At 40.5% G+C, this 57671-nt stretch carries 54 protein-coding genes and 1 tRNA gene (2 of these 55 cut by a window edge); 26 read left to right on the top strand and 29 right to left on the bottom strand.

The window, feature by feature from the left end; all coding sequences use genetic code 11:
• From G6W41_RS01785 to G6W41_RS01825, 9 genes are all read left to right on the top strand, one after another.
• Positions 1-406 carry the 3' portion of an ABC-type transport auxiliary lipoprotein family protein gene (locus G6W41_RS01785; protein ID WP_002940902.1) on the top strand. It extends 155 nt beyond the left edge of the window, so 406 of the gene's 561 nt are visible here — the last part of the coding sequence; the start codon falls outside the window, past its left edge; its stop codon occupies positions 404-406.
• Between the two features lie 103 nt (positions 407-509).
• Positions 510-1928: a COG3400 family protein gene (locus tag G6W41_RS01790; RefSeq protein ID WP_194170435.1), complete on the top strand. Its 1419-nt coding sequence runs from the start codon at positions 510-512 to the stop codon at positions 1926-1928.
• Positions 1929-1931: 3 nt separating this feature from the next.
• Positions 1932-2969, top strand: coding sequence for a 3-dehydroquinate synthase (aroB, locus tag G6W41_RS01795; RefSeq protein ID WP_194170436.1), 1038 nt, complete (start codon positions 1932-1934; stop codon positions 2967-2969).
• Positions 2966-4555, top strand: a complete 1590-nt coding sequence (locus tag G6W41_RS01800; RefSeq protein ID WP_103608192.1) for a mechanosensitive ion channel domain-containing protein — start codon at positions 2966-2968, stop codon at positions 4553-4555. Before aroB ends, G6W41_RS01800 begins: the two co-directional genes overlap by 4 nt.
• Complete coding sequence (gene mtaB / locus G6W41_RS01805; RefSeq protein WP_194170437.1) at positions 4555-5793, top strand: tRNA (N(6)-L-threonylcarbamoyladenosine(37)-C(2))-methylthiotransferase MtaB; 1239 nt, start codon at positions 4555-4557, stop codon at positions 5791-5793. Before G6W41_RS01800 ends, mtaB begins: the two co-directional genes overlap by 1 nt.
• Complete coding sequence (locus G6W41_RS01810; RefSeq protein ID WP_194170483.1) at positions 5780-7432, top strand: ATP-dependent metallopeptidase FtsH/Yme1/Tma family protein; 1653 nt, start codon at positions 5780-5782, stop codon at positions 7430-7432. Before mtaB ends, G6W41_RS01810 begins: the two co-directional genes overlap by 14 nt.
• A 13-nt stretch (positions 7433-7445) precedes the next feature.
• Entirely contained in the window at positions 7446-7985 is a 540-nt protein-coding gene (gene mog / locus G6W41_RS01815) for a molybdopterin adenylyltransferase (RefSeq protein WP_002940911.1), read from the top strand.
• Positions 7986-8234, top strand: a complete 249-nt coding sequence (locus G6W41_RS01820; protein WP_194170438.1) for a hypothetical protein — start codon at positions 7986-7988, stop codon at positions 8232-8234. It abuts the gene before it with no gap.
• Positions 8215-8556 carry a hypothetical protein gene (locus G6W41_RS01825; protein WP_194170439.1) on the top strand — a complete coding sequence of 114 codons (342 nt, stop codon included), beginning with the start codon at positions 8215-8217 and terminating at the stop codon, positions 8554-8556. The genes G6W41_RS01820 and G6W41_RS01825 overlap by 20 nt, the downstream gene beginning before the upstream one ends.
• 36 nt (positions 8557-8592) lie before the next feature.
• On the opposite strand, the gene G6W41_RS01830 is transcribed toward G6W41_RS01825, so the two are convergent.
• The 15 genes from G6W41_RS01830 to murA form a co-directional block, all read right to left on the bottom strand.
• Positions 8593-9201 (bottom strand): thiamine phosphate synthase, encoded by a 609-nt coding sequence (locus G6W41_RS01830; RefSeq protein ID WP_194170440.1) that lies wholly within the window; start codon positions 9199-9201, stop codon positions 8593-8595.
• Positions 9194-10348: a 2-iminoacetate synthase ThiH gene (thiH, locus tag G6W41_RS01835; RefSeq protein WP_194170441.1), complete on the bottom strand. Its 1155-nt coding sequence runs from the start codon at positions 10346-10348 to the stop codon at positions 9194-9196. The genes G6W41_RS01830 and thiH overlap by 8 nt, the downstream gene beginning before the upstream one ends.
• Complete coding sequence (locus tag G6W41_RS01840; RefSeq protein WP_009293788.1) at positions 10348-11112, bottom strand: thiazole synthase; 765 nt, start codon at positions 11110-11112, stop codon at positions 10348-10350. The genes thiH and G6W41_RS01840 overlap by 1 nt, the downstream gene beginning before the upstream one ends.
• Complete coding sequence (gene thiF / locus G6W41_RS01845) at positions 11113-11964, bottom strand: sulfur carrier protein ThiS adenylyltransferase ThiF (protein ID WP_194170442.1); 852 nt, start codon at positions 11962-11964, stop codon at positions 11113-11115.
• A 7-nt stretch (positions 11965-11971) separates the two neighbouring features.
• Positions 11972-12175 (bottom strand): sulfur carrier protein ThiS, encoded by a 204-nt coding sequence (gene thiS, locus G6W41_RS01850; RefSeq protein WP_103595295.1) that lies wholly within the window; start codon positions 12173-12175, stop codon positions 11972-11974.
• On the bottom strand, positions 12175-13353 hold the full coding sequence (locus G6W41_RS01855) for a pyridoxal phosphate-dependent aminotransferase (protein WP_194170443.1): 1179 nt from the start codon (positions 13351-13353) through the stop codon (positions 12175-12177). Before G6W41_RS01855 ends, thiS begins: the two co-directional genes overlap by 1 nt.
• 12 nt (positions 13354-13365) lie before the next feature.
• Entirely contained in the window at positions 13366-15201 is a 1836-nt protein-coding gene (speA, locus tag G6W41_RS01860; protein ID WP_009293792.1) for a biosynthetic arginine decarboxylase, read from the bottom strand.
• Positions 15198-16424 carry a histidine--tRNA ligase gene (hisS, locus tag G6W41_RS01865; RefSeq protein WP_194170444.1) on the bottom strand — a complete coding sequence of 409 codons (1227 nt, stop codon included), beginning with the start codon at positions 16422-16424 and terminating at the stop codon, positions 15198-15200. The genes speA and hisS overlap by 4 nt, the downstream gene beginning before the upstream one ends.
• Before the next feature lie 32 nt (positions 16425-16456).
• Positions 16457-17044: a dTMP kinase gene (gene tmk / locus G6W41_RS01870; protein ID WP_149701617.1), complete on the bottom strand. Its 588-nt coding sequence runs from the start codon at positions 17042-17044 to the stop codon at positions 16457-16459.
• A gap of 1 nt (position 17045) precedes the next feature.
• Positions 17046-17516 carry a pantetheine-phosphate adenylyltransferase gene (gene coaD, locus G6W41_RS01875; RefSeq protein ID WP_012001782.1) on the bottom strand — a complete coding sequence of 157 codons (471 nt, stop codon included), beginning with the start codon at positions 17514-17516 and terminating at the stop codon, positions 17046-17048.
• A complete protein-coding gene (locus G6W41_RS01880) occupies positions 17513-18064 on the bottom strand; it encodes a UbiX family flavin prenyltransferase (RefSeq protein ID WP_194170445.1) in 552 nt (183 codons plus the stop codon). Before G6W41_RS01880 ends, coaD begins: the two co-directional genes overlap by 4 nt.
• Positions 18061-18867, bottom strand: coding sequence for a flagellar basal body P-ring formation chaperone FlgA (gene flgA / locus G6W41_RS01885; protein WP_021089076.1), 807 nt, complete (start codon positions 18865-18867; stop codon positions 18061-18063). Before flgA ends, G6W41_RS01880 begins: the two co-directional genes overlap by 4 nt.
• A 65-nt stretch (positions 18868-18932) precedes the next feature.
• Positions 18933-19007: transfer RNA gene (locus G6W41_RS01890), tRNA-Gly, on the bottom strand.
• 50 nt (positions 19008-19057) lie between these two features.
• Positions 19058-20218, bottom strand: coding sequence for a molybdopterin molybdotransferase MoeA (locus tag G6W41_RS01895; protein WP_194170446.1), 1161 nt, complete (start codon positions 20216-20218; stop codon positions 19058-19060).
• Between the two features lie 2 nt (positions 20219-20220).
• Positions 20221-21489, bottom strand: coding sequence for a UDP-N-acetylglucosamine 1-carboxyvinyltransferase (gene murA, locus G6W41_RS01900; RefSeq protein ID WP_103603273.1), 1269 nt, complete (start codon positions 21487-21489; stop codon positions 20221-20223).
• Between the two features lie 138 nt (positions 21490-21627).
• Between murA and G6W41_RS01905 the strand changes: the two genes are divergently transcribed.
• Genes G6W41_RS01905 through G6W41_RS01920 form a run of 4 tightly spaced genes read left to right on the top strand, consistent with a single transcriptional unit; the run spans position 21628 to position 24160 of the window.
• The gene (locus G6W41_RS01905; protein WP_194170447.1) at positions 21628-22308 is read left to right on the top strand and encodes an NlpC/P60 family protein; all 681 of its coding nucleotides are present in this window, start codon (positions 21628-21630) and stop codon (positions 22306-22308) included.
• Positions 22292-22867: a rhomboid family intramembrane serine protease gene (locus tag G6W41_RS01910; RefSeq protein ID WP_194170448.1), complete on the top strand. Its 576-nt coding sequence runs from the start codon at positions 22292-22294 to the stop codon at positions 22865-22867. The genes G6W41_RS01905 and G6W41_RS01910 overlap by 17 nt, the downstream gene beginning before the upstream one ends.
• Positions 22854-23666, top strand: a complete 813-nt coding sequence (locus tag G6W41_RS01915) for a ferritin-like domain-containing protein (protein ID WP_194170449.1) — start codon at positions 22854-22856, stop codon at positions 23664-23666. The genes G6W41_RS01910 and G6W41_RS01915 overlap by 14 nt, the downstream gene beginning before the upstream one ends.
• Positions 23663-24160 carry a SixA phosphatase family protein gene (locus tag G6W41_RS01920; protein WP_107829673.1) on the top strand — a complete coding sequence of 166 codons (498 nt, stop codon included), beginning with the start codon at positions 23663-23665 and terminating at the stop codon, positions 24158-24160. The genes G6W41_RS01915 and G6W41_RS01920 overlap by 4 nt, the downstream gene beginning before the upstream one ends.
• A 741-nt stretch (positions 24161-24901) precedes the next feature.
• Here G6W41_RS01920 and G6W41_RS01925 read toward each other — a convergent pair.
• The 5 genes from G6W41_RS01925 to G6W41_RS01945 are packed head-to-tail and all read right to left on the bottom strand — an operon-like array spanning position 24902 to position 31958.
• Positions 24902-25393, bottom strand: a complete 492-nt coding sequence (locus tag G6W41_RS01925) for a flagellar protein (RefSeq protein WP_194170450.1) — start codon at positions 25391-25393, stop codon at positions 24902-24904.
• Between the two features lie 4 nt (positions 25394-25397).
• Positions 25398-26744, bottom strand: a complete 1347-nt coding sequence (locus G6W41_RS01930) for a TolC family protein (RefSeq protein ID WP_194170451.1) — start codon at positions 26742-26744, stop codon at positions 25398-25400.
• 1 nt (position 26745) lies between these two features.
• Entirely contained in the window at positions 26746-28674 is a 1929-nt protein-coding gene (locus tag G6W41_RS01935; RefSeq protein ID WP_194170452.1) for a MacB family efflux pump subunit, read from the bottom strand.
• The gene (locus tag G6W41_RS01940; protein WP_194170453.1) at positions 28675-29871 is read right to left on the bottom strand and encodes an efflux RND transporter periplasmic adaptor subunit; all 1197 of its coding nucleotides are present in this window, start codon (positions 29869-29871) and stop codon (positions 28675-28677) included.
• 53 nt (positions 29872-29924) lie between these two features.
• On the bottom strand, positions 29925-31958 hold the full coding sequence (locus G6W41_RS01945) for an ATP-dependent helicase (RefSeq protein ID WP_194170454.1): 2034 nt from the start codon (positions 31956-31958) through the stop codon (positions 29925-29927).
• 65 nt (positions 31959-32023) lie between these two features.
• Between G6W41_RS01945 and pbpC the strand changes: the two genes are divergently transcribed.
• The 6 genes from pbpC to G6W41_RS01975 all read left to right on the top strand — a co-directional run bounded on the left by pbpC (position 32024) and on the right by G6W41_RS01975 (position 44857).
• On the top strand, positions 32024-34192 hold the full coding sequence (gene pbpC, locus G6W41_RS01950) for a penicillin-binding protein 1C (RefSeq protein WP_194170455.1): 2169 nt from the start codon (positions 32024-32026) through the stop codon (positions 34190-34192).
• Between the two features lies 1 nt (position 34193).
• Entirely contained in the window at positions 34194-39317 is a 5124-nt protein-coding gene (locus G6W41_RS01955) for an alpha-2-macroglobulin family protein (protein WP_194170456.1), read from the top strand.
• 119 nt (positions 39318-39436) lie between these two features.
• On the top strand, positions 39437-42058 hold the full coding sequence (locus tag G6W41_RS01960; protein ID WP_194170457.1) for a valine--tRNA ligase: 2622 nt from the start codon (positions 39437-39439) through the stop codon (positions 42056-42058).
• Positions 42059-42207: 149 nt separating this feature from the next.
• Complete coding sequence (locus G6W41_RS01965) at positions 42208-43194, top strand: diaminopimelate dehydrogenase (RefSeq protein ID WP_194170458.1); 987 nt, start codon at positions 42208-42210, stop codon at positions 43192-43194.
• Between the two features lie 32 nt (positions 43195-43226).
• On the top strand, positions 43227-44183 hold the full coding sequence (locus tag G6W41_RS01970) for a methionine ABC transporter ATP-binding protein (RefSeq protein WP_107714927.1): 957 nt from the start codon (positions 43227-43229) through the stop codon (positions 44181-44183).
• Positions 44183-44857, top strand: coding sequence for a methionine ABC transporter permease (locus tag G6W41_RS01975; protein WP_002940443.1), 675 nt, complete (start codon positions 44183-44185; stop codon positions 44855-44857). The genes G6W41_RS01970 and G6W41_RS01975 overlap by 1 nt, the downstream gene beginning before the upstream one ends.
• Here G6W41_RS01975 and G6W41_RS01980 read toward each other — a convergent pair.
• Complete coding sequence (locus G6W41_RS01980) at positions 44846-45805, bottom strand: permease (RefSeq protein ID WP_103571990.1); 960 nt, start codon at positions 45803-45805, stop codon at positions 44846-44848. The two genes, G6W41_RS01975 and G6W41_RS01980, sit on opposite strands and share 12 nt — an antisense overlap.
• A gap of 102 nt (positions 45806-45907) precedes the next feature.
• Here G6W41_RS01980 and G6W41_RS01985 point away from each other — a divergent pair, with 102 nt between their 5' ends.
• From G6W41_RS01985 to G6W41_RS02000, 4 genes are all read left to right on the top strand, one after another.
• Positions 45908-46243, top strand: a complete 336-nt coding sequence (locus G6W41_RS01985) for an ArsR/SmtB family transcription factor (protein WP_103599125.1) — start codon at positions 45908-45910, stop codon at positions 46241-46243.
• 259 nt (positions 46244-46502) lie between these two features.
• Positions 46503-47285 (top strand): MetQ/NlpA family ABC transporter substrate-binding protein, encoded by a 783-nt coding sequence (locus tag G6W41_RS01990; protein ID WP_002940462.1) that lies wholly within the window; start codon positions 46503-46505, stop codon positions 47283-47285.
• A 76-nt stretch (positions 47286-47361) separates the two neighbouring features.
• A complete protein-coding gene (locus G6W41_RS01995) occupies positions 47362-48141 on the top strand; it encodes a MetQ/NlpA family ABC transporter substrate-binding protein (RefSeq protein WP_194170459.1) in 780 nt (259 codons plus the stop codon).
• 140 nt (positions 48142-48281) lie between these two features.
• Positions 48282-48887 carry a DedA family protein gene (locus G6W41_RS02000; RefSeq protein WP_194170460.1) on the top strand — a complete coding sequence of 202 codons (606 nt, stop codon included), beginning with the start codon at positions 48282-48284 and terminating at the stop codon, positions 48885-48887.
• A gap of 50 nt (positions 48888-48937) precedes the next feature.
• Here G6W41_RS02000 and murI read toward each other — a convergent pair whose 3' ends face one another.
• Positions 48938-49726, bottom strand: coding sequence for a glutamate racemase (murI, locus tag G6W41_RS02005; RefSeq protein WP_194170461.1), 789 nt, complete (start codon positions 49724-49726; stop codon positions 48938-48940).
• Positions 49727-49817: 91 nt separating this feature from the next.
• Here murI and G6W41_RS02010 point away from each other — a divergent pair, with 91 nt between their 5' ends.
• Positions 49818-50978: a peptidoglycan glycosyltransferase FtsW gene (locus G6W41_RS02010; RefSeq protein ID WP_103567521.1), complete on the top strand. Its 1161-nt coding sequence runs from the start codon at positions 49818-49820 to the stop codon at positions 50976-50978.
• A complete protein-coding gene (gene murG / locus G6W41_RS02015; protein WP_194170462.1) occupies positions 50975-51997 on the top strand; it encodes an undecaprenyldiphospho-muramoylpentapeptide beta-N-acetylglucosaminyltransferase in 1023 nt (340 codons plus the stop codon). Before G6W41_RS02010 ends, murG begins: the two co-directional genes overlap by 4 nt.
• Here the strand turns inward: murG and G6W41_RS02020 are convergent.
• Complete coding sequence (locus G6W41_RS02020) at positions 51989-52723, bottom strand: imidazole glycerol phosphate synthase (protein ID WP_103575918.1); 735 nt, start codon at positions 52721-52723, stop codon at positions 51989-51991. The genes murG and G6W41_RS02020 overlap by 9 nt on opposite strands.
• A 115-nt stretch (positions 52724-52838) precedes the next feature.
• Here G6W41_RS02020 and G6W41_RS02025 point away from each other — a divergent pair, with 115 nt between their 5' ends.
• A complete protein-coding gene (locus tag G6W41_RS02025; protein WP_194170463.1) occupies positions 52839-53597 on the top strand; it encodes a hypothetical protein in 759 nt (252 codons plus the stop codon).
• Here G6W41_RS02025 and G6W41_RS02030 read toward each other — a convergent pair whose 3' ends face one another.
• The 6 genes in view from G6W41_RS02030 to G6W41_RS02055 are tightly spaced (at most 33 nt apart) and all read right to left on the bottom strand, a layout consistent with a single transcriptional unit that may run on beyond the window.
• The gene (locus G6W41_RS02030) at positions 53598-54848 is read right to left on the bottom strand and encodes an RNA polymerase factor sigma-54 (protein ID WP_242039885.1); all 1251 of its coding nucleotides are present in this window, start codon (positions 54846-54848) and stop codon (positions 53598-53600) included.
• Between the two features lie 3 nt (positions 54849-54851).
• The gene (gene lptB, locus G6W41_RS02035) at positions 54852-55580 is read right to left on the bottom strand and encodes an LPS export ABC transporter ATP-binding protein (RefSeq protein WP_002940487.1); all 729 of its coding nucleotides are present in this window, start codon (positions 55578-55580) and stop codon (positions 54852-54854) included.
• Positions 55573-55971 carry a tRNA (adenosine(37)-N6)-threonylcarbamoyltransferase complex ATPase subunit type 1 TsaE gene (tsaE, locus tag G6W41_RS02040; RefSeq protein WP_087581678.1) on the bottom strand — a complete coding sequence of 133 codons (399 nt, stop codon included), beginning with the start codon at positions 55969-55971 and terminating at the stop codon, positions 55573-55575. Before tsaE ends, lptB begins: the two co-directional genes overlap by 8 nt.
• On the bottom strand, positions 55971-56216 hold the full coding sequence (locus G6W41_RS02045; RefSeq protein WP_002940508.1) for an RNA-binding S4 domain-containing protein: 246 nt from the start codon (positions 56214-56216) through the stop codon (positions 55971-55973). The genes tsaE and G6W41_RS02045 overlap by 1 nt, the downstream gene beginning before the upstream one ends.
• 33 nt (positions 56217-56249) lie before the next feature.
• Complete coding sequence (locus G6W41_RS02050; RefSeq protein WP_194170465.1) at positions 56250-57077, bottom strand: alpha/beta hydrolase; 828 nt, start codon at positions 57075-57077, stop codon at positions 56250-56252.
• Positions 57071-57671, bottom strand: the 3' end of a protein-coding gene (locus G6W41_RS02055) for a TonB-dependent receptor domain-containing protein (RefSeq protein WP_346010872.1). It continues 1496 nt past the right edge of the window; only the last 601 of its 2097 coding nucleotides appear in the window; the start codon falls outside the window, past its right edge; it ends in the stop codon at positions 57071-57073. Before G6W41_RS02055 ends, G6W41_RS02050 begins: the two co-directional genes overlap by 7 nt.

Raw genomic sequence — 57671 nt, forward strand, 5'->3', positions numbered from 1 at the left:
AAACGTGAGCGCCCTTGATATGGTCGATACTAGAAAAATTTTAATCGTCGCTGAAAACAATAAGATAAGATATTTGACAGACGCCAAATTTGTATCTGAGCCAAGTGAGATGATCTATAAGTCGCTTGTAAAAGGACTTTACTCAAACTGCGCTGCAAAGCCGATATTTTCGCCAAATGCAAAAGATCTTAGGCTAAAAGTTAGCATCATCTCACTTCAAATAAGAGGCGATAAGGCCGAAGTTTCGCTAGCGTATGAGCTATTTAACGCAAACACCTCGCTAAAATCAGGCATGATCACAAAAGAAATTTTCTGCCCAGACCCAAGCTCAAGCACCATTTTTGAGACTATAAATAAAGCTGCAAATTCAGCTATCGATACTTTAATCTCTGAAATAATCTACTAAAATTTTCTTAAATTTTTTGGCTGTGGAAGCTTAAATTTACAGCCAAAAATAGCTTATTTTAAAGACCTTTTGTTATAATGCGGCTTTAAAATACGGAGAATTAATGAAGAAAATTTTAATAATCGCTGGTGGAGCTTTTGCAAGAAATTTTTTAGATAGACTTCTTGGAGCAAAGTCAAATTTACACCACTACATCGTTGTTTCAAACGAAGATCACAGCCAAAAGGCAAATTACGAAAATTTCACATTTTATCAGTTTGATCCAACTAGTCTTTCAAAGCTAAAGAGCATAAGTGATGGCTATTTTAGCCAGTTTTGTATCGTGAGTGAGAACAAAAATGAAGCGGTTGCTGTTTATGAAAATTTAAGACAGATCAGCACAAAGACTGAGACCATTTTTATGAACTCATGGGAGCTTGATGAAAAGTACAAGGAGACTTTTGCAAGCGATAAGCACCTAAGTGTGGTTGATATAAGAGATATCGCAGCTTCAAGGCTCATGGACTATCTGCCAGATATGCCTGTATATGCTGATAATATCGGCTTTAGTGAGGGCGAGATCATGGAGGTTAAGGTGCCTATTGGAAGCTCATATATGTATCGCCATGTAAGCTCGATCGCTCAAAAAAGATGGCGGATAGCGCTCATTTACAGGGGCGCTGAGATCATCTTGCCAAAGCCAAACACAATGATCCAGCCAAGCGATATCTTGCTAATCGTTGGCGATCCAAACGTGCTTCAAAACGTCTATCGCTCGATAAAACGCGAAAGTGGGCAGTTTCCAAGTCCATTTGGCAGCAACATCTACACGCTAATCGATATGAGATCAATGAGCAAAGAGCGAGTTGGCAAGCTTATAAAAGATAGCTTATATGTGCATTCAAAGCTAAATAACAAACGCCTTATTTTTAGGGTGATAAACCCAACTTTAGGCGAAAATTTAGAGACGCTAAAGGCGATAAAAGAGAAAAATATCCTTGTTTTGATGGATTATTTTAATAGCGACAATAAATCTATAAAAGATGACGTTTTAAAACACGACATCGGACTAATCATAAGCGACGATAGATACTTTTTTAAATTTCAAAAGCTATTTTATGAGCTTAAAATCCCAGTGCTAAAAACGGGCAAAATTTTGCTCTCAAAGATAAAAGAGGGCGTGATACTGGGCGATCAAAGCCAAGAAGTGGAAAATCAATCAGCCGTCATTACAGACTGCTGCGCGCAGCTTGATTTGGAGATGAGATTTTACTATTTTGATAACAAACATAGCGACGATGAGGCGTTAAAAGAGCACTTTGAGAGCATTAGCACGCTATTTTCAAAGCGCATAAAGATAGAAAATCACAGCCTCAAAAACCCGCTAGTGAAGCTAAAAGGCACAAATGATCTGCTTCATTTTGTGATGTTTAGCAAGAGCGTGGCAAATGGTGGCGCTTTTGCCTTTTTATCAACAAATTTAAATAGACTTTACAAAAAACTAAGTCAAAACGCACAGCTTTTTGTGCCAGTAAGTGAGTAGAAAATGCAGATAAATTTAAACCTTAAGGAAAAGGCGTCAAGCTATAAAATTTATATAAACGAGCTTGAGAGATTAGAGCTAAAAGGCAAGGTTGGCATCGTCACAAACGCCAAAGTGGCGGGGCTTCACCTTGAAAAGCTACTTAGCGTTTTAAAGTGCGATGAGAAATTTATCATAAGCGTGCCAGACGGCGAGGAGTATAAAAATTTAACAACGATAGAGCAAATTTTAGAGCAGCTTTTTGTTAGTAAATTTGACCGCTCATCTACGCTCATAGCTCTTGGCGGTGGCGTCATCAGCGATATGACTGGCTTTGCGGCAAGCATATATGAAAGAGGGATAAGCTTCATTAATATCCCAACCACGCTTCTAGCACAAGTCGATGCTAGTGTGGGCGGAAAAACTGGGGTAAATAACAAATTTGGTAAAAATTTAATAGGCTCATTTTATCAGCCAAAGGCAGTTTTTTGCGAGATAAATTTCTTAAAAACATTGCCAAAGAGAGAATTTGCAGCTGGCGTGGCTGAAGCCTTGAAAATGGCGATAACCTTTGATAAAGAGATGTTTAGCTGGCTAAAGAGCGTAAATTTAGACGATGAAAATTTAGCAAAGCTAGTTGAAAAGTCGATAAATTTAAAGGCTAGGGTGGTCGAGCAAGACGAGAAAGAAAAGGGTCTAAGAGCCATCCTAAACTACGGACACACCTTTGCTCACGTCATCGAAAATGAGACAAACTACAAAGAATTTTTACACGGCGAAGCGGTGGCGATAGGTATGAATATGGCAAATCACCTAAGTGTTAGACTGGGTCTCATGAGCGAGGCGCAGGCAGAGGAGATCAAGCAGGTATTAGTAAAATTTGATCTGCCTGTATGCTATAAAATAGAAAATGAATATGCATTTTACGAGGCGTTTTTTATGGATAAAAAGACAAAAGGTGATAAGATAAATTTCATCATCGCAGATAAAATCGGCAGTGCGTTCATCAAAAATGACGTCAAAAAAGAGGACATTTTAGAAACTTTGAGAGAATTTAAATGAAAAAGATCCTAGTTTTTTTAGTTTTTTGCTTTGCGCTTTACGCTGAAGAGAACGCTACACTTGAGCAAAATGTCTCACAAAATTTACAAAATAGCGAGCTTATAAAAGAAATTTCAAACCTAGATAACTCCCTAAAAAACAACATCTGGATCACAAGATACGCCAACTACAACACCTATCAAAAGCTTCTTGATGAGCTAGAGCAAAATGAAAATGAGCTTAAAAAGCTTGACAAAGGCTCAAAAAGAGGTGGCGATCTCATTAAGAGAAGTCAAACTCTAAAAGAGCAGATAAATTTGCTAAAAGAGTATGAGAAAACACCATTTTCAAATATGCTTGCAGCACCAGAAATGGAGACACCACCTAGGATAAATAGCCCAGTGGCGCTGGTATCTGGCTTTTCATACATCAAAAAGATAAGAAGCGACAAGATAGAGTATCAAAGACACATCAAAGAGCTTGACACCTTGCTTGAAAAGCTTGAAGCAAAAGAGAATTTGCTAAATAGGCTAAATTTGATAGATGACAGCGAGCAAAATAGAGCAAGTCTAAACCTTGCAAAGCAAGAGATAGGTGACTTCAAAGCGGCAAAACAGATCGCTGATACCACTTATAGCGTCTATGAAAAAAGGGCAGATGAAGCGGTAAATATGACGACATCTGACATAAAGGCTCAGTTTTTAAGCATGGGCTACACAGCCATCGTCATCCTTTTAACGATCGGACTAACATTTATCGCTAAATTTATTGTTAAAAGAACGATCACGGATAACGAGAGATTTTACACGGTCAATAAATTCTTAAACGTGCTAAACATCACCGTTATCATCATAATTTTGCTCTTTTCATACATCGAAAACGTCACATATCTAGTAACCGTGCTAGGTTTTGCCTCAGCTGGTATCGCTATTGCGATGAAAGATATGTTTATGAGTATGCTTGGCTGGATGGTTATCATGTTTGGTGGCACGATCCATGTGGGAGACCGCGTCAGGGTCTATCACGACGGTAGCGAATTTGTGGGCGATGTGATAGATATTTCGCTGCTTCGCTTAACCGTTTTTGAAGACGTTAGCTACTCGACCTATAAGACAAACCGCCGTGCAGGTAGGATCATCTTTGTGCCAAATAACTACATCTTTACAGATCTCATCGCAAACTACTCGCACTACGGCATGAAGACCGTTTGGGATGGCATAGATGTCGTGATAAGCTTTGATAGCAATCACAAAAAGGCCGCCTATCTAGCAAAAAATATAGTAAAAAAATATTCAAAAGGCTACACTGACATCGCAAAACGTCAGATGAACAAGCTAAGAAGCCAGTACAGCATCAAAAATCCAAACGTAGAGCCAAGAATTTATACATTTTTTGAGCCTTACGGCATAAATATCTCATGCTGGTTTATGTCTAACTCATACGCCACGCTCGCTCTTAGAAGCACGATAAGCGCTGAGATCATAGAGGCATTTTTGGCTCATGATGATATAAAGATAGCTTACCCAACACAAACTATGTTTATAGGCAAAAAAGAAACGCCAAGCGATCACGTAGCTCACGCTGAGCAAGAGGGCGAAAATATCTAATGCAAAAGATATTTTTTAAAACATTTGGATGCCGCACAAATATCTATGACACCGAGCTTTTAAAGAGCTACATCAAAGACTACGAGATCACAAACGACGAAGAGGTTGCTGATATCGTCGTTATAAACTCATGCACCGTGACAAATTCGGCTGATAGCGGCGTTAGAAACTATATAAACGGCGTAAAAAGACGCGGCGCAAAGGTCATACTAACAGGATGTGGTGCAGTTAGTAAGGGCAAGGAGCTTTTTAGTAGCGGCGTCTTTGGTGTGCTAGGAGCTAGTAAAAAGAGTGATCTAAACGAGCTTTTAAAACAAGAGAAGCCATTTTTTGAGCTTGGAAATTTAAATTCAGTCGATAAAAACATCGTCACAAACTACGAAAATCACACAAAGGCCTTTATAAAAATTCAAGAAGGTTGCAACTTTAACTGCAGCTACTGCATCATCCCCTCAGTGCGCGGCAAAGCTAGGAGCATGGATGAAGCGATGATCTTAAAAGAAGCTAGAATTTTAGCTCAAAATGGCTATAATGAGCTCGTCTTAACTGGCACAAACATAGGCAGTTACGGTAAAGATACAAATAGCTCTCTTGGCAAATTGCTAGCAAATTTAGGCAAAATTTCAGGCATCAGACGCATAAGACTTGGCAGTATCGAACCAAGCCAGATAGATGAGAGTTTTAGAGAAATTTTAAAAGAGGAGTGGCTGGAGCGCCATCTTCACATCGCACTTCAGCACACGAGCGAGGCGATGCTAAAGATCATGCGCAGGCGAAACAACGCATTTAGCGACCTAGAGCTTTTTAATGAGCTAAGCTCCCTTGGCTTTGCTTTGGGGACTGACTACATCGTGGGTCATCCAGGTGAGAGTGAAGAAATTTGGGCAGAAGCGGTGGAGAATTTCAAGAAATTTCCTATCACACATCTGCACGCTTTTGTCTATTCGCCTAGGCGTGATACGCACTCAGCGACACTAAAAAGCGATGTAAGCGGCGATGTAGCAAAGGCAAGGCTAAAGGTTTTGCAAGGCATTGCCTTTAAGAACAATGAAAATTTTAGAAAAAATCATAACGGGGCTTTAAAAATTTTAGTTGAGCAAAAAAACGGCGACTTTTACGAGGGCTTTGATCAGTTTTACAACAAAGCTAAAATTTCTAGTCAAAATGACATAACAAAAGAGTGGTTGGAGGTAAGCGAATATGAAATTAAGCCAGATGCCAATTATGCAAAAATTTAAATTTAACAAAAAAAATATCCTGATAATAGCCGCTGTGGCTCTGATAATAGCGCTACTTTTTGCTGTTAGCAAAGAGCCACGAAACATCACCTACTCGCAATATATGCAACTAATGGATGGAAATTTCATCGATAAAGCGGTCATCGACGAAGACGAGGTCATCCTCTATGCGCAAAATAACCGCTTTGCCATCATAAAAGAGGGCATAGATATAAAAGAGCTCATCAAAAAGGTTCCAGTCGAGCGAAGCGTGCAGTATATCACTCCTGGCATGGTCTGGGGAAGCATCATCTTTGTTTGCCTTGTGCTTTGGTATTCCTATATTTTTAGGGCTATTAAGAAAAAAGAGGAGAGCCTTTTAAACAAAAAAGACGGCGCTTTTGAGATAGAAAGCGTGCTAAACCAAAATGCGATGCCAGTTATCTCAAACGTGAGATTTAGCGATGTGGCAGGCATTAGCGAGGTCAAAAGCGAGCTTAGTGAGATAGTTGATTTTCTTAAAAATCCGCAAAAATATAGAAATTTTGGTATCAAAATGCCAAAAGGCGTGCTGATGATAGGCCCTCCAGGCGTTGGTAAGACGCTTGTGGCAAAGGCTGTTGCAGGTGAAGCAAATGTACCGTTTTTTTACCAAAATGGAGCAAGCTTTGTTCAAATTTACGTCGGCATGGGCGCAAAAAGAGTTAGAGAACTCTTTAGCAGAGCCAAATCTTACGCGCCTTCGATCATTTTTATCGACGAGATAGACGCCGTTGGCAAGAGCAGGGGTGGGGCTAGAAACGACGAGCGAGAAGCCACACTCAATCAGCTGCTAACCGAGATGGATGGCTTTGAGGACAATTCTGGCGTCATCGTCATAGCTGCGACAAACAGGATAGAGATGATCGACGAGGCGCTACTTAGATCGGGCCGCTTTGATAGGCGTATATTTTTATCAATGCCTGATTATAACGACAGGGTGGCGATCCTAAACACATATCTAAAAGATAAAAACTGCGAAATGCCAGCCGAGGATATCGCTAGAATGAGTGTTGGCTTTTCTGGCGCAGCGCTTAGCACGCTTGTAAATGAAGCTGCGATAAACGCCCTAAGAAATGGCGAGAGCGTGCTTAGGATGAGGGACTTTGAGGCTGTTTTAAACAAGGTCTTGCTCGGCAAGAAAAAGGTGCTAAGCTACAGCGAGAGCGAGAAGAAAATTCAAGCCATCTATCAAGGTGCAAAGGCGCTAAGTGCCTACTGGTTTGATGTGAAATTTGAAAAAATTTCGCTCATAGAAGATCGCTTTATGGCGACTGAGCAAGAGATCGAGTCGAAGTCGCAGATGCTCTCACGCATAAAGGTGCTCATATCTGGCATGTGCAAGCTTGAGATAGATGAGAATGACATCTTTTCAAACTCAAGCAACGATCTAAATTTAGCAAAAGAGATCGCCTCAAAGATGGTTTATGAATACGGCATGGGAAATTCTTTCGTGCCAAATCCAAACGATGTGGAAGAGATTTTAAAACAGGCAAAAGAGGAGATAATCTCCTTTTTAAAGGGTACAAACGAGCAGATCGCAAGGATAAGCTCATATCTGCTTGCTTATGAGAGCGTAGATAAAGAGACGCTTGCTAAAATTTTAAATGAAAACTACTAATAAAGGAGAAAAAATGAAAGCAAAAATAGGAATTCTGACTATGTCAGATCGCGCAAGTGAGGGCACATACGAGGACAAATCAGGTCCAGCGATCAAAGAGGTACTTGATGGTTGGATAGTAAGCGAGAGAGAGTATTTTTACGAGGTGATCCCAGATGAGCTTGATCTTATAAAAGAGAGGCTCGTGCACATGATAGACGTGCTAGGATGCGACCTTGTGCTAACGACTGGAGGCACTGGACCAGCAGTGAGAGATGTCACTCCAGAGGCTACTGAGGCAGTTTGCGAGAAGATGATGCCAGGCTTTGGCGAGCTAATGAGAGCTGCAAGCTTGCAATACGTCCCAACAGCGATCCTATCACGCCAAACAGCAGGCATCAGAGGCCACGCGCTCATCATAAATTTACCAGGTCAGCCAAAGGCTATAAAAGAGTGCTTGGAGCCTGTATTTCCAGCGGTGCCATACTGCATAGACCTGATCGAGGGTGCGTTTATCGAGACCGATGAAAACGTGATGAAAGTTTTCCGCCCAAAACAAAAGAAAATCTCGTAAATGGGTTTGACAGATAGCCTAAATTTAAAAGCCGCTGCCTTTGCAAATAGGTGGCGACTTGTTATTAAAATTTGGCTTGTTTTTTCTTTTTTATCCTATGCGCTGGCCTACTATCTTTGGTTAGAGGTTTTTGGCTTTATCTCTGCCATTTCTATCTTTGGCTGTGTTTGCCTGCTAGCCTTTAGCTCACTTCTTTGGTTTATCGCTAGCCTTGTATTTTTTGCAACCTTTGGTATTTTTACTACTTGAAAAATTTGATGAAAGCATTACTATTTATGCTTTAGCCTGCGCAGTTTGGTTGCTTGGCTGGATCACTTTGTCGCTTGTGGTCGATGATAAATTTGCAAGACCGGGAAATGACATCTTGCTAAAGATCACTCGTATAGTTCTTGTTGGCGAGTTTGCCTTGCTATATTTTTTTAACTACAACAGCAGCCTTGACATAGAGACTTTAATAAAGTCAAATTTGACAAAGTCGCTGCTTTTAGTGCTAAACTCCTATATGCTGCCATCGCTTGTGACGCTACTTATATTTGATATAAAAACATATATCGCTAGCAAAAATGAGTAAAATTTTACGTATTATTTTATGTAATTTATACTAAATTTAGCCGTTTTTGCTCTCTACTATCTTTTTTATAAGCTCTATATCGCTGTTCATCGCTAGGCTCATAAAACAAACTCCGCTTGCGCCAGCTTTTATGGCCTCTTTGTAGTTCCCGCTATCTAGTCCGCCAAGTGCGTAAATTTCTTTATCAAAGCTTTTTAGCTCACTTATAAAATTTAGCCCTTTTGGCTCTAAACCCGCCTTGCAAGAGGTGGCAAATATATGAGAAGCAACGAGCACATCAGCGATAGTGGCTGAAATTTTAGCCTGCTCTAGGTCGTGAGCTGGGGCGTAAATTTTAGCTGTTTTTCTAAATTCTTCTAAAAAAACGCCGTGATTTTTAAAAAAATCAAGTTGTGCCGAAGTGAGCCAAAAGTCGCTCTTTAGCTTGCAAGCCACGTCAAAAAATTGATTAATGATAAATTTCTTGCGGTAGTTTTCACAAATTTGAGCCACAACCCTAGCAAGATCGTAAAACTGAGCCTCGCTTAGCCCCTTTGCACGAAGCAAAATTTCATCCACGCCAGCCTTGCAAAGTATCTGAATTCTCTTTAAAAAGTCATCGCCCTCGTAGCTTTCAAAGTCGGCTACGCAGAGAATTTTAAACATAGATATACTCGCTCATCAAGGGCTCTAGGCCGTTTGCTTTTATCATAGCCTTGATCTCATCCACGCTTCTACTGTCGCTTATCTCAAACTGCTCGTCGCCCTTTTTCTCTTCACCGTGAGCGCCGATGCTTACTTTTACGCCAGCGCTTATCTTATTTGCAGCTATCTTTATGGCGTTGTCGCGAAATTTCGCCTTTTCTCTGGTTGAGATCGTTATGCTGGCTGTTGGCATGAAAATTCTATAAGCGCAGATTACTTGCAAAAGCTCGCGCTCGCCCACGTCGCGGGGATTAATGCGGTCGTTGTTGATGATAGGGCGAAGTCTTGGGCATGAAAATGCGATCTCGGCGTGCGGATACTTTTTTTGAACTAAACTTGCGTGCAGTGCCGTAGCAAAGGCGTCAAGTCTAAAGTCATCTATGCCAAGAAGTGCCGCAAAGCCAACCCCTCTCATACCTCCAAGAATCGCTCGCTCTTGCGCATTTAAACGGTATGGGAATATCCTTTTGTTGCCGCCAAGGTGGATCTTTTCGTATTTTGTGGGATTGTAGGTCTCTTGAAAGACGGTCACGTAGTCTGCGCCGCTTTTGTGAAGTAGGGCGTAGCCCTCTGAGTTTAGCGGATAAATTTCAACCCCAACGACTTTAAAAAATTTCTTTGCCAAAGCGCAGGCGTTTGCGATGTAAGCGACACTTGAATTAGTCTCGCTCTCGCCAGTTAGGATCAAAATTTCTTCTAAGCCGCTCTTTGAAATTTCTCTTAGCTCCCTTGTGATCTCCTCGTCGCTTAGCTTTGCCCTTTTTATATTGTTTTTAGCATTAAAACCGCAATAAACGCAGAGATTATCGCAGTAGTTTGCTATGTAAAGCGGAGTAAAAAGCGTGATGTTTGAGCCAAAATTTGCCCTTGTCTTTGCCTGAGCGAGTTTGGCTATTGGCTCTAAAAATGGCGCTGCAGCAGGCGAGAGTAGGGCTTTTAGATTTTCAAGCGAGCAGTGCTTTGCATTAAGAGCTGCTTTTACGTCTGCTTCGGTGTAGTTTTCTGGCTTATAGTTCGCGCGCTCTTTTAAAATTTCATCCATAATATCGCTGCCAACATCCTGCATGTGAGGTAGTAGCTGCATGTGGTCGGTTCTTGTAAATTTCATCAGTCTAAAAATCCAGTGAGCGGTGATGAGGCATTTGCGCTTTTGCTCTTTGCGCCAAGGCCTGCTAGATAGGCATTGCGACCAGCGATGATGGCCTCTTTGAAGGCTCTTGCCATGAGCGGGATATTTTTAGATGAGGCGATGGCTGTGTTTGCCATGATAGCAGCCGCTCCCATCTCCATCGCTTCGCACGCTTGTGAAGGCCTGCCGATGCCAGCATCAACGATGATCTGCGTGTCAAGCTCGTTTATCAAAATTTCAATGATATCTTTAAAAACTAGCCCTTGGTTTGAGCCAATGGGCGCAGCTAGAGGCATTATGCAACTTGCTCCTGCACTTAGCATCGCTCTTGCGGCGTTTAGATCTGGAAACATATAGGGCATTGGCACAAAGCCGTCATTTGCCAAGGCTTCGCAGGCTTTTATCGTCTCAGCGTTGTCTGGAAAGAGAAATTTAGAGTCAGTGATGATCTCTATCTTAACAAGCTCGCCACACCCAAGCTCACGTGCAAGCTGTGCGATACGAACGGCCTCTTTGGCGTTTCTAGCGCCACTTGTGTTTGGCAAAAGCGTCACACCTTTTGGGATAAAGTCGAGTATATTTCGCTCTTTGCTCTCGTTTATGCGCCTAAGAGCAAGGGTTAAAATTTGCGCGCCAGCCTCGTTTACGGCTGAGTCGATGAGCTCGTGCGAGTACTTGCCAGAGCCAAGGATAAAGCGGCTTTGAAACTCCTTACCGCCAAGGATCAAACTATCACTTTGCACTTACGCCTCCAAGCCCATAAGTAGTCTAATGGCTAAATTTGCCTCGTGGTTTGCGCAGACTGCGACGCGCGGTGCCATGAGCCCTTGACCGATCTTCGCCTCATTTGTGAGGTCGCCGCAAAGATAGACATTTTTGGCAAATTTTATGGTTTTTATGAGATTTGAGCTAAAGTATCCAGCCATGCCAGAGGCGCCGATGATCTTTTTATCTTTTAGGCTTGCGCCAGCTTCGTTTAGTATCATCGCCTTGCCAGCGACGTTGTCAAAGGCTTCGCATAAAATTTCACACTCGCCAAAGACGCTAGCCACGTTTTTTTCATCTAAAAATATATCGTGAGTTTCGACCTTGACAAAAGGATTTACGTCATTTATCAGCTCTTTAAGCGCCTGCGTCTTTTTTAAGCCGATGTGGCGGACGAAATACTGCTGGCGGTTTAGATTGCTTGGCTCAACGACGTCAAAATCGGCAAGCACTAGCTTTTTTACGCCAACTCTTGCCAGGCTTAGTGCGATATTTGAGCCAAGGCCGCCAAGTCCAGCTACGCCGATCACTGCCCTGCTTAGGGCCAAATTTAGCTCAGGGCTATTACGTGAGGCGATCATCGAGCGTAAAACTTCACGCTCAGGCATCACGCCACGCCTTATAAATACGACATTTGAGCCATCTTTTAGCTCGCTATCTTCTTTTATAGCAAAGCCATCGACGATAAAAATATCTGGCTTTGTCGCGTTAAATTTCTCTAAAAATTTATAAATTTCACTCTCTTTATCGCCAAGAGCAAGCTCTTTTAGCTCGCTAAGGCTTTTTACTGGCACCTTAAATTTTGCGCCATTTAGTATTATCTCTATCATTTTCTCCTCATCCACCGCCAACTAAAGTGACGATCTCATAAGCTTTGCCCTCGCTCATGAAGCGCTCACGCCAAAGCTTTTTTGGCAAAATTTCTCCGTCTCGCTCAAGGGCTATAAATTTAATCTCATAGCCATTTTGAGCTAAAAAATCATAAACATTTATATCGTTTTCAAGCTCGAAAATTTTGCCATTTACTCTAAATTTGATCATTAAATTTTGTAGCTTTTTACAAAATTTGCGATCCTCTCGATCGCTCTTTTTATGCTCTCGATGTCTGTCGCAAAAGAAATTCTAAAATATCCATCCATACCAAAGCCCACACCTGGCACAGTCGCTACGTTCGCCTCTTCAAGCATTTTTTTGCAAAATCTAAGTGAGTCGCCATCTACATCTTTGCATTTTACAAATAGATAAAACGCGCCATCAGGCTTAACTACGCTTAGCCCAGGGATAGCGTTTATCATCTCAACTGCCACGTCGCGTCTTTTCTCGTACTCTTTTCTCATGTTTTCGATATCTTCGTCAGTTTCACCTAGAAGTGACGGGATAGCGCCTATTTGCACGATCGAGCTAATGTTGCTTGTGCTTTGGCTTTGAAGCTTTTTGATGCCGGCAATCAGCCAGTCCATCGAGCTTGCTATATAGCCAAATCTCCAGCCAGGCATCGCGCCACACTTACTTAGGCCATTTATCGTGACCGTTCTTTTAAAAAGATCCTCGCTTACGGAGGCTACTGCGTGAAATTTCTTACCGTAGATCACTTTTTCATAAATTTCATCGCTTGTGATGATGATATCACTGCCCTTTAAAACCTCGCCAAATGCCGCGATCTCCTCTTTTGTATATACAGCTCCAGTTGGATTTGTCGGGTGATTTAGCGAAAATACCTTTGTTTTTGGTGTGATCGCTTTTTTTAGCTGCTCGGCTGTGACTTTGAAATTTGTGCTCTCGTCTGCCTCGATAAAGACAGGCACACCACCACAAAATTTAACGATCTCAGGGTAGCTCACCCAGTATGGAGATGGGATGATGACCTCGTCGCCTGAGTTGATAAGCGCTTGAAATACATTAAAAAGTGAGTGCTTTGCGCCGATATTTGTGACGATTTGATTTGCTTTGTAGTCAAGTCCATTATCTCTTTTTAGCTTTGCTCTAATGGCCTCTATAACCTCAGGCAAGCCCGGCACTGGCGTGTATTTGCCACTTTTGCTGTCGTTATCAAGTGCGTTTTTTACAGCATCTCTTATCTTTTTTGGAGTCATAAAGTCAGGCTCACCAGCTGAAAGCGAGATCACGTCGATGCCAGCAGCCTTCATCTCTTTGGCCTTTGTGCTGATCGCGATTGTGATTGATTCGCTCAATGTTTGCATTCTGTTTGCTAGTTGCATTTTTAGTCCTTTTTAGTTGATTGTTTTTAAGTAGCTATTGTCATTTAAAAATAGATAAAGTTCGCCCAAAATTTGCTTCTTTTGTGTTTCGTTTATCAGAGTTGATTTCTCTAGGCGCTCATTTAGAGTGTCTTGGATTTCGTAGATATCGTAGTCCATGTCCTCCATGATATCAAGGATCGACTGGCTCTCTAGTAAATTTGTGATTTTGTAGCCATCACTTGTTATCTCCACGGTAGCTTCTGTCGGATGAGTGAAGAGGTTGTGCTTCATGCCGATCACCTCTTGATATGCGCCAACCAGGAAAAATCCCAAGAAATAATCCTCCTTCTCCACATCCACATCGTGCAAAAGCAGTGGGTTTTTCTCGTCATCATAGCTGATCTCGCCGTCACTATCGCAAGTGATATCCCAGATCGAAGCTGGCAGGGTAGGGCGCTCATCTAGCCTGTCAAGTGGCATGATAGGGAAATTTTGTTTTAGTCCCCAAAAATCTGGCAAGCTTTGAAAGATCGAGAAATTTAGTAGGTATCTCTCTTGAACCTCTTTTTGAATTTTAGTTAGATCGCTTGAGTTGCTCTTGTTGCCAAGCATCACGACAGCTTTTTTACTAATGAGCCTTAAAAGCACCTCTGCGTTTGATCTATCTTGCAGATCGACATATCCTAAATCAAAGAGCGTGAGGATGCTTTCTGTGTGGTGGATGGCGTCGTGCAGGTATTCTAGAGCATTTGAAGGCTTGATTGATTTATAAAGATCAACTAGCTCGGTTATTAAATTTGGATTGTTTTTCTTTAAATTTAGCTTCTCTTCGGTGTATTCTTGAGAAAATAGCTCAAGCACAGGAGCGACCAAAAGCGCATGAGAAGCGGCGATGTAGCGACCTGACTCTATGAAGATATCTGGCTCGATCTCCTTTTTTTGCTCGCTTATAGTTTTAAGCATATAAACAACGTCGTTTGCGTATTCGTTTAGCGTATAGTTTCTGCTGCTCTCCTCTTTAAACTGCGAGTATTCGATCGCAAGACCACCACCTAAATTTATAGCTTTTAAATTTGAGGCGCCCATTTTTCTAAGCTCAGCGTAGATGTTGCCAGCCTCGATGAGTGCTTTTTTGAGCGGATGTATCTCGCTTATTTGAGAGCCGATGTGAAAGTGTATCATCGTGAAGTTTTCAAGTAAATTTGCCTTTTTTAGCATCTTTACAGCTTCTATTAGCTCGGTTGATGTTAGTCCAAATTTAGAGTGTATGCCTCCACTTTTTGCCCAGAGCCCCGATCCTGTCGAGTGTAGTCTTACTCTAAGTCCGATCTTTGGTTTTGGTTTAAAGCGCTCTTTTGCGATGGCGATTATCGCTTCAAGCTCGTTTAAGCCCTCAATCGTTAGTGTGATATTATGCCCCATTTCAGCGGCGATAAAGCCTATGTTTATCATCTCTTTATCTTTAAAGCCATTTACCGTTATAGGCGCTTTGTCGTTGTTATAAGCCATAGTTAGAAGTAGCTCAGCCTTGCTACCAGCCTCGAGGCCGTAGTTATAGGGCTTGCCAAGGCGTACTAGGTTTTTTACAAAGCCTGGATATTGATTGACCTTAAGCGGGAAAACGGCGTTAAAGCTACCTTTGTAGGCAAACTCTTTCTTTGCCTTTGCAAAGCTTGCGTGGATCTGCTCGATCTGCTTTTGGATAAGGTGCGGAAAACGAAGTAGTAGCGGCCCTCTGTAGCCATCGTCTCTTATCTCTTTTACGATGTCGATGATCGCTGGCTTGCTAGCTTCGTTTATGCAGACTTTACCATCTTCTATCACAAAATTTGAATTGCCCCAAATGCTAAGTCCAAAATCATTCATCCCAGCTCCTTTTCAAGCTCATCTAAATTTATCGTTTTTTCTTCTTTGGTCTCTAAATTTTTATACCAAATTTTATTCTCTTTCATCTCATTTTCGCCCACGCAAAGGAAAATTTTTGCATTTTTATTGTCGGCATTTTGCAGGTGTTTTTGAAGTTTTTTAGCTTCATAAGAAATTTCAACCTGATATTTTTTGCGAAGTTTTGAGCCAAGATTATAGATAAAATCAACATTCGCCGCATCAAGCGCGCAAAGATAAACTCCGTCTCGCTCATCTTCAGCCTCACCTAAAATTTCCATTATCCTCTCAACGCCCATCGCAAAGCCAACACCGTAACTTGCTCTACCGCCAAGATATTCAACGAGCCTATCGTATCTGCCACCCCCTGCAACTGCGCTTTGTGAGCCGATCTCGTTGCTGATAAACTCAAACGCCGTCTTGCAGTAGTAGTCTAGCCCACGAACGAGCTTAGTGTCTGTCTCAAATTTAACGCCATTTGCCGTTAAAATTTCTTGCAGTTTTGCAAAGTCAGCCTGCGCCTCGCAGCTTAAGCTATCAGTGATAACTGGAGCGTTTTTATAAATTTCTTGGCAGCTTTCTATCTTGCAGTCAAGCACGCGGATAGGGTTTAAAAGCTTGCGTCTTTTGCAGTCTTCGCAAATTCTGTCGTCGTTTTCATCTAGAAATTTGACAAGCTTTGCTTTGTAAGACTTCATAGAGCTCTCGTCGCCAAGTGAGTTTATTTTTAGGGTTGTTTTTATATTTAGTCTGTTAAAAATTTCGCTCACCATTAAGATAATGCTCGCATCCTCATAGACGCTGCCCTCGCCAAAGCACTCACAGCCAAACTGGTGAAATTCTCTCAAACGGCCTTTTTGTGGGCGCTCGTAGCGAAACATCGAGCCGTGATAAAAGCAGCGTTTTGTCACGTTTGCTCTGTCAAGTTTTGCCTCGATAAAGGCTCTAACCACTCCAGCCGTGCCCTCAGGACGCAAACAAACGTCGTTTCCGCCTTTGTCTTCAAACTGATACATCTCTTTGCCCACGATGTCACTGCTCTCGCCGACGCTTCTTTTAAAAAGCGCCGTCTCCTCGAGGTGTGGGGTCAAAATTTGCTCATATCCGTAGTTTTTTGCGACTTCCTCGCAGGTTTTGATTATCTGTGCGTAAAGTTTTGCGCGAGCTGGAAGCATATCTTTCATGCCACGAAGTGCCGTTATCATCGCATTATCCTTTTTTTATTTTTTTTGTGATTTTACTTAAAATTTATAAAATTTTCTATCTCTTTTGAAATTAGCTCTATGCTTTTAGATGCGTCTATAAAAAGCGTTTCAAAGCTATTTTTGATGAGAATTTGCTTCATCAGGCTTTGCACTTTTAAAAGATACTCTAGCCCACGAGCTTCGATCTTATCGCTTGTGCCTCTTGCTTTTAAGCGCGAGCTTATAAGCTCACGGCTTGCTTCAAAAAAGACTATCTTATCTGCAAATTTATCATTTAGTGCAAATTTATTAAGCTCTAAAAGCACGTTTTCATCTAAGTTTTCATCATTTGCCAAAGCGTAGGCGATGCCAGAGATAAAGCCTCTGTCGCTTAAAATCAGTTTGCCTAAATTTGGAGCGACCAGCTTTTCAAAATGCTCAGCCCTATCAGCTAAAAAGAGTAAAATTTCAGCTCTTTTGCCTATTTTGATGCTTGAGCTTAGTAAAATTTCACGTAAATTTTCACCAAGCTTTGTGCCACCTGGCTCTTTTGTGACGATGGCATCACTAAATTTAGAAGCTAAAATTTCTATCTGCGTACTCTTGCCAACGCCGTCAATGCCTTCAAACAAAACATACATTTTACGCCTTTAAATTTTTAAGAATTTTTGCTGGCACTAGGTTGCTCACATCGCCGTCGTGGCGCAAGACTGAGCGGACGATCGAGCTTGAGATGAAGGCGTTATTTAAGCTTGGCATAAGATAAACCGTCTCAAATTCGTCCCAAAGCGCAGCGTTTGCGTAGCCGATTTGTAGCTCATACTCGAAGTCACTAACCGCGCGAAGACCCCTGATGACGGTGTTTATGCCGTGCGATTTAGCAAAATCAACAAGCAAGTTATCAAAGCCAAGAACGCTTACATTTTTTAGCTCGCAAACTGCCTCTTTTGCCATCTCTATGCGTTTTTCGTGTGCGAACATCGGCTGTTTGCTATCACTTTTTGCAACTGCGACGATTACTTTGTCAAAAATTTTTGTAGCTCTTATGATAACGTCTAAATGGCCGTTTGTTATGGGGTCAAAGGTCCCTGGATAGATGCAAGATTTTTTCAAATTTGCCACCTTTTGTAAAGATTATTTTCGATTTTTAAGGCATCAAGCCACTTGCCGATGATGAAATTCTCCATATCATGAAGGCTCTTTATGCCTGCGTAGTAGCCTAAAACTGGCGGAGCGATGATGGCTCCAAGAGATGAGAGTAGCTGCATCTGAGAAAGTGCGATCGTAGAAAACGGCATCTCTCTGACGCCCAAAACTAGAGTTTGTCTCTCTTTTAGCGCGACACTTGCGGCTCTTGTGATGAGCGTGTCACTTATACCGTTTGCAACTTTTGCTAGCGTGTTGGTAGAGCAGGGCGCTATGATCATTGCTTCAACGCCAAACGAGCCAGAAGCTGGTCCTGCGCTAAGATCTTGATCATCATAAATTTTCACGCCAAGATCATCTAAATTTAGCTTTAAATTTTCTTCAGCCGCTAAGACCTTCATAGCATTTTTACTAACTATGACGTGCGCCTCACAGCTATCTTTGGCAGCATTTACTAGCTTTAGAAAAAGCCCAGCCCCGCTTGCTCCAGTGGCCGCAAAAACTACCTTTTTCATCTTATAACTGCCTCATCTTTGCCTGAAACTGTGGCCTGTAAAATTTTATTTTCTCTTGTTCTTATCTTTATCATATCGCCTAAATTTCCATCTTCAAGCGCCTTTACTTCGGCGATTATCTTGACACCACCCTCGCTTAAAACTGCGTTTAGCATTTGACCTTTTTTGACTAAACTAATGGCGTTAAACTGACGTTTTGTTAAAATTTCACCGCTTCTTATCTGCACTTTTGTGACAAGAGTTGAGGCGCTAAGTCCAAAGAGTGCGTCACGCGGCCATTTGCTAAACTCGATCATCGTTGGTTGGTAGTCAAGCAAGCTTAAAATGTGGTTTGTGTTCATTGAATTTATAGCGATAAAAACTGGCATTTTAGCATTAAAGCTAAATTTAAAATAAAGGCTTTTTAAGCTTAGATCAACGTCCTCAAATGAGGCTCTAAAAACGCCTTTTTGGCTATTTTGATCGTTTAGAAATATATTTTTAAAAACTAAGTCTTTAAAATTTGCAGGAAGTTTGTTTTGCGGACTGATGCTAAGATCGCTCACGCTAATGCCTGGGTACTCGTTGCTGATTTCTCTTAGAAATTGCATCTGAATTTCATCCATGATAGAGCAGTTTTTCACAAAAGCTACGCTGCCGCCGCTTTTGTCGTTATATGTTTTAAAATTTGCTGTTAGAATTTCATAGAGTTTTTTACTATCTATCTTGGCAGCTCTTTTGCCCTCTAGGTTTAAAATTTCATTGTCTTCGCCTTCAAAGCCAAAAGTGCTAAGTGAAATTTGATCATTTACGACGCAATACATCGGATAGATACTGACTTCATTTGCAAAAAGTTTTGTGGAAAATAAAAAAATGAGTATAAAAAAGATGGAGCGGGAAACGAGATTCGAACTCGCGACCCCAACCTTGGCAAGGTTGTGCTCTACCCCTGAGCTATTCCCGCAATCAAAATGAAGTCCGCATTTTATCAGATTGTTTTTCATTTGTCAAGGATTATGGAAGCTTTATGAGTGAAATTTCACTATTTTGTAAAATTTCACCTTGATCAGGGCTAGTTATCAACACAAAATCACTCTTTAATATATGATTTATCATGCCTGAGCCATATTTTCCGCCGTCAGTTGCTATAAATTTGCCATCAGCTACATTGCCAAAAACCGCATTTGCTCTGCCTGATTTTACCTTTAAATTTTCGCTATTTATAGCTTTTTGTGTCACAAAACACTCGCTTTTTAGAAGTGGTAAAACAAGCATCATCGTGCAAAGATAGGCAGCCATAGGGTTGCCAGGCAAGATAAAAACAAGTCTGCCATCTTTTTCATAAGTCTTGCAAGGTCTGCCAGGTCTTATGTCAAGGTGAGAGAAAATTTCGTTGTATCCAAGCTCGCTTAGGGCTATCTTCATAAAGTCGGCCTCACCAGCGCTCGCTCCACCAGAGCAGATAACGATGTCGTAGTTTGCAGCGTTTAAAAATGCCTGTTTTACAGCGCTTAGCTCATCTTTTATGATGCCAAGATATGAGCTTTTTTGACCGATTGAGCTTAAAAGTGCGGTGATACCAAAGGCATTTGCATTGTAAATTTCATCATCGCTAGCTCTTTGCCAAGGCTCGATGATCTCATTTCCGCTTGAGTAAATTCCAACACTAGGCTGCTTTTTCACATCTATAAAGCTTATGCCCTGAGCTGCAAGCATCATCACACTTCTTGTGTTTAAAATTTCGCCACTTTTTAGTAAAATTTCACCAACCTTTGTCTCTTCGCCTTTAAAGCGGTAAGCCTCGCCTTTTTTAAGCTTAGCTGGCGCTTTTACAAACTCGCCCTCAACGACGCAATCTTCAAACCTCATGACCGTATCAGCGCCTTTTGGCATCTTTGCACCAGTCATTATCTTCACACACTCGTTTTTGCCGATAGCTAGCTGCTCTTTATCGCCTGCAAAGGCACTTGCGATGATCTTATAAGGCTCATCTTTTTCATCAAATTTAACCGCAAATCCATCAAGCGCTGAGTTATCAAAGCAGGGCAGGTCTTTGACCGCTATCACGTCATTTGCCAAGGTTTTGCCAAGAGCCTCACTAATGGGTAAAATTTCACTCTCATTTTTTGGTTTAAATTTAGCTTTTAAAGCCTCAAGTGCGTCATTTACTAGCATTTTTACTCCTCAAGCCTAACTATTTTCGCCCCAAGGCTTTTAAATTTCTCCTCCAGCCTCTCATAACCTCTATCAAGGTGGTAAATTCTATGCACCAAGCTCTCGCCATTTGCGATGAGAGCGGCTAGTATCAGCGCTGAGCTTGCTCTAAGGTCAGTCGCCATGACGTCAGCTGCATTTAAATTTGCAGGAGCATAGACGCTTGCGATATGACCATTTAAGCGGATATCAGCGCCCATTCTAGCTAGCTCACTAACGTGCATAAATCGGTTTTCAAAAAGCCTCTCATCTATCGTGCTAACGCCATTTGCCGCAAGACAAAGCGCCATAAACTGAGCCTGCATATCGGTTGGAAAGCCTGGATACTCAGTCGTTCTTATCTCAACTGGTTTTATCTCATTTGTCGGCAAAATCGTGATTTTATCGCCATCGATCTCGATGCCAAAGCCCATCTCTTCAAATTTATTTAAAATGGCTGTCATGTGCGCAGCATTTGCCTTTGTGACTGAAATTTTGCTATTTGTGATAGCTCCAGCGCAAAGGTATGTGCCAGCTTCGATTCTATCAGGGATAACCTCAATATCGCAAATTTCAAGCAGTTTTTGACCGCTACCAGTGATCTTTAGCTCGCTCGTGCCTATGCCTTCGATCTTGACACCGCTTTTAGCCAAAATTTCACAAATTTGCACCACTTCAGGCTCAAGTGCGACGTTAAAAAGCTCTGTCGTGCCGTGCGCTAGGGCCGCTGCCATGATGATGTTTTCGCTGCCAGTTACGGTGATCTTATCAAAAACTATCTTTGCACCTTTTAGTCCATTTGGTGCGGTTGCGACGACGTAGCCTTGCTTTATCTCGATATTTGCGCCCATTTTCTCAAGTGCGCTTAGGTGCAGATCTATTGGTCTTTGTCCGATCGCACAGCCTCCAGGAAGGCTCACTTCGCAGTGTCCAAAGCGCGCTAGAAGCGGACCAAGCGTCAAGATAGAAGCGCGCATCTTTCTAACGATATCGTAGTTTGCTGTGGTCGAATTTACGCTGCTCGTGTCGATACTTAGTGAGTTTTCATCTTTAAATTCGCACTTTGCGCCAAGATTAACAAGCAACTGGCAAAGCGTCTTTATGTCAGCGACATTTGGGATATTTGTTAAATTTATCTTATTTTTAGCAAGTAGGGTTAGGGCGATGATAGGTAGGGCGGCATTTTTGGCTCCGCTGATCTTTACTTCGCCGCTTAATTTGGCATTGCCTTCTATTTTTAGATAGTGCATCATTATTTTTTGCCTTAAGAAAATATATTTTTTGCCGATTATATTGTTTTTAAACTTAGAGTAAAGAAAACAAGGCGCTATTTTCGCTCTATTTACATTTAAGAGTTAAAATTACGAAAATTAATTATCTTGGATAAAAATATGTTAAGTTTAATAAACAAAAGAATATTTTTTGCACTTTGTATTGCGCTTTTTACAGGTTGTTCTTTCACCTCAAACGAGCCTAAAATCCCACAAAATGACTACAATCAAACTGCCTCTACAAATGGTGACTTTAGCAGACAAACTTCAAGTGAGCTTTTAGACGAAGACGACGGCAGAGCAGATAAAGAATTTGGTTCATTTTTTAAAAAATACTTAAATACTAGAGCAGGGGGCGACTGCTCAGGCTTTGTATCTATCGTTAATGCAAAATATAAAAACATGTATTTTGATGAAAAAACTATCAATAACTATTACAGCAAGGGCGGTAGAAAGTCAAAAGCCATCTACAACTTCTATGAAAGCCAAAATTTGATCACTCATAAAAATCCAAAAAAAGGCGATCTTATCTTCTTTTCAAACACCCTTGGCAAAGGCATACAAAAAAATAAAGACAAGAAAAACGTCACTCACGTTGGCATCGTGACAGCCATACTTCCAGACGAGACGGTGAAATTTATCCACAACTCTGGCGGCAAGATCATCCACAGCTATATGAATTTAAAACAAAAAAACACGCACCTAAAGGGCGACAAAGAGATAAATAGCTACGTTGTAAGATGCTCAAACGCTAGCTGCCTAGCGGCAAACAGATTTGCTGGATATGGCAAAGCTAAGTAGCCCAGCTACATTTGCGCTTATCCTCTTAAATTTAGCTGCATTTTTTAGTCTCACCTTTCTGCACTCGCGTGAGCTATGGCTCGCGCTTGGCTTAAATATCTATTTTTTAGAAAAACTCTATATATTTCAGCCCCTCACATCTATCTTTATGCACGCAGGCGCAGGTCACTTGCTCATGAATATGATCTTTTTATATCAAGTTGGCACGATGAGTGAGCTATATCTTGGCACGAAGAAATTTATCATTTTTTATATTGTTGGCGGCGTTTTGACGCAAATTTTAAGCTTTATTTATATATATTTTGCATTTGAAAATGAGAAATTTATAAATTTAGTCGGTGCAAGCGGGGCTTTGTGTATGCTATTTGGCATGCTGGCGACCTCGATGCTTTACTCAGATAAAAAGACGTGGTTTGGCTACTTTGCCATAGTTGTTGCCATGAGCTTTTTGCCGCTACTTATGGGCATAAATGTCGCATGGTACGCGCACTTTATAGGCTGGGTTGTCGGCTGTTTGTATGCTAAATTTTACTTAAAGAGAGCAGATGAGATTTTTTGATGAGATCTGGGACATTTTAAACGAAGGCGACGTGGGGCTTAAATTTTTAAAATTTGAGCTATTTTACGAGAAATTTAGATCAAATTTGGATATTTGTTTTGATGAAATTTCTGCGCCAAATGAGCTAACTACCCCATGTTACGCTAAATTTTGCGACGTCGTTAGTATGAAAGAGCTAAACAAAAAGGTAAAGCCAAAAGATAAAAACCTAAATTTCATCCACTCAGTCGCTCACATTGAGTTTAGTGCCATTGACATCGCGCTTGATGCTTGTTATAGATTTAGAGGGCTGCCAAGGGAGTTTTACGAGGACTGGCTGGAGGTGGCTGAGGATGAGATCAGGCACTTTTGTATGATAGAAAATTTACTCACAAAGCAGGGTGGCAGATATGGCGAGCTAAGCGTGCATGACGGCCTTTTTATCGCACTTCAAAAGACTTCAGATAGGCTTACTAGCCGCATGGCACTACTGCCAAGATATATGGAGGCAAACGGGCTTGATGCAAACGCTCACATCATCAAAAGGCTAGAAGCTGAGGGCGGGCAAGAAGAGCTCATTGAGTGCCTAAAAGTCATCTTAAAAGAGGAAATTTCTCACGTTTATAAGGGCGATAAGTGGTTTAAATTTGCCTGCAAAAAAGAGGGCGTCGATGAGAAAAGCTACTTTGATATCATCTTAAATTTATATCCAAATTCATTTAAAAGCATTAGAGAGATCAACGAAAAAGACCGCTTAAAGGCAGGTTTTAGCGAGGAAGAGCTTAGTTGGATAAAGAATTTCTCAAAGGAGAGATCATGAGCAAAATTTACTTCATAAGGCACGCAAAAGCAGTCGATGAGAACAAAGATGGCGCAAAAGACGCTTCAAGAGAGCTTAGCCCAAAAGGAAAAGAGGACGCTAAATTTATGGCTAGCAGGCTAAAAATGTATGATGTGATGCCAGGAGCTATCTTTTCAAGTAGCGCTAAAAGATGTGAGCAAACAGCAAAAATCATCGCTAAAACTTTAAAATTTAAAGAAAAATCCATAGAGATAAAGGACGAGCTTTACGACATAAGCTTTGAGGATCTTTTGGAATTTGTAAGAAATTTAGATAAAAATTTAGATGAAATTTTCATCATCACGCACAATCCAAGTGTGACTGAAATTTGCGAATATCTAAGCGACTCATCGATTGACAATATCCCAACTTCAGGCATTTTTTGCATTGAGTTTGAGTCTGAATTTAAAGAGCTAAAAGAGGGCAGTGCAAAAGCTTTGTTTTTTGACCACCCAAAGAAACATCAAAGATAAGTTTTATTAAAAATCTGCAAATTTATTCATTGCAATTTGACAGACACAAAGGACATCTGTTTATTTGATTTTTCAAATGCAAGTTTTGCTTTTGAACCAAAAATCATTTTCTACTCAAATTTTGAAATTTTAACCATTTCAAGTTCAAATCACCAAGCATAAAAGCAAATTTAAAATCAACCATAATTGCAATGCCAAAATATGACAAAAGGTAAAATACAAGGTATTTTATATATTTTGTATTGAAAACTGTAATTTTCAAATTGATATTTTAAAATCTTTATTCTGCTCTTTCGAATGTTTTAAATGGCTAGATTTGGCTATGTTTTGCATTTTATCTTTTGTGTGATCTAAATTTATCCATTAAATTTGTCGTAAAAATATTTGTAAGAAAATTAGTTAAATTTTATACTTTTCAAAAATTGTGAAATTTACATTTATCTTATACGTAACTTAAAATTTGATCTACCCTATTTTAAAAATGTGAGCAAGAGCTATCTTTGGAGTTTAGAGTAGCATAAAATAGAATAAATGCGTGATATCTTTTTTTGTGCGTCAAATATTGATCTTGTGAGTTCAATTTTGAAGCAAAGAGTTAAATTTGATATTAGCGTAACTATAAAACCAAAATTTACGTAAAATTTTAAAGTTGAGCGATCTTGCGTGTTAAATTTAAGAGCTAGTAGTTAAATTTACTATGAAAACACGCCTGAAAACTATTTTTAAAGATAAAGTGCGTAATTAAATTTTATCGTCAAAAAGCGTGCGGATATCTAGTGTGTAGTTTTTGGACATAAAGATCGGCGAGTCTAAAATTTCAAGCAAGCCATCATCAAATGAGAGAAATTCCACTACTCTTTTTGGCTTTCCGGCGGTTTTTATGCTCATATCGGCTAGGCGCACCACCTTTATGATCTGCATTTTATCTGCTGTCCATTCAGAAAAAGCTAGAAATTTAGAGTCATCTGAAAACAAAAAGCAAGCTGTTGCTCTCTCGCTAAGTAAAATTTGAAGCGCATCGTCATCTTTAACTAAATTTTGATCCAAATTTAATAGTCTTTTTGCGTGGTTTGAAGGCTTATTTTTTAAATTTAAATAGTGCTTGCTATTTATAAAAAGTCGTAGCTCGCCAAGGGTTGGAGCGCCCATAGCGACCTCGCAGCCTTCAAATTTGGCGCTAAATTTGCCATCACTGCTACACGCATTTGCCTCGTAGTCCCAAGCTGAACTCATAAATTTACCTATTAAATTTGCCTGCCATGGCTTTGTAGATATTTAGCTCGTCTTGTAAAAGCGTGTATTTTGCTTTTAGTAGCCCTATTTTAGCCTCTAGCTCGCTATTTTTAGCCTCTAAAAACTCTTTTAGCTCGACCTTGCCGTAGGAGTATTTTAGCTCGTAAATTTTTGAAATTTCCTCATAGTTTTTTATCTGCTCTTGGTAGTTTGCAAGTAGTGCTTCGTCGTTTAGGTAGCCTTTATAAAATGCGTCTACCTCGTTTAATGCGCTATTTAGAGTGCTTATGTAGTTTAGTTTTGCAAGCTCGAAATTTGCCTCGCTAACCTTTAAATTTGACTTTAGCTTGTGGTAGTTTAAAAATGGTAAATTCAAAGCGATGTTGCCATTTAGAAATTTAAGGCTAAAGGCTTCCTCTTTTTTGTCGGTGCTGCTTTTGAGGCTGGCTCCTAGCGCGATGCTTGGATAAAACTCTTTTTGGCTCGCTTTGTAGTTTAAAATGCCCTCTTCTATGCGGTAAATGGCCGCTCTTAGATCAGGGCGGTTTGCTATGGCGCTTGTTGGCACATCTAGATCAACGCCCGCTCTTTTAACGGGACTTAGCGTGAGGTCTTCAAATTTAAGCTCAAATTCTGGCCTCTCATTTAGCAAAATCCTAAGCGTTTTTTTAGCACTCACAAGCTCTTTTTTTGCACTTTCTATCTTGTTTTGAGCGCTTAAGAGCTGCGAGTTTATCTGTTTTAGGCTTAGCGCCTCCTCTTTACCAAGCTCAAATTTAAGCCCAACTATCTTATTTAGCTCATTATAAATTTCTAAAATTTGCTCATAAGTTTTTATGCTTTCATTTAGATATAAAATTTGAAAATAGGCGTCTGTTACTGAGTTTATCACGCTTAGTTTGCTAGCCTCCAGATCAAATTTAGTAGCCCTTGCCTCAAACATCGCTGCGTCTTTGCTATCTGCTAGCTTTTGCCAAAGATCAAGCTCGTAGCTAAGCCCTATACTTGAGCCAAAGCTTCTACTAGAAGCGCCGCCCTCTTTTATATTTTTACTACTTGTTGCCTCGATGCCAGCGTTAAAGCTTGGGATGAGATTTGCCTGCAAAACGCCAGCTTGAGCGAGCGCTTTATTTACATTTATTGCAGCTTTTGCAAGGTCGGTGTTATTTTTAAGCGCAAGCGCTACAAGCTCATCAAGATAGCTTTGCTCATACTGCTTCCACCAAGAAGTGTCTAAATTTAGCTCCTGGCTAGCGTTATCTTCAAGTAAAATTTGCTTGTAGTTTTCATCTATATTTTTAACAGCGCAGCCGCTTAAAACGAGCACTAAAGCTAGGCTTAGAAATTTCATATTACTCCCTTGAAAGCGCATCTATAGGATTTAGTTTTGAGGCATTTTTGGCAGGCATGTAGCCAAAGATGATGCCAATAGCCATCGACGTGACAAGTGCAAGCACGATCGAGCCGTTTGAAAAGATCATGCTAAAGCCGTTTAAGAAGTTGTTAAAGATGTAGCCAATGGCGTAGGATAGGACGATGCCGATGGCTCCGCCGATAAGGCAAAGTAGCACCGCCTCTATCAAAAACTGCTGCAAAATGTTGCTCTGTCTAGCTCCGATCGCCATTTTTATGCCTATCTCTTTGGTGCGCTCGGTGACTGAGACTAGCATGATGTTCATAACGCCTATGCCACCAACTACGAGCGAGACGACGGCGATACTTGAGATGAGAAGGCGCATGGTCGAGATGGTCTCTTCGATCGTTTGCTTGATGCTGTCTGAGTTTCTTGTAAAAAAGTCCTTTTTGCCGTGCTTGATCTCTAAAAGCTCAGTTAGTGTTTTTTCAGCGATTTGCGCATTGACGCCCTCATTTACTTTGGCGGTGATCGAGCTTATAAATTTATCCCCTGTGACTTTGTTTATAACAGTCGTGTATGGGGCGTAAATTTTAAGCGTACTTGAATCGCCCATCTTAAAATCATCCTTTTGCAAAACGCCGATAATGCGAAGTGGCTTTTTGTTAAAAAGTATGATCTTGCCGATAGGATCTTCGTTTTTAAAGATGCTATTTTTGGTGTTTTGGTCTATTAGAGCAACTGAATCAGAGTTTAAAACCTCGTCTTCATCGTAAATTCTACCCTCTTCTAGCTTTAGCCCATTTACGTCAAAGCTCCCTACTCCGCCACCTTTTAGGCTCGCACTTAGCGAGATATTTTCATATGTTATCGTGCCCGAGGTGTTTGTGTTTGGCGTGACAGAGTCTAGAAAGGACTGCTTGGAAAGCATAGTGGCATCACTAATTGAAAGGGTTTTGACCTTGCCTGAGCGCATATCGCCAAAGCCTTTGCCCGGCATGATGTCGATCGTGTTTGTGCCGATCTTTCTAATGCCAGCTAAAATTTGCTCCTGCGAGCCTTTGCCAAGGGCAACGACGCTAATAACCGCGGTGATACCTATAATAATGCCAAGCATCGTTAAAAGTGATCTTAGTTTGTGAGCTAGCATCGCATTTACCGACATTTTAAAGCTCTCTATTAGCTGGTCTTTATAGTAGGTAAATTTGCTCTTTTCTGGCTGAGTTTGCTTGCTGGCTTCATAAATTTTACTATTTTTGACATTGTCACTTACGATGTTGCCATCTTTTATCTCGATCACCCTACTCGCATACTCTGCGATCTTTGGGTCGTGCGTGACGATGATGATGGTGTGGCCTTTTTTGTAAAGATCCACTAAAATTTCCATCACCTTTAGCCCACTTTTGCTATCAAGCGCGCCAGTTGGCTCGTCTGCTAAGATGATCTCGCCACCATTCATCAGCGCCCTTGCTATGGAGACCCTTTGCTGTTGTCCGCCTGAGAGTTTATTTGGTAAATTTTTCGCTTTTTCGCTAAGATCAAGTGAGCCAAGAAGCTCATTAGCTCTTTTCTCTCGCTCGCTCTTGTTTGCACCTGCGTATATGCTAGGCAGCGCTACGTTTTCAAGGGCATTCATCGTGCTAAGCAGGTTATATCTTTGAAAGATAAAGCCAAATTTATCCCTTCTAAGCTTGGCAAGTGCGTCGCTATCAAATTTTGATATATCTTTGCCGTCTAGCAGGTACTGCCCGCCACTTGGGCTATCCAAGCAGCCAAGGATGTTCATCAGGGTTGATTTACCAGAGCCAGACTGACCGATGATGGCTATAAACTCGCCTTTTTTTATCTCTAAATTTATGCCATGCAGGATATCTATCTCATTTTCGCCTAGCTTAAAGCTTTTAGTGATGTTTTTTAGGCTTATCACTTAAAACTTCTTATGTTCTTTTGCGATCATCTTAGCGATCTCGCTTGATGAGCCTTGAGATGTGATGATCTCATCGCCCTCGTTTATACCGCTGATGATCTGCGTATCGAGGTTGTCTTTTATGCCGGTTTTAACCGCTGTTTTTACAGCTTTGCCATCTTTTAGCAGATAGACAAAAGTGCCGTTTTCATCTTTTTTGATGCCGATGCTTGGCACGATGATGGCGTCCTCGACGTTTGCTATCAAAAGCTCATTTTGTGTGGTCATGCCTATTCTTAAAATTCCATCTTTATTATCAACGATGCTTTGCGCGTAGTAATAAACCGCCGAGCTGCTGCTTGAGCTACTTGAGTATGAAGACTTACTGCTGCTACTTGAGCCGTAGCTGCCATCACTTAGTGTGGTAAGCCCCGGGTCGATCGAGCTAACAGTCGTTTGAAATTTCTTCGTTGGCTCAGAGAGGATCGAGTACTCAACTGGCGTGCCGACTTTGATCTTTGTGATGTCGCCCTCTGCTATTTGCATCTTCATCTTTACATGGCTAAGATCAGCGATATTTACGATAGTTGGCGTAGTTTGGTTGGCATTTACAGTCTGGCCCTCCTCAACCTGCACGCTTACTACGGTGCCATCTCTTGGAGCGGTGATCTTTGTGTAGCCTAAATTTATCTTAGCGGTGCTTAGCTCGATATTTGTCTGCTTGATCTGAGCTTCAAGCTCTTTTATCTTGGCGCTGTTTTCACTATATGTGTTTTTTGCGGTTTCAAATTCTTGCTTTGAGGTGGCGTTTTTAGAAAATAGTGCATTTTCTCTATCAAACTGCGTTTTAGCGATATTTAGAGCCACTTTTGCACTTTCAAGCTGAGCCTTGTAGATGGCAAGTTGAGCCTCTTTATTGTCTATGCTATTTTGCTGGGTCGAGCTATCGATACTTGCGATCATATCGCCCTTTTTTACCTGATCTCCAAGCTTAACATAGAGCTTTTTTATCTGACCGCTCACCTGTGCGCCCACGTCGATTAGCTCGGTGGCAAAAATCTCTCCAGTCGCATCGACTTTTTTGCTAAATGAGCCCTTCTTTGCCTTTTTAGTGATAAACTCCACCTCTTCTTCTTTTACCTTGAAAAATTTATCATAGACGAAGTATCCACCGACGCCTAAAATAAGCAGGATTATTAAAATTTTAGTTTTTTTCATCGCTTCTCTTTGTAAAAAATTGGTAAATTCTACTTCACAATAGTAAATACTCTTTAAGCTTCCTCTTTTGCCATGCCAGCCTCTATCAAAAACCTACTTGGTTGGTAGGTCACCTTCTTTATCTTGTCGTATTTTGCATAGCTAAGATAGAGCTCGTCTTTAGCCCTTGTTACTGCTACGTAAAAGAGCCGCCTCTCTTCTTCTAAGCTGCCACCCATGCTCATTAGCTTTAAATTTGGAAAGCGATTTTGTGCGAGATCTACGATAAAGACTTGGTCAAATTCAAGCCCCTTGCTCGCATGCACGCTAAGCAAGCTAACGCCCTGCCCTTCGCTCATCTCGTTACTTCCAAGGGCTAAAAAGTTATAAAATTTACTGATATCTTGATACTTTTTAGCTAGCTCACTTAGCACCACGCTCTTTGCCATTATGCGCTCTTTGACCTCTTCTTTTAGAGCCAGATCGACGTTGCCGTTTTTTAGTGTTGCCCTTTTTGTGCTGATGTTTTCAACGATTAGAGAGTAAATTTTGCTAGTTTTTATCTCATTTATCATCGTGGCTGGCTTTGAGATATTTCTCATGCCTCTTAAAAAGTTGTAAATTTCATATAAAAACTGCGCCCCACTCTCGCTTAGCTTTTGTAGTTTTAGCACAGGGTGGCCCAGAAATTTATCGCTAAAGCCAAGCTTAGAAAACCTCGAAACTTCGGCAAATTCATCAAGGTCGTCAAAAAGGCCAAGCTGGTAGTTTCGCCTTTTGTTTGATGAGATATTTACGCTCTCATCTGGCTCAACTATCCCTTTTATCAAATTTCCATGCCCAAGCTTAAGCAGTGCGTCAAAAATTTCTTTGCTAACTGCGCTGCCAACGCCCTTTGCGTATTCGCAGATGTGAATAAAAGCCATTATATCTTTTGGATTGACATAAATTCCCATGATGTCGATGAGTGCCTTGATCTCACGGCTCTCAAAAAAGCTCACCCCGCCCTTTCGCTTTGAGCCGATGCCTCGCTCTTTTAGCGCGACCTCGATACCGTCCGCTGATGAGTTATTCCTAAAAATTATGGCGATATTTTCTCTATTAAACGGCGAAAATGAGATGATGTCAGCGATATTTTGATACTGATCAAAAAGCTCGTTATAGACAAGCAGCCTTGGAGGCTTGAAATTTCCCTCACGGCTAACTGTGAGGTGCTTTTCATAAAGCCTTGGGTTGTTGTTTATGACCTTGTTTGCAAGGGCAAGTATACTTGAGCTTGATCGGTAGTTTACATTTAAAGCGTAGATATTTGCGTTTGGAAAGCGATCTTTAAATGAGCCTATGATCTCGATATTTGCGCCGTTAAATGCGTAGATGCTCTGGTCAAAATCGCCCACGCAAAAGAGGCTCTTTGTCTTAAATGCGTCTATTAGGCTGCCTTGAAGGGTGTTTGTATCTTGATACTCGTCGATCAAAATTTCATCATAAGCTAAATTTGCCCCCTTTTTTAGCTCGTCGCGCATTTTGATAAGAAGGTCGTTAAAATCAGCGTAAGAAAATTTAGCCTTTTCAGCCTCAAACTCCTCTAAAACATCTTCATAAATTTCAGCATAAACGCCCTGCTCTTCGCTCTTATCGCTTATCCATTTGCCAAAAGTTGTGCCTTGTTCGCTGTTTTGAAATAGCGAGTAAAGGTCGTATAGATATGCTCCGCCGTAAGGCTTGACGTCGCTTAAATGGTAAAATTTACGCCTCTCAACAAGACTTTTTAAAAGCGTCTTTAGCTCGCTTGGCTGCTTTAGCGTGACGCCTTTATCAAGGCTTTTTAAAAGCGAAAATGAGACCGAGTGAAAGGTGCCTGCGGTGATTTTGGAGGTGATTTGTTTGTCAAAATACCTATTTAAGCGCTCTATCATTTCGCTGGCTGCTTTGTTGGTAAATGTTAGAAGCAAAATTTTCTCTGGCGCAACGCCTAAATTTAGTAGATGTGCTATACGCGCGACAATCGTGCTAGTCTTGCCAGTGCCAGCTGAAGCGATGATGAGATTGTGTCCAAATGGCGCAGTTGCGGCGGTGTATTGTTCTTTGTTTAACCTAGATAAGGGCATTGTTTCCTCTTTTTTAAAAAGGTCTAATTATAGCTACTTAAACTTTAACAGCTATAATCACGCCGATGAAAAAGTTTAAAATTCTAAAATTCCTTGCCCTATTTTTGGCTCTAATGGTCGCTATTTTTTTGATACTGGATCAAATTTATCCACTAAATTTAGATGCGCTTAAAAAAGACGAAGCCAAAATTTTGTTTGATAAAAATGGCGAGATCATAAATATGAAGCTTAGTAGCGATGGAATTTGGAGATTTCACGAGCAAAGCTTCCCAAACTCGCTAAAACAATGCGTCGTTCTCTTTGAAGATAGATACTTTTACTACCATTTTGGCGTAAATTTTGCCTCCATTTTTAGAGCATTTTTTCACAACCTAAGAAGCGACAACCGCATAGGTGCTAGCACTATCACGATGCAAGTAGCTAGGATGCTGGAGCCTGGAGATCGAAGCTATAAAAATAAGATAAGAGAAATTTTTAGAGCATTTCAGCTTGAGCTTCACTTTAGCAAGGATGAAATTTTAAATTTATATCTAAATTTAGCCCCTTATGGCGGCAATATCGAGGGTGCAAAGGCGGCGAGTTTCTTTTACTTTGGCAAGGAGCTAAACGAGCTTAGCTACGCTCAGGCCGCACTTTTAAGCACAATACCAAAAAATCCAAATAAAAATAGACTTGACCGCGTTTCAAACATAAACGCCCTAAAAAACAGGGTCATAAAGATGCTTTATAAGGCAAATTTAATCGATCTTAGCGCCTTTAAAAGAGCGCAGGCTGAGCCATTTAAAAATGTAAGGATAAGAGCCGTCGTAAATGCAGGTGATTACGCAAATGTCGCTTTTAAAAACCAAATTTCAAAGGCGAGTTTGGATCTAAATTTACAAAAAGATATGCTTAAAATTTTAAAAGACGCGATGTTTTCGCTAAAGGCTAAAAATGCAAACAACGCCGCAGCCGTGGTAATTGATAATAAAAAAATGAGCGTTGTTGCATTTATCGGCTCGCACGATGAGCGCGCACGCGACGGCAAAAACTCAGCCCTAAATATGAAGCGAAACACCGGCAGCACGCTAAAGCCTTTTATCTACTCGCTTGCGCTTGATAGCGGGCTTATCACGCCAAGCTCACAGCTAATCGATACGCAAATTTATCTAAATGAATATGTGCCAAAGAACTTTAGTAACGACTTTTTGGGGCTTGTAAGCGCAAAGGACGCTCTAAATTTTAGCCTTAATATCCCAGTTATAAATTTAGACTTAAAGCTAAAAGATAACTCGCTTTATGAGCTGCTTGAAAAGGTAAATTTAGTTGATGAAAACAAGGAATTTTACGGCTCTTCGATAGTTTTAGGCAGCGCTGAGATGAGCCTGATTGATCTTGCGCATCTTTATACGATATACGCAAATGGCGGGGTTTATAGGCCACTTGAGTTTGCGGGCAAAAACTACAAAAATGAAGATAAAAACATAACCCTCATCTCGCCTCAAAGCGCATATCTAACCGCCAAAATGATGAGCGAGGCCTCAAGGTCATATCTAAAAAATGCTTGGCAATACGCGCAAAAGACGCCAAAGATCGCCTTTAAAACAGGCACTAGCGCAAACTCACGCGATCTTTACGCCATAGGAGTTGATGAGGACTACACAATAGCCGTCTGGGTGGGCAACTTTAACGCTGAAAAAACTGACAAACTAACTGGGCTAAATGACGTCTCAAAGATCGTTTTTGATATGTTTAAACTTATCGCTCAAAAAAGAAATTTAAGCTTTATGAGCGAGCCAGAGGGCATCGAAAAAGTGCCAACCTGCCTTGATGCTTTTAGTTTTGCAACGTGCAAAAAAACGGCGCTTGATGATAGGATAGTTGGAGTTAAACTGCAAGATAAGTGTGAGAGTTTAAGGGGTGAGGAGCTTGAGTTTTTGATAAAAAATGGCTTTTTAGACAAAGACGAGGTCAAAAATAGCCCTTGTGCTGAAGTTTTTAAAGATAAAAAGCCAGTTTTTGCCTATCCATATAACGGCGAAGAGATCGTAACAGATGAAAATGTAACACAAATTGTGCTAAAATGCTACGCGTTTTTAGGTGATGAAATTTACTTAAAAGTGGATGATTTGAACTTTTCTAAGATAGAAAATGCAAGCGAAAAAAGGCTAGATCTAACTCTTGGCGAGCACACTTTAAAATGCCTTGATCAAAACTCAAATCAAAGTGAAATAACAATAAAACTAAGGAGATAAAATGCAGCAAAAAGCGCTACTTCTAGCACTTTTAGGAGCAGTAAATTTATATGCTTTAAGTCTAAATGGCAGTGTCGAGATAAAGTCGCCTTTAAGCGTGGAATTTGGACTAGAAGATGATGTTAGCAAAAATCTCATAGGCACGCTAAGCGAGAAAAAGCTACTCACATGCCAGCCGGAGCTAAGTGGCATGGTGAAATTTAACGCTCAAAGCCTTACATTTTTTACAAAAGATATGCACGCGGGCGTAGAGTATAGTTGTAAGCTAGAAAATGGCAGCAGTGCTAGCTTTGAGACGAAAGAATTTGCGCTTGAGAAGATAGAAAAGCTCACTGATAACAAATTTATCCTTAAATTTAATGACGAAGTCAGTGAAGAGCTTGTGAAAAAAATAGCCGTAAAAGGTGCAAGCTTTAATGCCTTGCAGCTCTCTCAAAATAGCTTTGAGCTTGATCTTGATAAAAATATAAGCGAGCCTACTTTTGATCTTGGAGAAAATTTTGAAAGTAAATTTGGCGCTAAGCTAGCAGGCGATAGCGTGGTGAAATTTAGTGAGCAAGCAAGCGAAGAGAGCGCAAGCATAAACGCTGAAGCAAAGAGCTTTGAGATAACCAAAATTTATCCAACAAGCCTTGATAACGGCATCTTGGCATTTAGAATTTATCTAAAAGAGTGGCTAAGCGATGATAATAATCTAAAGAAATTTATCAAGATAAAAGGCGTAAAAAGCTTTAGCATAAGCGACGTGGCATATAAAAATGACGATGAAAATAGCGCGCCAAATTCTGAGCTTGATGAGTATGATTATTACATCGATATCACAAGCGATGAGTTTAAGCCACAAAATAGCTACGAGATCACGATAAAACCGGGTTTTGGAGATGATAGAAATGTCATAAGAGAGGCTAAAACCTACGAGGTGGTCGCTAGCAACTTCACTCCATTTGCAAATTTCACAAACGAAGAGCCTTACATCTCAAGCGTTGGGGAAATTGGCATTAGAAGTGCAAATTTACCTGAGCTAAATGTAAGCGTTGAAAAGTTAAGCGATCAAAATTTTAGATATTTTTTAAATTTCAACGACGATAGCGAAGATCTAAGCAATTTTAGCTCAAAAGTAGCAAGCAAAAGCTACAAGCTAGAGGGTGCGTTAAACGAAATTTCACTAAACAAGATCAAGCTTGACTTTGCAGGAGCAGGAGACGGCGTTTATAAGATAAGCTTAAACTACGGCAAAGACAAGAGCGTCTCAAAGGTCGTCTATCTAAGCGACATCGCCATAAATGCAAAGCTTGGCAAGGATGAAATTTTCGTCTTTGCAAACCGCCTCGGCGAAAACACAATGCTGCCAAACGCAAATGTAAAAATTTATGGCAAAAGAAACGAAGAGATCGCAGTTGGCGCGACAAATGATGTTGGTGTATTTAAATTTAACAAAAAAGATATCTACAAAGAGATCTCATCAGTCGTCGTCTCACTTGGCAAGGAGCAAAATTTCCTCATCATAAAAGATGGCGAAGCGCTAAATGAGGCAAAGCTCATCAGTCAAAATCCAAGCGAGAGCATTGATGCTTACACGCATTTTGCCTCAAATATCATAAGACCAAACGAGAGCTTAAAAGGAGCAATCTATCTAAGAGATAGGGACTTTAACCCGCTTAAAAATATGCCAGTTAAGATCAAATTTATCGATCCGCAAGGCAAAAGTAGCACCCAGATCACGCAAAATACAAATGATGTCGGCATGATAAATTTTGAAAAAGAAATTTTAAGCGATCTAAGCGGTAGATTTAACATGCAGATAATTTACGCTAGCAAGGTGATAGCAAGCGTGCCATTTTATGTCGAGAGCTTCGTGCCAAACAAGATAAAAAATGACATAGCCATAGACGCGGATAAATTCTTTGCAAACGAGCTAGTAAAGGTAAATTTGACAAGTAGCTATCTCTTTGGCGGAGCAGCTAGCGACCTAGCTGGTAGCATGCAGGTTAGCTTCTTTGATGATGAGTATAAAAATAGCGAATTTAAAGAGTATAAATTTAAAAATGACACCCTAAAAGCGGCTGCCTATCCAAACATAGAAAATGATCTAACTCTTTCAAAAGATGGCAAATCAAGCCTGATGATAGATCTTAGCTTTAACACTAAAAACGCGCCTTCTATCATAAAAGGCGTCATAAATTTCAACGTAAATGACGATGGCAAAAACGTAAGTGACGCAAAAAGCTTTACGCTCTATCCTTACAAAGATATGGTTGGCATCGCTGTTAGCACGGCATTTGCTGATCCAAACGAAGATGTAAAGATAAGAACGGTCGTCGTTGATATGCCAAGCCAAAAGGCAGTGAAGTCAAATTTGAAATTTGATATAAAACGCGTCTCATGGCAGTATCAAAGGGATGCAAACGGCTATATAAAATGGATCCAAACGCTTGAAGATGTGGATAGTTTTTATAAAAATAGTGGCGAGTTTAGCTATAAATTTACGCAAAGTGGCTCATATGTGATCACCGCTACAAATTTAGTAAGTGGCGCAAGCACGAGCCTAGATATCGATGTGAGCGGCTACAACTACTCAACTCTAGCGCCTACAAAAGAGCTTAGCAAGTCTCAGATAAAGCTAAACAAAAGCGTCTATAAAAAAGGCGACGAGCTAAGTGCGGACATAAGCTCAGCCATAAAAGAAGGCATCGCACTTGTAACGCTTGAAGACGCAGGGGTTAAAGCCTACAAGGTCGTCAAGATCAAAAACAACTCAGCAAACGTTAAATTTAAACTTGACTTTGACTTTAATGGCCTTTACGTAAGCGCAAATATCTACCGCATGACTGACGCTGGACTAACTCCGTTTAGAACCTACGGCAAGGTCTATGCAAACGGCGACAAGTCTTCAAGAAAGATAGAGCTTAGCTTAGAAGCGCCAAAAACTGCAAAGAGCGATGAAAATATCAAAATTTCACTAAAAACAAAGCCAAAAGCTTATCTGAATTTATTTATCACAGATGTTGGCGTGCTTGATATCACTTCACAAAAACCAGCCGATCCGCTTAAGTTTTTTGACAAAATTTTACCTGATGGCGTCTTTGACTACGATATCTATAATATGCTCACAAACTACAAGGTCGAGGGCAAAACGTTAAGCTTTGGCGGTGATGCCGCGGCAATGGCTGTGGCGGCAAAAATGGCAAAACATGCAAGCCCAGTTGATAGCAAAAATGTAAAAACTTATGCAAATTTAGTGAGCCTTCAAGCAGACGACAAAGGCGAAATTTCATACGAGTTTAAAACGCCAAATGGCTTTAACGGCGCCATTAGAGTAGATGCTGTGGCAAATGACGCAACTGCAATGAACGCCGTAAATAGCGAGATAAAAGTAAAAGATGATGTGATCATTAAGCCAAGCGCTTTGATCTATCTTTTAAAAGGCGATGAATTAAGCGCAAACTTAAGGCTTATAAATACGACAAATGCAGACAAAAACCTTACTATAAATATAGCATCAAGTAAAAATTTAAACATCAAAACGCAAGAAAATGCCAACCTAAAGCCGTTTGAAAACAAGGCATTTGTGCTTAAAATTTCAGCCCTTGAAACAGGTGCTGGCGAATACAATGTCACAATAAGCGACAAAAATAGTTCAAAAACGCTTCAAAATTTACTAGACGTCGTTAGCCCTTATACGATCAGCACCTACGCAAAGAGCAGCGTCTTTGACAAAGAGAGCAAAATTTCACTACCAAAAGGCTACCACGATGTGAGCGTTGATGCGTCAAGCTCGGTCTCAAGCGTGCTTTTAGCAGCTTCAAAGAATTTAGTGGAGTATCCTTACGGATGTGCGGAGCAAAGAAGCTCAAGACTGCTTGCGCTTTTAAATTTAAAACCAAAAGATGAGCTTGAAAAAAGCGATCAAAAGAGATTTATCGTTAGTGGCATAGATGAGCTAGTCAAGATGCAAAAACCAGACGGCAGCTTTGGCTACTGGAGCGATCTAGGCGAGACAAATGCATTTGCAAGCATCTTTGCAACAGACGTACTTCTTGACCTTGAAGAGGCTGGATATGAGGTAAGTAAAGGTGTCAAACAAAATGCTCTAAATTCGCTCTTAAAATACGCAAATAACGACCTTGAGGCACTTTACGCCCTTTATGTAAGCTCACGTGCAAATATGGCCGATAGATCAATCTTAAATAAAATTTATGACGACAAAGCCTACAATAAAACAGCACTAAGTAAATACCTAATGGCAGCAGCCCTAAAGCTAAACGGCCTAAATGACGAGGCAAAGGTCGCACTAAAAGATATCAAAAATGCTAAATCAAGCGAAGAAAATCCATCTGATTTTAGCTCAAAAGTAAGAGATAACGCCTTTATCTTATACTTGCACGCAAAATACTTTGAGAAAAACGACTACTCAGACGATCTTGCAAATTTCTTGATAGTAAATTTAAATGAGCTAAGCTCAACGCAAGAGCGTGCATTTACGCTAAGAGCTCTAAACGCCTACTTTGGCAAAGATAGCGGAGAGAAAAATAATAAATTTAAGCTTAGCTACAACGGCGAAAGTAAAGAATTTGACGGTCTTTTAAGCACATCATTTACTACAAAAAATGGCGAATTTAGCATCACTCCATTAGGCTCAAATAAGCTTTATGCAACTATCTTAAGCTACGCTTACTTACCGCTTGAGATCAAACACAAAATCGAGCCAAAAGAGCTTGACATCTACCGCGTTTTTGTCGATGAAAAAGGCAAAGAGCTGGGTCTTGACAGCCTAAAAGTAAATGACGTCATCTACTCAAAAGTAGTGATAAACTCAAAAACAATGGTTAAAAACGGCGTTATAAACGAGATCGTAAGTAGCTGCTTTGAGCCGATAAATGAAAATTTAAGCAACTTTAGCAAGAGTTTAAAAAACAGCTTGCAAGTTGAGTATAAAAGCGTAAAAGATGACCGCGTGCTAAGCTTTTACACGCTAAGTGGTGATGAAAAAGACGCCGTGCTTTACACACCTTATCGCGTAAGACTTGGCGGTAAATGCTCGCTTGGTGCAGTCACAACTGAAAATATGTATAACGAAAGACAAAACGACTACGACTTAGCTCAGCGAAGCTTTAACGTCAAATAGCTATTTAAACTTCGGGGCGTTTAACCGCCCCAAGCCCATATTTCCCCACTTTTGCAAAGATTTTTTTAAACAAATTTTAGATAACATTAAGCATTTTTTAAACGAAAGAGGATACAAAAGTGGCAGAATTTTACAATGCAAAAGAGATAGAAGATAAATTTTATAAAATTTGGGAAGAACGCGGATACTTTGAGATAGACGCAAACAAAGATATCCAAAAAGATGGACGTAAATTTTGCATTATGATGCCACCTCCAAACGTGACTGGCTCGCTTCACATCGGACACGCCCTAACCTTCACACTTCAAGATATCATGACTCGCTACAAGAGGATGGACGGCTACAAGACACTTTGGCAGCCAGGACTTGACCACGCTGGTATCGCTACTCAAAACGTCGTTGAAAAACAGCTTTTGGCTCAAGGGATCAAAAAAGAAGAGCTTGGCCGTGAGAAATTTGTAGAAAAAGTGTGGGAGTGGAAGGAAAAAAGCGGCGGTATGATCGTCCATCAGATGCGAAAACTAGGCATCACTCCGGCTTGGTCACGCCAGAGATTTACTATGGATGAGGGCTTAAGAAAAGCTGTGAAAAAAGCCTTTGTAAATTTATATGACAAAGGGCTAATTGTCCAGAAAAACTACATGATAAACTGGTGTACGCATGATGGCGCACTCTCTGACATCGAGGTCGAACACAAAGAAAATAAAGGCAAGCTTTATCATTTGAGATACTACTTTGCAGACAAGCCTAGCGAATTTGTTGTTGTGGCTACAACTCGTCCAGAAACCTACTTTGGTGATACGGCGGTGATGGTAAATCCAAACGACGAGCGCTATAAAAATTTAATCGGCAAAAAAGTGGTGCTACCTATCATAAACAGAGAGATCGAGATCATCGCAGACGAGCACGTCGATATGGAGTTTGGAACAGGCCTTGTGAAGGTCACGCCTGCACACGATCAAAACGACTACGAGGTTGGCAAAAAACACAACCTTGAGTTTATCACCGTATTTGACGAAAAGGGCATCTTAAACGACAAGTGCGATAAATTTGCAGGTCTTGAGAGGCTTGAGGCTAGAGATATCGTCGTCGCCGAGCTTGAAAAACTAGGCAATGTTGAAAAGATAGAAGACTACGAAAATCAAGTAGGCTACTGCTACCGCTGCAAAAACGTCGTCGAGCCATACATCTCAAAGCAGTGGTTTGTCAAAAAAGAGATCGCAGACGAGGCGATACAAAAAGTATCAGAAGGCCTTGCTAAATTTTACCCGCCACACTGGATAAACAGCTTTAACGCGTGGATGAGAGAGCTAAGAGACTGGTGTATCTCACGCCAGCTTTGGTGGGGACATCAAATTCCAGTATTTTACTGCGACGAGTGCGGTCACATGTGGGCTGACGAGGACGAGCCATGTGAGTGCAAAAAGTGTAAAAGTAAAAACATCCACCAAGACCCAGACGTGCTAGATACGTGGTTTAGCTCTGGTCTTTGGCCATTTAGCACGCTTGGCTGGGGCAATGAAAATGAGCTAAAAAATGAAAAGTGGTTTGAAGGCGATTTAGCTGAGTTTTATCCAAACAACCTCCTCATCACTGGCTTTGATATATTATTTTTCTGGGTTGCTAGGATGATGTTTCAGGGTGAAAACGCCCTTGGCAAGCTACCATTTGACGACATCTACCTGCACGCACTTGTAAAAGATGAGTTTGGAAGAAAGATGAGTAAAAGCCTTGGCAACGTCATCGACCCGCTTGATAGCATAAATGAGTATAGTGCCGATATATTGCGCTTTACGCTGACACTTCTAGCCGTTCAAGGACGCGATATCAAGCTAAGCGACACCAAGATGAAGCAGGTAAGAAATTTTACCAACAAGCTTTATAACGCAAGCAAATATCTCATGCTAAATGAGAGCAAATTTCCAAATTTAAAGGATATTAAGCTTGAAACAAAACTTGGAATTTATATGAACAGCCGCTTTAACGAGTGCGTGAGAGAGGTGCGCGAAAACATCGACGCCTACCGCTTTAATGACGCTGCAAACACACTTTATAAATTCCTTTGGGACGAGTTTTGCGACTGGGGCATCGAGCTTAGCAAGGCTGACAAAGCGAGCGTAAAAGAGCTTGGAAGTATATTTAAAGAGGCAATGAAACTGCTAAATCCTTTCATGCCGTTTCTTTCAGAGTATCTATTTCAAGAGCTTAGCGGCACACAACTTGAAAATGCAAAGTCAATAATGGTGATGAGCTACCCAGAGATAAAAGAGCGAAATTTAGAGGTTGAGAAGAAATTTGAACTAGTTATCGAAGCGATCGTCGCTATTCGCCGTGCTAAAGCTACTATCGATCTTGGCAACTCAAAGATCGCAAAAGCCTTTGTTAAATTTAATGAAAAAATAGACCTTGACGAGGTAAAAGAGTACATCAAACTGCTTGCAAAATGCGAAGAGATCGGTTTTGTAGATGAAAAAATAGAAAACTCAATAAGAGATGTGAGCGAAAATTTAGAGGCATTTGTCCCACTTGAAGGGCTTGATATGAGCGGCATCATCACAAGGCTAAAGGCTCAAAAGACAAAGCTTGAAAAAGAGATAGTCAAACTCTCAGGCATGCTAAATAACCAAAATTTCGTGGCAAATGCGCCAAAAGATGTGATAGAGGCAAACAAAGAGGCCTTGCAGAGCGCTGAGGCTAAATTTAAAAAAGTATGCGAAGAGCTAAAGGCTCTTGGCGAGTAGGTTTTGCGGCAAAAGTTGAAGGGTGGCGTTTTATATTTGGCAGCTTGTAGTTGCCACGCTACCCTGGGCGCTAATATATTGTTTTTTTAAAGTGAAATTTATCGTCCTGCACTATCTTGCATGTAAATTTAAAATTTAAAGGATCAAAAATGAGTAAAAAAATAAAAATAGCAGTTTTAGGATATGGAAATTTAGGTCGTGGTGTCGAGCTTGCGGTGCGAAATAGCAAGGATTTAGAGCTTACGGCCGTTTTTAGCCGAAGACGTCCAAGTGAGGTAAAAACGTGTGGCGCACCAGTATTTAGTGTGGATGAAATTTTATCGCACAAGGGCAAATTTGACGTTTTAGTCCTTTGTGGTGGCAGCGCAACTGACCTTCCAACGCAGACGCCAGAATTTGCACAAAATTTTAACGTCATAGATAGCTTTGACACGCACGCAAAAATACCTGAGCACTTTGCCACAGTGGATGCTGCTGCTAAAAAAGGTGGCAATGTAGGCGTCATCGCTGTTGGCTGGGACCCAGGGCTATTTTCTCTAAACAGACTATTTGGCGAGAGCGTTCTTGAAAATGGCAGCAGCTACACGTTTTGGGGCAAAGGCGTGAGCCAAGGCCACTCAGACGCCATACGCAGGATCGAGGGCGTCGTGGATGCTCGCCAATACACAGTGCCCATAGATAGCGCACTAGAGCGAGTACGCGCTGTGGAAAATCCAAATTTAACCACAAGGGAAAAACACCTGCGTGATTGCTACGTAGTGGCGCAGGACGGCGCTGATAAGGCACGCATCGAGCATGAGATAAAAACGATGCCAAACTACTTTGCCGACTACGACACGAGCGTGCATTTTATCGATCTGGAGACGCTTAAAAGAGAGCATGGCGGTATCCCACATGGGGGATTTGTGCTGCGAAGCGGAGTGAGCGGAGAGCATGGCGAGAACAAACATTTGATCGAGTTTTCGCTAAAACTTGACTCAAATCCAGAATTTACAGCAAGCGTGCTTGTAGCCTACGCCAGAGCGGCCTATCGCTTGACGCAAAGAGGCGAGCGCGGCGCATTTAGCGTATTTGATATAGCCCCAGCACTTCTTTCGCCAAAGAGCGCTGATGAGCTAAGGCGCGAAATTTTATAAGATGACGCACTTTTAAAAATAAGGAAAATTTAGTGATAAAAATAGAAAATTTAACCAAATTTTATGGCGGCACGCAGATCCTTTTTGATGTAAATTTAGAGGTTGCAAAGGGTGAAATTTTTGCTATCGTGGGACATAGTGGCGCTGGTAAATCAACGCTTTTAAGGTGCATAAACGGGTTAGAGAGCTATCAAGGTGGCAGCTTAAAAGTCTTTGATAAAGAGATAAAAAATTTAGATGAGACGCAGCAAAGACATTTGAGGCGAGATGTTGGGATGATATTTCAGCATTTTGCCTTGATGGCTAGAAAAAATGTCTTTGAAAACGTCGCTACTCCGCTTAAATTTTGGGGTTATAAAAGCGATGAAACTGAAAAAAGAGTGAGAGAGCTTTTAAATTTAGTCGGTCTTGAAAGCAAGGCAAAAAGCTATCCAAGCGAGCTAAGTGGCGGGCAAAAACAGCGTGTCGCCATCGCTAGAGCTCTTGCTTTAAATCCTAAAATTTTACTAAGCGACGAAGCGACTTCGGCTCTTGATCCAAACACAACAAATCAAATTTTAGAGCTGCTTGAAAAGATAAACAAAGAGCTAGACATCAGCGTCGTCATCGTCACACACGAGATGGAGGTGGTAAAATCGATCGCAAAACGCGCCATCTTGCTTGAAGGCGGCAAGATCATAGGCTCTGGAAGCATCGAAGAGCTATTTTTAAAGCCAGATGAGAAGATGAAAGAGTTTTTGGGTGAAGTTGAAATTCTGCCAAGCACTGGCACAAATATCAGGCTATTTTTCCCAAAAGAAGTGGCTCAAAACAGCGTGATCACGCACATGGCAAGAAGCCTAAATATCGACTTTAACATAGTCTGGGGCAAGCTTGAAAAGCTAAACGACAACGTCCTTGGCTCGCTTGTCATAAACATAGATGAAAAAGATAAAGAAAACGTGCTTAACTACATCAAGCAAAGTGGCGTTTTATGGGAGGTTGCTTGATGTTTGGTATTGATTTTTCTAAATTTCCTGATGTATTTTCTAGGATACTTTTGCCAGCTATCGGCGAAACGCTATATATGAGCATAGTCTCCACCCTGCTCGCCTTTGCCATAGGCCTTATACCTGCGGTTTTGCTCATCCTTTCAGACAAAAACGGACTAAAGCCAAACAAGCAGCTTTATTTTGTGCTTGATATCGTTATAAACGTGCTTAGAAGCTTTCCGTTTATCATTTTGATCATCGTGCTCTTTCCTGTCACAAAAATGATCGTAGGCACAAGCATCGGCACTACAGCTGCGATCGTTCCGCTAACTATCGGAGCGGCTCCCTTTGTAGCAAGGCTCATTGAAAATGCCTTAAAAGAGGTTGATAAAGGCATCATCGAAGCAGCACAAAGCTTTGGTAGCTCAAAATTTCAGATCATCTTTCGTGTGATGTTTGTAGAGGCGCTTCCTGGCATCATCTCGGCATTTACGCTAACGCTTATCGTAAATATCGGCTTTTCAGCGATGGCTGGTGCAGTTGGCGGTGGCGGACTAGGATCAGTCGCTATAAACTATGGATATCAGAGATTTCGCCCAGATATCATGCTCTACACCGTGGTTATTCTTATCATTATGGTTCAAATTTTCCAAGTTTTAGGCAACTATCTCTATAAAATTTCAAAAAAATGATTTTAAAAACATAGCAAATGCTAATGCCACACATAAGATAAAAGCGATAAAAATTGCCATAAATTTTGGCTTAAAAAACCTATTAAGAAGTATGATTTCCGGCAGGCTAACCCCTGCCGCCGTTATTACAAACGCTCCAAATGCGGCCGCACTAGCACCCGAGGCAAGAAGTGCTAAGCCAATTGGCACTAGCGATTCTACTCTAACATAGAGTAAAATTCCAAATAATGCCGAAATAAGTATCGAGGCGATGTCGCTAGAACCAAGGTAGTTTGAGATAAGCTTTTGTGGAACAAATCCGTGTATAGCGGCACCGATAAACATCGCAAGTAGTATGTAATAAAATAGTTTTTTATACTCTTTTACCGAGTTTAAAAGCGCCATTTTGTAAATATTTTTACTATTTTTTATATCCTTGCAAGAGCAAGCTTGTGTCTGATTAATGGGTGTAAAAACAAAGCCTTTAGTTGGATTGTATGGGCTAAATTTTGGTTTTAAAAAATCATCTTTTAAAAATAGATTTTGATCTGCTTTTGATAACAAAAGACCAAAAGCAAGCGATGAGATAAAAATGACCGTAAAATAAATAATGCTAAATTTAAACCCAAAACTCATAAAAAGAAGCGTTAAAATTACAGGATTAACAAGCGGAGAGCTTAACAAAAATACGCTACTAACGCCAAGTGATACGCCGCTTTTTAAAAACCCATTTAAAAGCGGTATAGTAGAGCACGAACAAAACGGCGTAATAGCGCCAACCAAAAACGCCTTGATAAAGCTTGAAATTTTTGTGCTTATAAGGTGTTTTTTGAGTTTTTGACTAAATTTTTCAGATACGATAAATACCAAAAAAGAGACACAAAAAAATAGTAGTGAAATCTCTGTAAAATAAAGTATGAAAAATTTGATAAACTCAAATATATTGTGTTGATTAAAAAGATCGAGCATTTTTTTACCTTTAAATTTTTTATATGATTATATACTAATATAGGAATATAGTCAAGTATAAATTTAGCTCTTTTAAGTTAAAATCATAAAAAAGGTATAAAAATGCAATATGTTGATATTCTTGCGCTAAAAAGCGAATTTATGAGAGTTTTGGCCCATCCTGTTAGGATTGGAATAGTTGAGGTTTTAGGTGATAAAAAGATGAGCGTAGGTGAAATTTGCGAGCTTTTAAATAAAGAACAAGCAACGGTTTCAAAGCATCTTGGGGTATTAAAAAATGGGGGAATTTTAAAAAGCGAGAAGTCCGGACTTAATGTTTTTTACTCGGTTGATATTTGCTGTTTGCCAAATTTTTTGGAATGTTTAAAAAATATTTTAGAGGAAAAAGCAGCCAAAAACTCAAAAAATGCAAGAGGTGTCATAAAAAGTCTAAGATAAATTTCTAAAATTTATTTTTTTTTAAACTTTATTTATTTAGAATGCGCGAAATTAATTTTAGCTGAAAGGACAAAAGATGAAATCAGATATGTGCCAGATGTGCCGCCTACTAAAAAACGCGTCGTCGAAAGACTAATCCCTAAGCACAGAATTTCTTTTTAAGTGCTTAGAAATAGCTTAAGTACTTAAAAAGAAATTTAACCTTCTAGCTTAAATTTATCCTTTTTGGTGCTTGGCAAATTTTAAAAAAGGATAACAAATGAAAAAACTACTTCTTACCTCTTTAGTTGCCCTAGGCCTTAGCGTTAGCGCAAATGCTGCTGACAAGTCAAAAACAATAATCGTCGGTGCTACACCTATCCCACATGCTGAAATTTTAGAGGTTGTAAAGCCTATTTTGGCAAAAGATGGCTACACACTTGAGATCAAGGAATTTAACGACTACACCACGCCAAACCTTGCGACAGAGGACGGCGACCTTGATGCAAACTTCTTTCAGCACATCCCATATCTTGAAGAATTTAACAAAAACAAAGGCACTCACCTTGTAAAAACAGTTGGCGTGCACCTCGAGCCAATGGGAGTTTATTCTAAAAAGATCAAAGACATAAAAGAGCTAAAAGATGGCGCAGTGGTCTCTATCCCAAATGACCCAACAAACGAGAGCCGCGCACTTGACATCGTAGCTAGCGCTGGACTTATCAAGCTAAATGATAACCCGCTAAAAACTCCGCTTGATATAGTTGATAACCCTAAAAAGCTTAAATTTGAAGAGATCGAGGCTGCTCAAGTGCCAAGAACGCTTGATGACGTTACTATCGCAGTTATCAACACAAACTACGCGCTAAATGCAAATTTAAATCCAACAAAAGACGCGCTTGTGATCGAGGGTAAAGATAGCCCATACGTAAATTACGTAGTTGTAAAAGCTGGCAATGAGAACAGTCCTAAAACTAAAGCCCTTGATAAAGCTATCAACTCACCAGAAGTTAAAAAATTTATCGAGACAAAGTATAACGGCGCTATCATCCCAGCGTTTTAATTAAATTTATAAAAAGCGACGTAAAAGCTTTTACCTTTTTAGCGTCGCTTCAAATCAAACCAAAAAAGGAAAAACAATGAAATTTATCAAACTTTTAACCGCATCTTTAGTTGCTCTAAGCCTTCACGCAGCCGACAAAGACCACACTATCACTGTTGGCGTCTCACCTGTGCCACACGCTGAAATTTTAGAATTTGTAAAACCAAAGCTAAAAGATAAGGGCTATGACCTTGTTATCTCTGAAATTTCAGACTATTCGATACCAAATGTCGCCACAGAAGATGGCAGCTTAGACGCAAATTTCTTTCAACATTTACCATATCTTGAGGAGCAAAACAAGGCTAGAGGCCTGCATCTTGTAAGCGTTGCGAGCGTGCATGTTGAGCCACTTGGCTTTTACTCTAAAAAGATAAAAGATATCAAAGAGCTAAAAGATGGCGCAAAAGTGGCGATAGCTTACGATCCGTCAAATGGCAACAGAGCGCTTAGAATTTTAGAAAAGGCTGGTCTTATAGAGATCAATAAAAACGTAAAAGTTGCAACTGTAAATGACATAACTAAAAATCCTAAGAATTTGCAGTTTGTCGAGCTAGAAGGTGCTCAGATCCCAAGGACACTTGATGATGTCGATATCGCTGCTATTAGCACAAATTTCGTCCTTGATCTTGGCATGAGCGTGGCAAAAGACGCACTTTTACTTGAAGACGCTAACAGCCCTTATGCAAACATCATCGTCACAAGAGCTGGCAACGAGAACAATCCTAAGATCAAAGCTTTAGTTGATGCGGTGCTTAGCCCTGATACTAAAAATTTCATCATCACTCGCTACAAAGGCGAGGTCATACCTGCATTTTAAAAATTGGGCGAGCTTTCGCCCTACTTCTTTATAAATTTTTACTACCCCATTTAATTTAAATTTTATCACTCCATGTTGGTTACTATTAGTAAATAAAGCTTTGCTACAATGGCTCGCTTTATTAAATTTTCGGAGTAAAAATGCTACATGACATTATTGATTTTATCGTTTCAAGCGTGAGTAGCTGGGGCTATGCTGGGATATTTGTGATGATGTTTTTGGAGAGCTCTTTTTTTCCATTTCCAAGCGAAGTGGCGATGATACCAGCTGGATATCTAGCTCACAAAGGCGAGATGAGCTTAGCACTTGCTTTTATCTCAGGCACGCTTGGTAGCTTGCTTGGAGCCATTTTTAACTACTATCTTTGCTACTTTTTTGGACGTGAGATCATCTTGAAATACGGCAAATTTGTCGGCATCACTCACGAAAAGATGGATAAATTTGAAGCATTTTTTAATAAACACGGCGAAATTTCGACCTTCAACTCACGCCTTATCCCAGGAATTCGTCAGTATATAAGCCTGCCAGCTGGGCTAGCTAAGATGAACATTTTTAGATTTTGCCTATTTACCACGCTTGGCGCTGGGATTTGGTGTGCGGTTTTACTTGGAGTTGGCTATTTTCTAGGTTCAAATCCAGATAAACAGACACTTCTAACGATCACGATCGCCCTTTTAACTGTGGTTGCGGTAATAAGTGCTATCTATATAGTAAAACAAAGAAAGAATACATATAAAAATACATAAAATTTAGTGTATTTTGCTAAATTTGGCTCAAATTTTTAGCTAAATTTAGCCTAGCTGACCACTCTCATTTTTTCTAGGCGAGCTAAATTTCTTGAAATTTTCTCTAGCTCACTTTGCTCGCACACCTCGTCACCTGAGTAGAAAAATTTTATATTTGGAGTTAATTTTATATTTGATATTTGAAGCCCAAGTTCGCTTATGAGGCGCTTTACCGTCCCTTCGTTGCCATCTATTATGCTTATATTTGCTGGCAAAATTTCTCTTAAGCTATCTTTGAAATAGTTAAAATGTGTGCAGCCAAGCACCAAAAAGTCAAATTTACTTAGATCAAATTTACCTAGCTCATCTTTTAGATATGACTTCACGCTTTGGCTATCAAATTCAGAGTTTTCAGCGAAATTTACAAGGCGAGACAGAGCTAGCAGTTCAGTTTTATCTTTTGCGTTTAAATTTGTGATCAGCTCTTTTAGTTTTGCGCCATTTACGGTGACTAGAGTGGCGATGACAAGCGTTTTTAGGGCGTCATCGTGACTTAGATCGTGAGCTTTTTTTACAGCTGGCTCCATGCCGATGATGGGTACGCTCAAATTTGCTCTAAGCTCTTTTATCGCAACGCTTGTAGCTGTGTTACAAGCTACCACGACAGCTTCTGCGCCATTTTTAACAAGAAATTTCACCGCATCAAAGCTAAATTTTAAAATTTCATCCCTGCTCTTTTGTCCGTATGGGACATTTTTCACGTCTGCGTAATATAAAAATTCATGCTCGCTAAGCTTACTTAAAGCTTCGTTTAAGACGCTAAGTCCGCCAAGCCCAGAGTCAAATATACCTATCTTCATGCCCATCCTTAAAGCCTGCAATTATAGCAAATAATATCTTTGTAAGCCGTTTTTTATTATACTTTGGCTCATTTTAAAGTTGGAGCTAAATTTGGCAGTTGATAAGGTCATTTTTTATCTTTGCGCGACTTTGATCGCCATAAGTATCATTTTCTCACTATCTTTGCCAGTTTTTACAGTTTTATTTTTTAACTACGACGAATTTCACTTTTTCATCCGCCAGTTTGCAGTCGGCTGCATAGGAATTTTTCTCATGTGGTGGCTCTCAAGGCTAAATCCAGACAAAGCGCTTAACTGGATAGGGTTTAGCCTTTTTGGCTTTTGCATCATCGCTATGATACTTATGCATGCCCTGCCAGCTTCTATGGTGACTGATGCTGGCGGTGCAAGACGCTGGATCAGGCTGCCAGGCTTTTCGCTTGCGCCTGTTGAGTTTTTCAAAGTTGGTTTTGTCTTTTTTTTGGCATGGAGTTTTACTAGAAAATTTAGCGATGGCAAGAGAACTTTGATGGATGAGATTAAGATACTTTTTCCATATTTAATTCTTTTTTGTGTAGCCATTGTTTTGATCGCTATTTTACAAAATGATCTTGGACAGGTTGTGGTTTTGGCGCTTACTTTTGTGACGATGGCTCTTTTTGCAGGGGCTAGCGTTAGGCTCTTTGGCATAGGCATTGTTGGCGCTGCCTTTGTTATGACGGTGGCGATAGTTAGCTCAGAGCACAGAATTTTACGTATAAAGTCATGGTGGGGCACGATACAAAATATGGTTCTCTCTTTTTTGCCAGACAGCGTGGCAAACGTGCTTAGAGTGGCAGACGCACCAGAGCCATATCAAATTTCTCACTCACTAAATGCGATCAAACACGGCGAGTTTTTTGGCGAGGGGCTTGGTGCTGGGATATTTAAGCTTGGCTTTTTAAGCGAAGTGCATACGGACTTTGTGCTAGCTGGCATAGCTGAAGAGGTCGGTGTTTTTGGCATTTTATGTATCACAGCGATCTTCATCACGCTACTTTATAGGATATTTAGAATTTCAGCCAGGAGCGAAAACAAGGTCTATCACCTATTCTCACTTGGTATCGGGCTTATCTTATCGTTTTCATTTTTGATGAATAGCTACGGCATCACATCGATCACGCCGATAAAAGGTATCGCTGTGCCATTTTTGAGCTATGGCGGTAGCTCTGTGCTTGCTATATGCATCGGCATCGGCATGGTCTTGATGGTTAGTAAAAAGGCAAAACTATGATAGTTATTTGTGGTGGCGGCACTGGCGGGCATTTGGCGATCGCTAGAAGCTTTTGCGAGGAGCTAAATGAGAGAGGCATAAAGCCTATCTTCATCGGTTCAACTAGCGGTCAGGATAAATTTTGGTTTGAAAATGATGATAAATTTGCAAAGAAATTCTTTTTACCAAGCAGTGGCGTCGTAAATAAAAGAGGCCTAGCCAAGCTAAAATCACTAACAAATATCATAAGCCTAGCTTTAAAATGCAGGCAAATTTTTAAAGAAAATGGCGTAAAAGCAGTCATCAGCGTGGGAGGCTACTCAGCAGCCCCAGCAGCCATAGCAGCCATCATCTCAAAAACGCCACTTTTCATCCACGAGCAAAATGCCGTAACCGGCAAGCTAAATAAAATTTTAAAGCCATACGCAAAGGGCTTTTTTAGCTCTTATGATGAGCTCTCGCCCTGCCCTTACCCTGTGGCAAAGAAATTTTTTGATAGCCAAAGAGTTAGAGACGAACTAAAAACTATACTATTTTTAGGTGGCTCACAAGGGGCAAAAGCGATAAATGAGCTAGCTATAAATTTAGCCCCATATCTTAAAGAAAAAGGGATAAAGATCATTCATCAATGCGGCAAAAACGCCCTTGATGAGCTTAAAAAAAGATATGATGAGCTTGGATTTAGCGAGGCAAATTTAGAAATTTTTGACTTTAGCAAAGAGATAGAAAAGAAGATGAGCGAGGCTGATCTTGCCATATCAAGAGCTGGAGCTAGCTCGCTTTGGGAGCTTTGCGCAAATGCCCTGCCTTCTATCTTTGTGCCATTTCCTTATGCTGCTGGCAATCACCAATTTTATAACGCTAAATTTCTAAAAGATAAAGGCATAGCTGAAATTTGCCTGCAAAATGGCGAAAATTTAGACAAAGATGAAGTCATAAAAATGATCGAGAGCTTTGATCTAAACAAAAGCAGCAAAGCTCTAAAAGATATCCTTTTGCCAAACGGAGCAAAAGAGATAGTGGATAAAATTTTAAGCTAGATCTTCGCCTATGGCGTAGGCTTTTAGCTCTCGTAGCTCGTAAATAAGGTAGTGATAGATAAGCTCATTTGTTTTTAGGCTCTTGCCTGAAAGCACTGGCTTTATCATCTCGATGATCCTATCTGTGATGCCTGCGATCTCAACCAAAAGTAGCTCATCACCCCTTTGCTTGGCAACCCTTATGCAGTTATAAAAAAATGTGTAGATAGTTTTAAAATTTTCCAAAACGACGTTTGAGACGATTTGAGAGTCGAGATGTAAAATTTTATTCATCCTATTTTGTAGTTCCATTAGCTCGGCAAGTAGCCCTCTTATCATCGCTGTATCGCCACTTCTTGAGAAGATACTCTTCTTCTTTTTTTTGTTTTGTATCTGATACTCAGCGACTAAGACCTGCATAATGTTTGAGATGTTTGTCAGGCTCTCTTGTAAATTTTGATTAGTCTTTAGGCTCACTCCGGCTTTTTCTATCTTGTAGTATAGGCTTTTGTTTGTCTGCTCAAGGTATGAGCTAATGTTTTCGTAGTAATCTTCAGTATTAAAGACATTTTTAAAAAAACTGCCCTCGTCTGTTGTGCTGTAAAGTCTTTTTTTGATCTCTTCGACATTTTTATTAAAAGTAAGCGCATCGATCTTTGTCTCAGGCTCGACAACGCCGTTGTTTTCGATAACTTCCAAGTTTTTCTTAAGCGTATTTATCAGCTTATCAATCTCATTAAAATCCATTTTGCCTCTTTGAAATTTTTGGCTATTTTACTATAAAAAGCTGAAGTTTTCGCTTGCAATTCTTAAAAAGATATTTATACTTCTTTTAATAAAATATCTCAAAAAAGGAGCAAAAATGAATGGTGAAGTTTTTAACTCTTGCATTATCGTAGCCTCTATAAAGCAAGCATTAAAGTCAAATTTAGAGCTAAACTACAAAAGCGAAAAATATATAAAAAGCCTAGTTTTTGACTTTATCTTAGGTGATGAGCCAGAAAAAAGAGAGCAAGCTAGCATAAATGAGTGGTTTAAGCACGCCTTAAAGCTTGGGCTAAGCGACGTGAGATATGCCACAAATTTGAGCGTCACATCAGAGGAGCGCTCGCTGCAAGGCTTTTCAAACGTAAGCTACAAGTCTATTCTTTGCATTTATAAAGATAAAATGAGCTATCTCGTGCCTCACTGGAGCTTTGAAGAAGACAAAAAGGGCTGGGATATAGTCTATAAAGAATTTAGTCTAAATGGCATGCCAGAGATTCAAAAATTTAGTGATAACACTTTGGAATTTAAGGATATCCTAACAAGGATCTCTAAATTTGCAGATGAGATAGAGTGTGAGAATTTTGGCGATTGCTTTAGGGAAGGGCTAAAAGCGCTAAACGAGCCAGAAAAGATAGAGCAAAATATCCTAAATGCGCCACTTATGCCAAAGCTAAATTTGGCTCTTTTTAATGCGGCAAGTGCAGCTGATGTCTTTGGTGGTATGGGCTCATGGAACGACGACGCAGCAGGTTGGGCGCAGCATAAAAAACGCGCTAAAGAGTATGATGAGCTTAGCGGTGAGCTTTTTACGCAGATGCATAAAGCCACTCTTTTTGCCATAAATGAGTGGTAGCTAGCCGTTTATCTGATATATCTTTTTTCGCTGGCTTGAGCTGCCGATGTTTAGAATTTTGCGGTATTTGGTGATGGTTCGGCGAACGATTTGGATATTAAATTTAGCTTGGATTAGCTCTTGGATCTTTAGATCAGAAAGTGGCTTTTTGTGATCTTCATTTTTGATAAGCTCTAGTAAAAATTCCTTTATCGCGGCGTTTGAAGTCTCCTCGTCAAAGCCAGTTGCAAAGAAATTTTTAAGTGCGACCGTACCTCTTGGAGAGCTTAAGTATTTGTTTGCGATCGCTCTTGAGATGGTTGAAGGGTTGCGCCCTAGCTCGTCTGCTAGGTCTTTTAGCTTCATAGGCTTTATGTCGCCACCCAAAAAGTAATCATACTGATACTCAACTATCATGAGCCCTATCTTATAAAGTGTCGCCTTTCTCATCTCAAGGGCGTCTATGAGCTCGCTTGCCTCTTTTATGCGTGAGCTGACAAAGGCCTCTTTCTCGTCTAGCCCCTCAGTATCGACCAAAATTTCAGGATAATACTCGTCATTTATCTGCACACTTATGCCACTGCTTGTGCTTAGCACGAAGATGTCAGGCACCGCCTCTTTTTCATCTTCAAGATACTCAATGGCTGGGGGATTTTTAAATTTCTTTATGATCTTTAGCGCGTCGTCATAGAATTTAAGTTTTCTAAGTTTTTCTATATTTTCAAAATTTAAGATGATCTTTCTTGCGCACTCTATGATCTCTTCGCTTGACTCTGCCTCGCCAAGCTGAAACAAAAAGCTCTCTTTAATATCCTTTGCGCCCACGCCACATGGCTCAAGGTAGGCAAATCTCGCCCTAACTCGCTCTACCTCATTCTCATTAAAACCAGTAAAAATTTCATCATCATAAGAAAAATACCCCTCATCATCTAAACACTCAATGATCTTATACGCGATATCTTGGGACTTTTGCGTGGGGAAAAGTGGTGGATTTATCTGGCTAATAAGCTTTTCATAGAGGCTTTCTTTATATATGCTTAAAGCCTCGATGCTCTCGCTAACCGAGTTTTTGCTAACCTGCTCGAAAAAATTTCGCCTTTTTTCGCTTTTTTCTAAATTTTTATGCTCGATCGTGGCAAAAGGGTTCTCTTTTATAAAAGGCTCAAGCGTCTCTTTTAGCTCATCAAGCCCGCTTTGAAGGATAGGAAGCCAGCTTCTTAGCGTTTGGTTTAGTTTGATCTTTGGCGCTAAAGTTTGCTTTTGCCTTAGCATCATCTACTCAAGTAGCTTAAATTCTTCGCCAAGATAGTGCGTTCTAACGAGCTTGTTGTTTGCCACTTCACTCGCACTGCCGCTTGCTAGCAGCGAGCCATCTTTGATGACGTAGGCTCTGTCGCAAATGGCTAGCGTCTCACGGACGTTGTGGTCAGTTATCAAAACGCCGATACCTAGCTTTTTAAGGTCTCTAACGATACTTTGAATGTCGCTAACTGCGATAGGATCGACGCCTGCAAATGGCTCATCAAGCAGTAAAAATTTTGGCTTTATGATGAGACTTCTAGCGATCTCACAGCGTCTGCGCTCGCCACCACTTAGGCTAACGCCCTTTCTTAGGCGGATAGGCTCGATATTTAGCATATTTAGCATCTCATTTACTCTTTTAGAGATATCTTCTTTGCTTTGATTTAAAATTTCAGCCCCAAGGAGTAAATTTTCTTCTACACTTAGCTCTTTAAATATGCTTGACTCTTGCGGCAAATAGCCAATACCAAGGTGCGCTCTTTTGTGAAGCGGGACGTTTGTGATCTTTTCATCATTTAAAAAAACATCTCCGCTAGTTGGCGAGATGAGCCCGCAGATCATATAAAAAGTGGTCGTCTTTCCAGCGCCATTTGGCCCAAGAAGCCCCACGACTTCGCCACTATTTACCTCTAAAGATATACCTTTTATGATCTCACTTTTTTTTATCGTCTTTTTTAGATCTTTTACTTCTAGTTTATGCACTTATAACCTCGTATTTTCTGCCATTTTTGCTAGGAGAAATTTTTACTAATGTATAGCTCTCGCCGTTTTTCTTTAGAGCTTTTTCTAAATTTTCATCGCCCCACTCTACTAGATGAAGCCCCTCTTCAAACAAATTTTCAAAAAGGCCATTTTTTGCCATTCCGTCAAATCCGATCTGGTAAATGTCGTAGTGGTAGATATCTTTACCATAAATTTGCATCAAAGAAAATGTCGGCGACGTCACGCTATCTTCTATGCCGTGCGCCTTGATGATCGCCTTTACAAGCGTCGTTTTGCCACTTGCTAGATCGCCACTTAGTAGTACCACGCCACTTTTTGGAAGCACCCGCACAAGCCGGTCAAGCTCATTTTCTAAAAGCTCAAAAACCATCAAAGCTCTTTTACATATTCGCTCTGGGCGCTTTTTGGTATGCTCTTTGTAGTTGGGATCGCTAGCACCTCATATCTTGCCTCACGAGCTAGAAATTTGATAGTGATCACGTCGCCTATCTTAACATCTTTTGCCGCTTTTGCCTGCACGCCGTTGATGCTCACAACGCCGCTTTTGCACATATCTTCGCTAACAGCACGCCTTTTGGTGATATTTACTACGTTTAAAAATTTATCTACTCTCATGCGGCGGATTTTAACAAAAATAGCCTTAAATTTTTAATCCTTTAGATATTTTAAAAGCTCTTTTAAATTTAGAGGTATGACGCTGCCATGGGTTTCATTTTTAAAAAGCTCAAAGTGAGAATTTACCCCACTTTGTTTTAAGATTCCAGCCAAATCGCTCGCCTTTAAAATGCCAGCTTTGTCAGTTTTGCCCTTTCTCTTTTCAAACTCACCAACGCTAAGAAAGACGAATTTAGCCTTTAGTTTCTCTTTAAATTTACCATCGCTCACGTTTTGCTTTAAAATTTCAGACTCGCCCCACCAAAGAGATGGCGAAGCGATAAAGAAATTTGAAAATATGCCCTCATTTTTAAGCATGGCATAGAGCGTAAAAAGGCCGCCAAAAGAGTGTCCATAAAGGCTTTTTTGGCTATTTTGCACGTTAAATTTCTCATTAATTAGAGGCACTAAATTTCTAGTTAAAAAGTGGTAAAACGCATCTGCGCCACCACCTTTGCTAAACTCCTCACCCTTTGCCTTTGGCGTGAGATCTCTTGTGCGTTTTTCTATCTCGTAGCTTTTGTTGCTGTCATATCCTATGCCTATTATTAGCGGTGCAGTCGTGGCGTCAAATTCATTTAAAAGCATGTTAAACTGGGCGTTTGCGTCAAGCAAGAAAAGCACGTTTTTAAACTCATTTTGCCCCTTTAGCTTGGCTGTGAAAATTTTATAAATTTCATCATTTGCGCTCATTTTAAATGTTGAAATTTCAAATTTACTAGCAGCTTTTTGGCTAAGTGGCTCAGGCGTTTGTTGCGGAGCTGCTTGTAAAATTTGCGTCACGCCAAGCGTAAAAAGCAAAAATTTAAAGGCTCTTACCATTTTGCAGCGACCTTAAACCAAAATCTCCTGCCCTCTTGCGGATAAAAGTAGTATGTATCGCCCACAAGCGCCTCATCGTATCTTACTTTATCAAAGATGTTGTAGGCATTTAGGCTAAGCGTTAGGTGCTTGTTTGCGTCCCAGCTGACGCCTGTATCGAAGGTCAGTAGGTCTTTTGTGTTCTCTCTTACACTATTACCAGCACCAAAATTTACGCTTGTTAGTTTGCTCTCGTAGTTTGCACCAAAAAATGTCTTAACGCTTTTTACAGGCTTATATGTAAGCGTGGCGTGAAGTGTGTGCTCTGGCGTTGCTGTTAGGCTTTTGCCATCAAGCCTGTTAAGCCCAGTTTGGCTAAATTTCATCGGACCATTTGGCGTGTTTATCGTTGGGTTGCCAGTTTTTATCTTTGACTTATTATAGGTGTAGTTTGAGCTGAAATTTAGATTTGAAAGGATGTCATAGTCGCCACTTAGCTCTACGCCCCAAACGGTCGCACCTTCTATGTTAAAGTAAGTTCCCCAACCAGGGCAAGTAACATCTGGTGCATTTGTGCAAGTGCCAAAGGCTGGAATTCCATTTACTCTTTTACTG

The organism is Campylobacter concisus (assembly GCF_015230035.1).
Taxonomy (GTDB): Bacteria; Campylobacterota; Campylobacteria; order Campylobacterales; family Campylobacteraceae; genus Campylobacter_A; species Campylobacter_A concisus_BK.

Coding starts and splice junctions, on each gene's coding strand:
- G6W41_RS01790 (WP_194170435.1), top strand. CDS start 510: ATGAAGAAAATTTTAATAATCGCTGGTGGAGCTTTTGCAAGAAATTTT.
- aroB (WP_194170436.1), top strand. CDS start 1,932: ATGCAGATAAATTTAAACCTTAAGGAAAAGGCGTCAAGCTATAAAATT.
- G6W41_RS01800 (WP_103608192.1), top strand. CDS start 2,966: ATGAAAAAGATCCTAGTTTTTTTAGTTTTTTGCTTTGCGCTTTACGCT.
- mtaB (WP_194170437.1), top strand. CDS start 4,555: ATGCAAAAGATATTTTTTAAAACATTTGGATGCCGCACAAATATCTAT.
- G6W41_RS01810 (WP_194170483.1), top strand. CDS start 5,780: ATGCAAAAATTTAAATTTAACAAAAAAAATATCCTGATAATAGCCGCT.
- mog (WP_002940911.1), top strand. CDS start 7,446: ATGAAAGCAAAAATAGGAATTCTGACTATGTCAGATCGCGCAAGTGAG.
- G6W41_RS01820 (WP_194170438.1), top strand. CDS start 7,986: ATGGGTTTGACAGATAGCCTAAATTTAAAAGCCGCTGCCTTTGCAAAT.
- G6W41_RS01830 (WP_194170440.1), bottom strand. CDS start 9,201: ATGTTTAAAATTCTCTGCGTAGCCGACTTTGAAAGCTACGAGGGCGAT.
- thiH (WP_194170441.1), bottom strand. CDS start 10,348: ATGAAATTTACAAGAACCGACCACATGCAGCTACTACCTCACATGCAG.
- thiF (WP_194170442.1), bottom strand. CDS start 11,964: ATGATAGAGATAATACTAAATGGCGCAAAATTTAAGGTGCCAGTAAAA.
- thiS (WP_103595295.1), bottom strand. CDS start 12,175: ATGATCAAATTTAGAGTAAATGGCAAAATTTTCGAGCTTGAAAACGAT.
- G6W41_RS01855 (WP_194170443.1), bottom strand. CDS start 13,353: ATGCAACTAGCAAACAGAATGCAAACATTGAGCGAATCAATCACAATC.
- speA (WP_009293792.1), bottom strand. CDS start 15,201: ATGAATGATTTTGGACTTAGCATTTGGGGCAATTCAAATTTTGTGATA.
- hisS (WP_194170444.1), bottom strand. CDS start 16,424: ATGATAACGGCACTTCGTGGCATGAAAGATATGCTTCCAGCTCGCGCA.
- tmk (WP_149701617.1), bottom strand. CDS start 17,044: ATGTATGTTTTGTTTGAAGGCATTGACGGCGTTGGCAAGAGTACGCAG.
- G6W41_RS01880 (WP_194170445.1), bottom strand. CDS start 18,064: ATGAAAAAGGTAGTTTTTGCGGCCACTGGAGCAAGCGGGGCTGGGCTT.
- flgA (WP_021089076.1), bottom strand. CDS start 18,867: ATGTATTGCGTCGTAAATGATCAAATTTCACTTAGCACTTTTGGCTTT.
- G6W41_RS01895 (WP_194170446.1), bottom strand. CDS start 20,218: ATGCTAGTAAATGACGCACTTGAGGCTTTAAAAGCTAAATTTAAACCA.
- murA (WP_103603273.1), bottom strand. CDS start 21,489: ATGATGCACTATCTAAAAATAGAAGGCAATGCCAAATTAAGCGGCGAA.
- G6W41_RS01905 (WP_194170447.1), top strand. CDS start 21,628: ATGTTAAGTTTAATAAACAAAAGAATATTTTTTGCACTTTGTATTGCG.
- G6W41_RS01910 (WP_194170448.1), top strand. CDS start 22,292: ATGGCAAAGCTAAGTAGCCCAGCTACATTTGCGCTTATCCTCTTAAAT.
- G6W41_RS01915 (WP_194170449.1), top strand. CDS start 22,854: ATGAGATTTTTTGATGAGATCTGGGACATTTTAAACGAAGGCGACGTG.
- G6W41_RS01920 (WP_107829673.1), top strand. CDS start 23,663: ATGAGCAAAATTTACTTCATAAGGCACGCAAAAGCAGTCGATGAGAAC.
- G6W41_RS01925 (WP_194170450.1), bottom strand. CDS start 25,393: ATGAGTTCAGCTTGGGACTACGAGGCAAATGCGTGTAGCAGTGATGGC.
- G6W41_RS01930 (WP_194170451.1), bottom strand. CDS start 26,744: ATGAAATTTCTAAGCCTAGCTTTAGTGCTCGTTTTAAGCGGCTGCGCT.
- G6W41_RS01940 (WP_194170453.1), bottom strand. CDS start 29,871: ATGAAAAAAACTAAAATTTTAATAATCCTGCTTATTTTAGGCGTCGGT.
- G6W41_RS01945 (WP_194170454.1), bottom strand. CDS start 31,958: ATGCCCTTATCTAGGTTAAACAAAGAACAATACACCGCCGCAACTGCG.
- pbpC (WP_194170455.1), top strand. CDS start 32,024: ATGAAAAAGTTTAAAATTCTAAAATTCCTTGCCCTATTTTTGGCTCTA.
- G6W41_RS01955 (WP_194170456.1), top strand. CDS start 34,194: ATGCAGCAAAAAGCGCTACTTCTAGCACTTTTAGGAGCAGTAAATTTA.
- G6W41_RS01965 (WP_194170458.1), top strand. CDS start 42,208: ATGAGTAAAAAAATAAAAATAGCAGTTTTAGGATATGGAAATTTAGGT.
- G6W41_RS01975 (WP_002940443.1), top strand. CDS start 44,183: ATGTTTGGTATTGATTTTTCTAAATTTCCTGATGTATTTTCTAGGATA.
- G6W41_RS01980 (WP_103571990.1), bottom strand. CDS start 45,805: ATGCTCGATCTTTTTAATCAACACAATATATTTGAGTTTATCAAATTT.
- G6W41_RS01985 (WP_103599125.1), top strand. CDS start 45,908: ATGCAATATGTTGATATTCTTGCGCTAAAAAGCGAATTTATGAGAGTT.
- G6W41_RS01990 (WP_002940462.1), top strand. CDS start 46,503: ATGAAAAAACTACTTCTTACCTCTTTAGTTGCCCTAGGCCTTAGCGTT.
- G6W41_RS01995 (WP_194170459.1), top strand. CDS start 47,362: ATGAAATTTATCAAACTTTTAACCGCATCTTTAGTTGCTCTAAGCCTT.
- G6W41_RS02000 (WP_194170460.1), top strand. CDS start 48,282: ATGCTACATGACATTATTGATTTTATCGTTTCAAGCGTGAGTAGCTGG.
- murI (WP_194170461.1), bottom strand. CDS start 49,726: ATGAAGATAGGTATATTTGACTCTGGGCTTGGCGGACTTAGCGTCTTA.
- murG (WP_194170462.1), top strand. CDS start 50,975: ATGATAGTTATTTGTGGTGGCGGCACTGGCGGGCATTTGGCGATCGCT.
- G6W41_RS02020 (WP_103575918.1), bottom strand. CDS start 52,723: ATGGATTTTAATGAGATTGATAAGCTGATAAATACGCTTAAGAAAAAC.
- G6W41_RS02025 (WP_194170463.1), top strand. CDS start 52,839: ATGAATGGTGAAGTTTTTAACTCTTGCATTATCGTAGCCTCTATAAAG.
- G6W41_RS02030 (WP_242039885.1), bottom strand. CDS start 54,848: ATGCTAAGGCAAAAGCAAACTTTAGCGCCAAAGATCAAACTAAACCAA.
- tsaE (WP_087581678.1), bottom strand. CDS start 55,971: ATGGTTTTTGAGCTTTTAGAAAATGAGCTTGACCGGCTTGTGCGGGTG.
- G6W41_RS02045 (WP_002940508.1), bottom strand. CDS start 56,216: ATGAGAGTAGATAAATTTTTAAACGTAGTAAATATCACCAAAAGGCGT.
- G6W41_RS02050 (WP_194170465.1), bottom strand. CDS start 57,077: ATGGTAAGAGCCTTTAAATTTTTGCTTTTTACGCTTGGCGTGACGCAA.